Annotated in this window: 43 protein-coding genes (2 of these 43 running past the window's edge); 26 read left to right on the top strand and 17 right to left on the bottom strand. The window is 45.7% G+C overall.

The genetic code is table 11. From position 1 onward, the window contains the following. The 3 genes from MHB71_RS12180 to MHB71_RS12170 all read left to right on the top strand — a co-directional run. Window positions 1-248, top strand: partial view of an RCC1 repeat- and reductase domain-containing protein gene (locus MHB71_RS12180; protein ID WP_340029721.1) — the 3' portion only. 1,018 nt of this gene lie to the left of the window's left edge; 248 of the gene's 1,266 nt are visible here — the last part of the coding sequence; its start codon lies off the left edge, out of view; the stop codon is at window positions 246-248. Window positions 249-754: 506 nt separating this feature from the next. Next, on the top strand, window positions 755-7,117 hold the full coding sequence (locus MHB71_RS12175) for an RHS repeat-associated core domain-containing protein (protein WP_340029719.1): 6,363 nt from the start codon (window positions 755-757) through the stop codon (window positions 7,115-7,117). A 701-nt stretch (window positions 7,118-7,818) separates the two neighbouring features. Then, window positions 7,819-8,520 carry a hypothetical protein gene (locus tag MHB71_RS12170; RefSeq protein WP_340029718.1) on the top strand — a complete coding sequence of 234 codons (702 nt, stop codon included), beginning with the start codon at window positions 7,819-7,821 and terminating at the stop codon, window positions 8,518-8,520. A gap of 737 nt (window positions 8,521-9,257) precedes the next feature. Here the strand turns inward: MHB71_RS12170 and MHB71_RS12165 are convergent. After that, entirely contained in the window at window positions 9,258-10,109 is an 852-nt protein-coding gene (locus MHB71_RS12165) for a chemotaxis protein (protein ID WP_340029717.1), read from the bottom strand. A gap of 807 nt (window positions 10,110-10,916) precedes the next feature. Here MHB71_RS12165 and MHB71_RS12160 point away from each other — a divergent pair. The 3 genes from MHB71_RS12160 to MHB71_RS12150 all read left to right on the top strand — a co-directional run bounded on the left by MHB71_RS12160 (window position 10,917) and on the right by MHB71_RS12150 (window position 12,472). Continuing rightward, window positions 10,917-11,765 (top strand): chemotaxis protein, encoded by an 849-nt coding sequence (locus MHB71_RS12160; RefSeq protein ID WP_076249579.1) that lies wholly within the window; start codon window positions 10,917-10,919, stop codon window positions 11,763-11,765. A 162-nt stretch (window positions 11,766-11,927) separates the two neighbouring features. After that, window positions 11,928-12,191 carry a YkgJ family cysteine cluster protein gene (locus tag MHB71_RS12155; RefSeq protein ID WP_017688873.1) on the top strand — a complete coding sequence of 88 codons (264 nt, stop codon included), beginning with the start codon at window positions 11,928-11,930 and terminating at the stop codon, window positions 12,189-12,191. A 77-nt stretch (window positions 12,192-12,268) separates the two neighbouring features. Further along, window positions 12,269-12,472 (top strand): hypothetical protein, encoded by a 204-nt coding sequence (locus MHB71_RS12150; RefSeq protein ID WP_017688872.1) that lies wholly within the window; start codon window positions 12,269-12,271, stop codon window positions 12,470-12,472. A 129-nt stretch (window positions 12,473-12,601) separates the two neighbouring features. On the opposite strand, the gene MHB71_RS12145 is transcribed toward MHB71_RS12150, so the two are convergent. From MHB71_RS12145 to MHB71_RS12135, 3 genes are all read right to left on the bottom strand, one after another. Beyond that, a complete protein-coding gene (locus tag MHB71_RS12145) occupies window positions 12,602-13,717 on the bottom strand; it encodes an AbrB family transcriptional regulator (RefSeq protein WP_340029715.1) in 1,116 nt (371 codons plus the stop codon). A 148-nt stretch (window positions 13,718-13,865) separates the two neighbouring features. Beyond that, window positions 13,866-15,176: an MFS transporter gene (locus MHB71_RS12140; RefSeq protein ID WP_339308031.1), complete on the bottom strand. Its 1,311-nt coding sequence runs from the start codon at window positions 15,174-15,176 to the stop codon at window positions 13,866-13,868. A gap of 77 nt (window positions 15,177-15,253) precedes the next feature. Beyond that, on the bottom strand, window positions 15,254-15,958 hold the full coding sequence (locus MHB71_RS12135; protein ID WP_340029714.1) for an O-methyltransferase: 705 nt from the start codon (window positions 15,956-15,958) through the stop codon (window positions 15,254-15,256). Window positions 15,959-16,096: 138 nt separating this feature from the next. On the opposite strand from MHB71_RS12135, the gene MHB71_RS12130 reads away from it, so the two are divergent. Continuing rightward, a complete protein-coding gene (locus MHB71_RS12130) occupies window positions 16,097-16,993 on the top strand; it encodes a LysR family transcriptional regulator (protein ID WP_340029713.1) in 897 nt (298 codons plus the stop codon). 117 nt (window positions 16,994-17,110) lie between these two features. Here MHB71_RS12130 and MHB71_RS12125 read toward each other — a convergent pair whose 3' ends face one another. Continuing rightward, window positions 17,111-17,827 carry a YoaK family protein gene (locus tag MHB71_RS12125; RefSeq protein WP_340029712.1) on the bottom strand — a complete coding sequence of 239 codons (717 nt, stop codon included), beginning with the start codon at window positions 17,825-17,827 and terminating at the stop codon, window positions 17,111-17,113. 86 nt (window positions 17,828-17,913) lie between these two features. Beyond that, a complete protein-coding gene (locus MHB71_RS12120; RefSeq protein ID WP_340029711.1) occupies window positions 17,914-18,798 on the bottom strand; it encodes a prolyl oligopeptidase family serine peptidase in 885 nt (294 codons plus the stop codon). Window positions 18,799-19,043: 245 nt separating this feature from the next. On the opposite strand from MHB71_RS12120, the gene MHB71_RS12115 reads away from it, so the two are divergent. Together MHB71_RS12115 and MHB71_RS12110 are read left to right on the top strand one after the other, a co-directional pair. Continuing rightward, entirely contained in the window at window positions 19,044-19,787 is a 744-nt protein-coding gene (locus tag MHB71_RS12115) for a GTP pyrophosphokinase family protein (protein ID WP_036608962.1), read from the top strand. A gap of 6 nt (window positions 19,788-19,793) precedes the next feature. Next, complete coding sequence (locus tag MHB71_RS12110; RefSeq protein ID WP_340029710.1) at window positions 19,794-21,029, top strand: multidrug effflux MFS transporter; 1,236 nt, start codon at window positions 19,794-19,796, stop codon at window positions 21,027-21,029. Between the two features lie 137 nt (window positions 21,030-21,166). Here the strand turns inward: MHB71_RS12110 and MHB71_RS12105 are convergent, their stop codons facing one another. Beyond that, window positions 21,167-21,814 carry a hypothetical protein gene (locus tag MHB71_RS12105; RefSeq protein ID WP_340029709.1) on the bottom strand — a complete coding sequence of 216 codons (648 nt, stop codon included), beginning with the start codon at window positions 21,812-21,814 and terminating at the stop codon, window positions 21,167-21,169. A 232-nt stretch (window positions 21,815-22,046) separates the two neighbouring features. Here MHB71_RS12105 and MHB71_RS12100 point away from each other — a divergent pair, with 232 nt between their 5' ends. From MHB71_RS12100 to MHB71_RS12075, 6 genes are all read left to right on the top strand, one after another. Beyond that, the gene (locus tag MHB71_RS12100) at window positions 22,047-23,045 is read left to right on the top strand and encodes an ABC transporter substrate-binding protein (RefSeq protein ID WP_340029707.1); all 999 of its coding nucleotides are present in this window, start codon (window positions 22,047-22,049) and stop codon (window positions 23,043-23,045) included. A 170-nt stretch (window positions 23,046-23,215) separates the two neighbouring features. Further along, on the top strand, window positions 23,216-23,836 hold the full coding sequence (locus tag MHB71_RS12095; RefSeq protein ID WP_340029706.1) for a flavin reductase family protein: 621 nt from the start codon (window positions 23,216-23,218) through the stop codon (window positions 23,834-23,836). Between the two features lie 233 nt (window positions 23,837-24,069). Continuing rightward, on the top strand, window positions 24,070-25,224 hold the full coding sequence (locus MHB71_RS12090; protein WP_340029705.1) for a type III polyketide synthase: 1,155 nt from the start codon (window positions 24,070-24,072) through the stop codon (window positions 25,222-25,224). A 108-nt stretch (window positions 25,225-25,332) separates the two neighbouring features. Continuing rightward, entirely contained in the window at window positions 25,333-27,579 is a 2,247-nt protein-coding gene (locus MHB71_RS12085; protein WP_340029704.1) for an MMPL family transporter, read from the top strand. A 191-nt stretch (window positions 27,580-27,770) separates the two neighbouring features. Next, window positions 27,771-28,790 (top strand): alpha/beta hydrolase family protein, encoded by a 1,020-nt coding sequence (locus tag MHB71_RS12080; RefSeq protein ID WP_340029702.1) that lies wholly within the window; start codon window positions 27,771-27,773, stop codon window positions 28,788-28,790. 51 nt (window positions 28,791-28,841) lie between these two features. Then, window positions 28,842-30,014: a GDSL-type esterase/lipase family protein gene (locus MHB71_RS12075; RefSeq protein ID WP_340029701.1), complete on the top strand. Its 1,173-nt coding sequence runs from the start codon at window positions 28,842-28,844 to the stop codon at window positions 30,012-30,014. Between the two features lie 139 nt (window positions 30,015-30,153). Here MHB71_RS12075 and mnhG read toward each other — a convergent pair whose 3' ends face one another. From mnhG to MHB71_RS12045, 6 genes are read right to left on the bottom strand one after another with little or no spacing between them, the layout of a single operon-like run. Further along, the gene (gene mnhG / locus MHB71_RS12070) at window positions 30,154-30,546 is read right to left on the bottom strand and encodes a monovalent cation/H(+) antiporter subunit G (RefSeq protein ID WP_017688856.1); all 393 of its coding nucleotides are present in this window, start codon (window positions 30,544-30,546) and stop codon (window positions 30,154-30,156) included. After that, on the bottom strand, window positions 30,530-30,814 hold the full coding sequence (locus MHB71_RS12065) for a Na(+)/H(+) antiporter subunit F1 (RefSeq protein WP_017688855.1): 285 nt from the start codon (window positions 30,812-30,814) through the stop codon (window positions 30,530-30,532). Before MHB71_RS12065 ends, mnhG begins: the two co-directional genes overlap by 17 nt. Then, window positions 30,814-31,290, bottom strand: a complete 477-nt coding sequence (locus MHB71_RS12060) for a Na+/H+ antiporter subunit E (RefSeq protein WP_036608718.1) — start codon at window positions 31,288-31,290, stop codon at window positions 30,814-30,816. The genes MHB71_RS12065 and MHB71_RS12060 overlap by 1 nt, the downstream gene beginning before the upstream one ends. A gap of 6 nt (window positions 31,291-31,296) precedes the next feature. Beyond that, the gene (locus tag MHB71_RS12055) at window positions 31,297-32,775 is read right to left on the bottom strand and encodes a Na+/H+ antiporter subunit D (RefSeq protein ID WP_047842678.1); all 1,479 of its coding nucleotides are present in this window, start codon (window positions 32,773-32,775) and stop codon (window positions 31,297-31,299) included. Next, window positions 32,768-33,106: a Na(+)/H(+) antiporter subunit C gene (locus MHB71_RS12050; protein ID WP_036608715.1), complete on the bottom strand. Its 339-nt coding sequence runs from the start codon at window positions 33,104-33,106 to the stop codon at window positions 32,768-32,770. The genes MHB71_RS12055 and MHB71_RS12050 overlap by 8 nt, the downstream gene beginning before the upstream one ends. A gap of 1 nt (window position 33,107) precedes the next feature. Further along, window positions 33,108-36,062, bottom strand: a complete 2,955-nt coding sequence (locus MHB71_RS12045) for a Na+/H+ antiporter subunit A (protein WP_282322184.1) — start codon at window positions 36,060-36,062, stop codon at window positions 33,108-33,110. Window positions 36,063-36,523: 461 nt separating this feature from the next. On the opposite strand from MHB71_RS12045, the gene MHB71_RS12040 reads away from it, so the two are divergent. Next, window positions 36,524-38,164 carry a diguanylate cyclase gene (locus tag MHB71_RS12040; protein WP_315371674.1) on the top strand — a complete coding sequence of 547 codons (1,641 nt, stop codon included), beginning with the start codon at window positions 36,524-36,526 and terminating at the stop codon, window positions 38,162-38,164. 72 nt (window positions 38,165-38,236) lie between these two features. Continuing rightward, a complete protein-coding gene (locus MHB71_RS12035) occupies window positions 38,237-38,758 on the top strand; it encodes a hypothetical protein (RefSeq protein ID WP_036608711.1) in 522 nt (173 codons plus the stop codon). Window positions 38,759-38,861: 103 nt separating this feature from the next. On the opposite strand, the gene MHB71_RS12030 is transcribed toward MHB71_RS12035, so the two are convergent. Then, a complete protein-coding gene (locus MHB71_RS12030) occupies window positions 38,862-40,001 on the bottom strand; it encodes a GGDEF domain-containing protein (protein WP_340029700.1) in 1,140 nt (379 codons plus the stop codon). A 232-nt stretch (window positions 40,002-40,233) separates the two neighbouring features. Between MHB71_RS12030 and MHB71_RS12025 the strand changes: the two genes are divergently transcribed. From MHB71_RS12025 to MHB71_RS11995, 7 genes are all read left to right on the top strand, one after another. Continuing rightward, on the top strand, window positions 40,234-46,944 hold the full coding sequence (locus MHB71_RS12025) for a hypothetical protein (RefSeq protein ID WP_340029699.1): 6,711 nt from the start codon (window positions 40,234-40,236) through the stop codon (window positions 46,942-46,944). Continuing rightward, on the top strand, window positions 46,941-48,632 hold the full coding sequence (locus tag MHB71_RS12020) for a DUF11 domain-containing protein (protein ID WP_051449716.1): 1,692 nt from the start codon (window positions 46,941-46,943) through the stop codon (window positions 48,630-48,632). Before MHB71_RS12025 ends, MHB71_RS12020 begins: the two co-directional genes overlap by 4 nt. A 153-nt stretch (window positions 48,633-48,785) precedes the next feature. Beyond that, window positions 48,786-49,043 carry a YolD-like family protein gene (locus MHB71_RS12015; RefSeq protein WP_036608707.1) on the top strand — a complete coding sequence of 86 codons (258 nt, stop codon included), beginning with the start codon at window positions 48,786-48,788 and terminating at the stop codon, window positions 49,041-49,043. A gap of 100 nt (window positions 49,044-49,143) precedes the next feature. After that, window positions 49,144-49,263, top strand: coding sequence for a hypothetical protein (locus tag MHB71_RS12010; protein WP_017688846.1), 120 nt, complete (start codon window positions 49,144-49,146; stop codon window positions 49,261-49,263). A 156-nt stretch (window positions 49,264-49,419) separates the two neighbouring features. Then, complete coding sequence (locus MHB71_RS12005; RefSeq protein WP_047842684.1) at window positions 49,420-49,923, top strand: ferritin; 504 nt, start codon at window positions 49,420-49,422, stop codon at window positions 49,921-49,923. A gap of 472 nt (window positions 49,924-50,395) precedes the next feature. Beyond that, window positions 50,396-51,136: a polysaccharide deacetylase family protein gene (locus MHB71_RS12000; protein ID WP_074094795.1), complete on the top strand. Its 741-nt coding sequence runs from the start codon at window positions 50,396-50,398 to the stop codon at window positions 51,134-51,136. A gap of 44 nt (window positions 51,137-51,180) precedes the next feature. After that, window positions 51,181-52,092, top strand: a complete 912-nt coding sequence (locus MHB71_RS11995) for a hypothetical protein (protein ID WP_076327843.1) — start codon at window positions 51,181-51,183, stop codon at window positions 52,090-52,092. Window positions 52,093-52,273: 181 nt separating this feature from the next. Here the strand turns inward: MHB71_RS11995 and MHB71_RS11990 are convergent, their stop codons facing one another. From MHB71_RS11990 to MHB71_RS11980, 3 genes are all read right to left on the bottom strand, one after another. Continuing rightward, window positions 52,274-52,873, bottom strand: coding sequence for a response regulator transcription factor (locus tag MHB71_RS11990; protein ID WP_036608692.1), 600 nt, complete (start codon window positions 52,871-52,873; stop codon window positions 52,274-52,276). Next, the gene (locus tag MHB71_RS11985) at window positions 52,870-54,018 is read right to left on the bottom strand and encodes a sensor histidine kinase (RefSeq protein ID WP_036608689.1); all 1,149 of its coding nucleotides are present in this window, start codon (window positions 54,016-54,018) and stop codon (window positions 52,870-52,872) included. Before MHB71_RS11985 ends, MHB71_RS11990 begins: the two co-directional genes overlap by 4 nt. Before the next feature lie 87 nt (window positions 54,019-54,105). After that, window positions 54,106-55,164 carry a fatty acid desaturase gene (locus MHB71_RS11980; protein WP_047842686.1) on the bottom strand — a complete coding sequence of 353 codons (1,059 nt, stop codon included), beginning with the start codon at window positions 55,162-55,164 and terminating at the stop codon, window positions 54,106-54,108. A gap of 374 nt (window positions 55,165-55,538) precedes the next feature. On the opposite strand from MHB71_RS11980, the gene MHB71_RS11975 reads away from it, so the two are divergent. Continuing rightward, window positions 55,539-56,378, top strand: coding sequence for a YitT family protein (locus tag MHB71_RS11975; RefSeq protein ID WP_017688839.1), 840 nt, complete (start codon window positions 55,539-55,541; stop codon window positions 56,376-56,378). Between the two features lie 670 nt (window positions 56,379-57,048). Further along, window positions 57,049-57,671: the 5' portion of an ROK family protein gene (locus tag MHB71_RS11970; RefSeq protein WP_340029697.1), read on the top strand. Its footprint extends 580 nt past the window's final position; only the first 623 of its 1,203 coding nucleotides appear in the window; the start codon lies at window positions 57,049-57,051; the stop codon falls past the right edge of the window.

The raw sequence follows: 57,671 nt of genomic DNA, 5'->3' as shown, positions 1-57,671 counted from the left end.
TCTCAGCAGCCATATTGAAGAATAACAGAATAATTTCATGGGGATATACAAGGGACGGTGTGTTGGGAGACGGAATAATTTACGAAGATTTGTATACTTTAATACCTAAGTATGTTAATTTCACAACGAAAATAAAATATTTTTATCATTCGAACAATCGAATTGATTACATTTTAATTGGTGATATAAAATACTTATATATCTACGATGCGAACGGAAATCTTACTTCTGTACAAAAAGTTGTTTGAATTTTATTTTGAGTATACACTCTTTTTTTGCACAGATAGATTAGAGTTAAAAGATGTGGAATAGGTAGAACAAAGAAATTGGGTACAGACAGGTCAAGAGATTTCTTGTCCTTGGGGAAGTACAGCTACAGTTGAAGGTGCGACGATTACGTTGACACGGTCTTATGAAACGAGTTCCTGGATTTGTCCATCACCGAATAAATCTAAGGCGAATTATGCGTGTACTATGTCATGGGTATATTATTATTATGGTTCTATAACTTTACCTGCATCAGACACTCGTAATTATGCCCAAGTGTATTCAGGTACAGTAACAAAACCAGTGAAAAAGATAGCATATACTTATGCTTATAATTCTTCAGGGCAGCTTACGAGCATCCTCTTTGAATCAGGCAAAAAGATTAGTTATGCATACGATAAAAATGGAAATTTGAAAAAATACTGTAGTCAATTCATAGATTATAAGCACATTGTAACTACTAATTATTGAACGGAGCGAAATCTAGTTGAAACATTCTAAAATGAAGAAGTTTATGAATATCATTCTTATCTTTTCAGTAGTGTTAGGTCTTTTCGGAAACTGGATACCAGCGACTACATATGCAGAAGAACAGAAAGACCAAGATGTTTCTATAGGCCAAAATCCATCTCCACTGGAGTCCCTTTCTCTTATTGCAGAGCAGTTTGACAGGACAGAAGGTTTTATCCAGGGCTATCTGGATCAAGGTTATACGTTGAATGAAGTGATTTCAGCTCTTTATAAAGCTAGAGACGAACAAATTGGATTCGACGAAGCATTGCAAGCCGTACGCCCACAGGAAGTTAATGAATCCGCTACGGTCACGAGTGACGTTTATTCAGACCCTGTTTTAGTTGAAGAAACACCAATCACGGGTGTGGAAGCCGATCAATCCAGCATTATGCAGCGGTATGAAACGTTCGCAGTTGAAGAGGAACTGACTGCCCCGCCAGATACAGACCTTGAGAAAGAAAACGAACCGAAAGAAGAGGAAGACAAAAGCGCTGAGGATGAGGGAAAAGAACAGGTTGATCCAGATGATCAATCGGAAGGTGAAAATGAGTCTGAAGGAACTGAAGAAACAGCACCACCGACAGAAACTACAACTGATGATGACACCGCACCTCAAACGAATCAGGATGTAGGTCAAGAACCGACAGAACCTTCTTCAAGCGAAAACACTTCTACCCTTGAAGGAAAGCCGGCTGCTAAGACCAAGGAAACACCATCATCACAAGGAAGTGCAGTAAGCACATCTCCTACGTCGATGGAATCGAAGTCAGAACCGAAGAATATCTCGGAAAAAGTATCAAAATCTGTGCCTGAAAAGGGACAGGTTAAGGAGAATAATGATGCTTTAATTACGAATAAAAAGCAATCCGAGTCATCATCACAATCGAAGCAAAAATCAAAATCAGATGTAAAACCACTTGCAGGACAAACGAGTGTCCCAGATCCAGGGAAACATATTGCTGAAAAAGCACCAGTCTATAGTAAAAAGTCGTTTAACGAGGCTCCTTATACCGTGGGTGAAAACGGAGAAACCATTTCAACGATGAGTGGTGGCCTTATGTTGGAGCATGTCGATGCGTCTTTGCCTGGACGTGCAGGGATGTCCTTTTCATTGGAAAGGCAATATAACTCGAATTCAGCCCAGTTTTATGATCCGGCCGTGGGAACGAATACATATGAGTATCCGGTCTACAATTATTTTCTCACCTACCAGGCAGTGAAGAAAAAAATTATTACCAAATATCATGTTAAATATAAACTTAACAAGTGGGTTCAGGAAGACTACAATGGCGATGGTCTCAAAGATAATGACACGATTGTAGTGGAAACGCCGACTATCCTGCAAGGTACATATACGACCGAAGCCGATGCTCGGAAAGCGGCAAGTACTCAAATCGCATTTTGGAATCCATCGGAAAGCCGTACCGAGCAACAAACCCGTAGTGGAAGTCTGAGTAGTCTACCTTCGAGTATAAGTTACAATCAGGGTGGATTTAGCGGTACTCTAAACAAATCAGGCAGTGCTCAGGTCATTTCTGGCCAATATCAATCTGCACGTACAATTACTGCTCCAACGCAGACTTGCACGAACTCCATTCCAGGAAAATATGACTCCAAAGGTGTCTGGACTCAGACGGGTTCAGGTAGCCCATGTCCAGATACGAAAACAGCGACCGTCGAGGGCAAAACAATTACGCTTACCCGTTCTTCGGTAACGGCTACGAAAGCTTGTCCATCACCAGATAAATCGGTAGCGAACTATGTGTGTACTAAAACATGGGAAGCACGTTATAACGGGTCTGTATCCGTTCCAGAATCAGACACCCGAGTATATTCTCAATCTTATGTCGGAAGTGTCGTTAAGCCTGGGCAATACTCTCAACAACGTTATGATTCTTGGATTGCAGGTAAGGCTCCATATCAGTATCGTTATGCTTATTCCGTGCGAGAGCAGCCTTGGGTAGAGCAGGAAGTAACAGAAGGTCCAGCTGAATCGATCACGCTATACACCGATGGTACACCTGATTGGTCAGCAGTTAACGTTTTGAAAAATAACGTAAATAGTAATGCTGGAATAGGGATCTCTACTTCAATGGATAGTAGTTACAACTATTATCTTGCTTCTAATCCATCTGCTGAGATACGAGCTTATCAAGTGGGTAGTAACTTTGATGTCACATACTATAACAAAACGGTTCCTGCCGCTGCGGACAAACGAGCACCACTAGGCAAAGGATGGTCTTGGAAACTACCATACATTGAAACTGAAAATAGCAAATCGTATATGGTCATGGCAGATGGCGGCCGCTACGAAATTGTGGGTAATACGCTTAAAGGGTATGACTGGGAAGGCATTACCGTGAAACCGGATACCTCAGTAATTTTAAATGGAGAAACCTCATCTCTCGTTGTGACATCTTCAGACGGATTAACCAAGCAATATTTTTCTGCGGATGGACGTCTACTCCAGATCTCCGATGGACAGAAAAATGATGTTCAATTTCTCTATGAAAATAACTCGGTGTATAACAGCAAATTGTTAACCCAAGTGAAGGACGCTATAGGTAATACGATTCGTATCAGTTATACGTCTTCATCTGTAACAATAGTACAGGGAAATCGTACAGTCACATACAATAAACAGACGAAAAATGGTATAGAATTGCTTGATTCTGTCATTGATCCGCTAGGACGAAAAACGACGTATTCTTACAAACTGGCTGATGCCAAGTTTAACCTGCCTGGATTTAGCCCTGAACGTGCGGCGCTTAATCCGTATGCCTTGCTTACATCTGTACAACACAACACGGGTGCCAAAACGTTCTATGAATATGAGAACGGAGCGGTTAAACGATACATTGGAGAAGATTCTTTCAATGATGCCTATCGTGTGCTTTCTCGTAAAGATCAGATTACGTATGAAAATGGATCAACAGAGGACTACAACCGTCAGACGTATAGCTACACCTCAGATATAGGGGCAACCTTTTCAAAGGACACAACCTTTGCTGTCTCTGTGAGTAATGGATTAACCAACACACAATACAACTACCGTAAAGATTTTATTAACAATGACACACCAGCCCAGTTCTATCTGGACGGAAGCATTGTTAGTGCAGAGGGTAAGACACAAACAACAACGAATACTTATGGTAAAACCGTCAAAGGACGTGGTTATGCTGCACCAACACCAACGGTAACCACAGTAACGGATAACCAAGCTAAGGACGTCTTAACAACCATCTTACAGTTGGATGACTACGGTAATATCACTTCAGTAACGGATGCAACAGGACGCACTACTACCAGTACGTATGATGATACAAGACACTGGTTAACGAGCGTAACCGATATGGTGGATGCGACCAACAAGAAATATACGGCACTTACACGGGATAATGTCGGTAATATCAAGCAAATCGTAAATCGTACAGACAATGCCAGTGGTGAACTGTTAACACAGGCTGACTACACCTATGATACTTATGGCAACTTGTTAACTCAACGAATCTCGGATGGCAAACAGGAACGAAATGCTACACTGGAATATGATAGCCGTTATCAAAAGGCATTTCCCACTCGTCTAAGCATGATGGTGACCGATGTGGATGGCAAAATAACACCAGTAAGTACATCGTCAGAATATGATATGACTACCGGTGATTTAATCTCATCCACGGATGCGGAGCAGCGTACAACCAAGTATCGTGTGGATGCGATTGGTCGTACCATTGAGGTGACGCAAACGGATGAAACTAAGCTCCGTGCGGATTACGATGATATTAACAATACGATCAGAGTTACGGATGAGCTGGGTCAACAGCGATTGAACAAATGGAATTCACTTGGTCAGGCCATCGAGAGCGGTTATTTCTCAGGGAACAGTTATGTGGCATCTCAGCGTACCGGATATGACCCATATGGTCGACCTGCTTGGACAGATGATGCACTGGGTAATCGCATACGTAATACGTATGACAACTGGAGCCGTGTGGTGATGATAACCGGAGCCGATGGCACGTCCACATCCATGAAATATGATGATGTGGCCCGCACAGCGACAAGTACCGATGCCGAAGGTTACATGCAAGTTGCTACTTACGACAAGTGGGGCAAAGGCATCAAAACGGAAGAGAAAACACAGCTTGATCAGGTTCTCCGAATACTGGAGAAAAATAAATACGATAACATCAGCGGTCAACCGCTGGAGAAAACGGATGGCAATGGGAACGTGACTGCATTAAGTTATGATGTCTTGGGCCAGCTTCGCCAAGTGACCGGCGCCAATGGAGAACAGACGCAATACAGCTATGACATGGCGGGTAATCTACTCAAGACAATTGATCCAGCGGGTAACATCAAAGAGAACACGTATGATCAGCTCAATCGCCGTATCCAGACGAAGGACAAGTCAGGAAATAGCACGAGGAGTTATTATGCACCTGGTGGCAACCTTACTAAATATGTTGACCGTAATGGTAACGAGTTCACATATGAATATGACCTACGAGGTAACCTAATCCGTAAAATCAGCTCAGATGAAACAATCAGTTTCGCTATCGATGCCGTAGGTAAACGTATAAGCATGACGGATCGCACGGGCACTACGGGGTATGAATATGATTCGGCAACGGAGCAATTGACACGCTTGACTTATCCGGATGGACTTACAACCGAGTTCACCTATGATCTGAATGGTAATCGCACGGAGATGAAGGAGCCGTTTGGAAATATCGTCTACTACACGTATGATGAGATGAACCGAATGAAATCTGTCGGTACGGTGAAGGACGCACCTGATGCGCAGTACACATATTATCAAAATGGTCTATTTAAATCGTCTCAATCACAAAATGGTGTAAATAATCACAAAACGTATAACGGTCTTGATCTGGTGGGGCTGGAGCAAGTGCGAGACCAAGAATCCTTGGGTTTGTACAACTACAGCTATGACAACAACAAAAATATTACGAAGCGTCTACAGCATGGTGTACAGGATGATTTTAGTTATGACCAGTTGGATCGGATTGTAACGGCAAGTGGTAATAACGAGCAGTACACTTATGATAAACAAGGCAATCGCCTAACGATGCAGTCGGACAAAGAAGTTAACGCGGTGAACAGTGAGTATCAATACGATACCCGCAACCGTTTGAGTCAAGTCACCACAGACACGACAAAAGTCGGATACCAGTACAACGGAAACAATTTGCTTGTTGAGCGTACTGAAAATGGTGTGACTACTCGGTACTATTATGATGATGGCGCACAGATTATTGCTGAAGCTGAAGTACGAAATGGTAAGCCTGAGCTAAAAGCTACCTATATTCGTGGAGCGAGGCTGGAAGCAATTGTATACGCTGATGGTAATAAGGCTTACGTTCAAACCAATGGGCATGGAGATATTGTTGAACTGCGAGATGAGAATGGAAAACTACTGAATCAGTATGATTATGATATCTGGGGAAATATTCTTTTCAAAGAAGAGAATGTCCACAATCCATTTCGTTATGCGGGTGAACTATGGGATGATGCGACCAACCTACAATATCTGCGAGCACGTTGGTATGATCCAGCAATGGGACGTTTCATTAACGAAGACAGTTATGAGGGAGAGCTTGATGAGCCCCTTAGTCAAAATTTGTATTCGTATGTTGAGAATAATCCGTTAACCAATTGGGACCCCACAGGCAATTGGTCGACAGGGCTTACTGCTAACTGGACAATTAATGAAATGAAATTGCAATGGGAAAAAGCTAAAGCGGCTAAAAATACTAAAAGTATGACGTATTGGTCAAATGAAACGAATAAATTAAGAAATCAATTAAGAGCTTCGGGTGTGTCTGAAGCAAATATAATGAAGTCTTCTGACAGTTCAATTCCAGAAGCTGTCGTAAAACAAATAGCAGGTCAAGGTGTTGAAGCCTGGGCGAAGAGTGATCCTATAGGATTTGGTATTTATTTTAAAACATCTACTTTTCTTGTTCCTTCAAGTAAAATAGATGTTGCTTTAGCAGCACTTGGTCCTGTTGGAAGAGCAATGAGATTGGAATTTAGATCAACCAGTCTTCTCGATGAACATTTTCAAAAACATGTAATTGAGAGACGTGAATTTGGTCCTATAACCAAAGCGGCCTATTTACAAGGAGCGAGAGACCTTTTTGGCACTATTGCCGATGGAACTAATATTCTTACTAAAACTCGATTGAGCGATAGAGCAACACTGATTTATAATAGAAATACAAATGAGTTTTTATCAATTTCCAGAGATGGATATATTAAAACGTACTTTAAACCCTCTGGCGGATTGAGATACTATAATAATCAGGGAAATTGAGGTGGGAAAATGTATACGTGCCCAGTTTGTGGATATCAAGGACTTGATGAGCCGCCCTATGTTGACAATAATCCGTCTGCAGGGAGTTTTGAAATTTGTAGTTGCTGCGGTTTTCAATTTGGGGTAGATGATTTGGACAGTGGAACTACACATGAAGAACATCGCCGCCAATGGATTGAGTTGGGGACTCCATGGTATTCTAAATACACACCTAAACCATCAAATTGGAATTCGGAAATTCAGCTCTTGGAAATTGGAATCAAAGTGTAAATTTATTAAAACTACAGACCGCATAAGAGTAATCTCTCTGTGTGGTCTTTTTTTAGTGCATCTGTCATGAGAGACAACATGGTGTGCAAGTTCCTACAGGTGTAAGTTGCAACTGTTAGTCAGAGGAAAATGGGGCTGACGAGAGGCGGAAGCTTGGGGTAAACCCTTGCTCTGAACGAACAAAAATCGCATACTAGCATTGTCAGACTGAAAAGCTACTTTTCAAAGCAAAGTCTGAAACTATCCTCAATGTCATTGTGTAAATGTGGAATAGCTCGAAATACTTAAACAGATTTTTTCTATAGAGCACTCTCCTAATAACTCTTTGAATCCAGACGGTAGTTTAAAAAAGAAAAAACCAACGTTATGGTGGTGTCCCAGGCCCTTGAAGTATTTCAATAGTGCCAATTTTGTAGGAAGGGCGGAAGAATATGAACCTTACTAAAATTATTTCGTCAGAGCTAGAGGATAAATTAAAGGAACTTTCATTTGACTTTGAGTATTCTTCAAATCCTTGGATTTTTGTTAGAGCTAGGGAAGGCTATGTCAAAGATTATATTGAAATTGATAAAAGCAATTGGGAATCAAATGCTATTCGATGTACCTTTCAAACAGGTTCAGAATCCGTAAGTAGCACTAAGCTTGCGGAGCGTAAAGTAGATGAATGGTACGTATATCAAAATGAAGAAGAATTAACAGAAGTTCTTCACAAACTCAGGAAAATTATAGAGCAATATGCGCTACCATGGTTTGCTGAAAATACTCAATTGATCCCATCCGCTACTCCAAATTATTTAGATGAAAGCTGGAAAGATTCTATTCAAGAATTTATGAAAAAAAACAAAATTGATATTAATAACTCTGAGTCTGTTGGAATACTAGATCAATTAGTTATAAGTAATCTTTCCCAAAAAGATATTTACTTTATTAGTTACTGTTATGGCGAGATAATTATCAGTCAATTCGGTGGCGAATGGAAGTATGTTGCAAATAACGGACCGAGAGTAGATAACATTGGTGGTAATCCTGCGTTTAAACGTTTACCTCATGATTTTGTTAATAAAGTTATTGAAAATAAAAACTTGTCATTACAAAGATATTATGAAGATATTGCATTTGTATTAGAGGATTAAAAAAAGTTCAAACCCATGTTTAACTGTGGCTGATCGGTGAGGGTAACTTTTTTACTCTTATTGAGTAGCTTTCTACAAAACGTTTAATGAAAAAACTTCTCACTGGCTAAAACTAGTGAGAAGTTTTTTGAATTAAAAGGATATTTTTCGGTTTTTTTGAATTTATAATAGCAATTATATAGGAGGGAGGGGACAATAGATTTCATTATTACCCTATGAATAAGGCGGCTGTGAGAGAACAAAGTAAAAATTATCGCTTCTCATACACGGTCATCGTCAATTTGTTTACTCGTAAGGTTGCTAAAGAAGAATACATAGAAATGTGAGGGTTAATTCTGACATCAAGTTGATGAAGATCATTATCACAACGGGCAGCCAATGTTGTCTACGGATTGATTGAAACACAACCTGAATTAACAGAGTGTGAACAGTTTCAAATTGCTGGGATTGCTTTTGCGAGCACTTATGATTAGATTTATGTTATTTTTAGCTATATTATTAATTTGTGAATCAAGTAGTACCCATTAAATCTGATGATGTTGTGCAAGTTCGAGAAGCAGCTCGCGATCCATTCCCAGCAGGAACGCCAACATCTTATGATTACTAATTTGGATTGATAAATTAAAGAGGGTGTTTAGAATAGACAAACCCCAATCGTTATATATTAGATTGGGGTTGTTTTTTTAGGTGGATTGTTTGAAAGAGATCCCTTCAAAAGGTGATGTACTTGGATTTATTCAAAGTCCATTAATCTGCTGCCAGATCTTATATAATCCCTCTGCAATGGGTCTTATCACTTTATTACTGTGGAGATATCCGTTGTGACAAAGGGGAGTCCATCGGTCGATTATAGTCCCCACATTCACATCACGGTCTTCCTTAACGATTTTATCGTATTCAGGATGTATGCTTTTCAATGGAAATCCAAGGACATCGTCTTTATCATAAAAGTTGATCCATTCCCCAGCTATATTCGGATACATGGTTAAAAAATCCTTGCTTGGTACTTGGATTGGATGATCAAAGGAAGTATAACGCAGACTCCATAAAGGGAGGGTAGTTCCACAAGTATAGAAAAGCGATAAGGTTTCTCCTCGTTCTAAAGGGGAACTAGGATCAATTATTTTTGTTTTTTCCTTAGCGTTTTGCAGATCGTAAAAGTAATTACTAGCGATCACGCTACCTAAACTATGTGAAACCACACAGAGAGGAGTATCCGGCCCAACTTCGATACTTATGCGATTCAGTTGCTTGCTTATCGTATGATGCACAGCGTCGTAGTTTTGTTCTCCACCGTCCCTTAAAGGCTGGTATGCAACAGCATCTGCCAAATAATGAATCATGAATTCTCTAAGTTCTTCGTATCGGAGATTATATGGTGCTCCTACTAACTTCCTTTTTAACTCTTCCTCGCGCTCAGCAAAAACAGATGCCCACCACACCGGTCTAATTTCTATACATAACTCAGGATTTTTCATTCCACTAACTGTAGTAAAGGTCTTATGTAGATTATCACTGAATATTGTTGCGAAATCCTCATGTTGTTTACCTAAGCCGTGTATAACAATGACTGCTATCTTTTGTGACATATACATACATCTCCTTGTTTTCAGCATTTTAAACAAAAAAAAGATCCAATTATGTAATTTAAGTTGGCTCTCTTTATATTTACCTTTTGTGATAATTATTATGTACGTACTCAGATGCACGCATTATCTAGTTGGTGAAAGTCCAATCAAAGGAGGGGCCAAGCCACCTTTGTAGCCAGGACGCTTGCACATGGCGAGATATGTGTGTAAAAGCGCATCGACAAAAGAATCGGTCAGATCCCGGGCGAGCGACAACCAAGGCCGCAACATCAAGTGAATCCTGCCACGTCGTCAAAAGGGCCCTACGAAGGGGAAAAGAGGGAGCCGAGTCTTGTGACAATGGACGAAGGCCGAGGAAGCTGTGCAGAACTTGGGACAACAGCGAAGAACCCTCCGGCGTAAAGGGAATGGCATGGATTGAAAGATAATGCATTGAAACCGATTAACCCTGTGCTATGCGAAGAAGAGATAGCACAGGAGCTGAATTCAAGTATATTGCCAATATGTATGGACTAAAAACGTTATTGTGATCCGCATGCCGATGAATGACAAACATCGAAAAGCCGTACGAGGGAAAACCTCACGTACGGTTTGATGAGGAGGGGCTGGTTTGAATCCAACCCTTTACTCTAGTGAGATCGTTATTTTCATGACGATCATGGTAAACTGTATATAAAATGGAAGAATCACATTTTTAAAATAATGGTGGTTGGAAAGGTTCTTCTGACAAAGCAAGCTTCAGGCATGTTCGAGTCGTGGCGTTCATATGGTGGAGAAAGAGTTCCTAGATCGATGAGGAGGAGAGCCATGACACGTATTGCGGTGATGGTCATTCATGGGCTGGGTATGCGGAAGGATGGGTACGCGGACAAGCTGATTGCTTGTTTGCATAAGGAATTGGACAAGGTAATGGTCTTGCCTGGAGCCTCCAAACAGATGCTGGATATCGAACCTGTATATTGGGCGGATGTATTTGAGGAGCGGGAAGAGGCGCTCTTTCAACAGCTCGTCAGCTCTCCGGGATTGAACTTTCAGGCGTTGCGCCGATTTGTCATCCATTACCTGGCTGATGCGGTTGCTTATCAACCAGTGGAAAATCAAGGCCATAACTATGATGCTGTACATCGAACGTTGAATCAGGCGATGCATACCCTTGCACAGCGTAATGGACCGGAAGCTCCGCTCTGTGTGGTTGCCCATAGTCTGGGTGCCGTAATCGCCAGTAACTTCTTCTACGATCTGCAATATCCGTCCAGTCGTGTTCCTGAGGTTGTGGATGTGAACTCGGCTTTGGAGCGAGGTGACACCCTGACCAATTTTTACTCGTTTGGTACAACCCTGCCCTTATGGAGTTTGCGTTATCATGACTTTAGTTGCCCAATACAGGTGCCCTCTTCCCATGTGAATCAGTATTATGCAGGGCTGGAAGGGGAATGGGTGAACTTCTACGATCGGGACGATATTCTGGGTTATCCGTTACGCCCCATTGATCCCGCTTATGAGAAAGCGGTCAAAGAAGACATTGAAGTGAACTCTGGCGGCGTGGCTATGAGTTGGAATCCGCTAAGTCATGGGGGGTATTTTTCCAATCGAAGTATGAATCGGAGAATTGCTCAGGGGCTGGCTCGAACCTGGACCTGGATAAATCGCTCATAATATCAGAGGTAGTTCAAAAAGTCCGCTTTTGATTACGAAGGATGCCTAATGGCATCATCAGCATCGAATATGGAATTCAGCCCATCTTCTTGGTACTGAAAACCGGTCTTTTTGAACATGTATTGTATGTACTATAGTTATTGAAATGAGGAGGGAATATGTATGGAATGCAGGACAGGCTGTGCCGCATGTTGTATCGCGATCTCCATATCATCACCGATACCGGGCATGGCTCATGGCAAGCCGGCAGGTGTACGTTGTGTGCAGCTTACCGATGATAATCGCTGCGGAATTTTTGGCCAAAAAGATCGTCCTGCGGTATGCAGTGGATTACAAGCTGAGGAAGAGATGTGTGGTAGCACCGATCAGGAAGCATTTGATATTCTAACCTGGTTGGAGCAAGAAACTGCACCAAAGGTAATATGAGTAGGTTGTTTTAATGAATTGGGATAATTATACTTAATAGGGAAGAAGGTTGATCAGAGAGAGGAGATGCGAATACAATGGGGCTTGTTAAACGTTTTGTATTGGTTGTTGTGAATATGATCGGAGAGTTATGGATGGGGTTTTACCGACGTAACTCGGATTATTATGACCATCAGACTTCGGAGTCCAAAAGTAAGATTGGCTATTATGCATTTATTATTGGGGCAACAGTGGTTACGGTGGGCATTGTAGGCTGGATGTACAACCGAATTTATTCATAAGTAGTCATTATGCTTAAAATTGAATGAAGCCAAATGCTGAAGATGAGTCTGTACAAATAAAAGAGAGTATCCGCAGGATGTGACATCAAATGGATACTCTCTTTGTCATGGAATCGGGGCGAAATATGATCATTGAAGTGAGGGCTCTGCTTTCTTTTCTTTTAACATATGTACAAGAATCATCTTCAGTACGGAAGAGACGATGAAAAAGATAAACAGGATGCGGAACAATTGATACCCGGATACAACCGAAAGATCGGCATTCACTTCATGTGCCATGATACTCATCTGATCCATGCCGCCAGGGGCCATACTGAGTAGTGAGGTTGCCGCGGAGAGGGAGAACACATTCATTAACAGATAACTCAATCCAAGCGCACCAGCAATGAGAAGTACACTGCTAATCACGGCTAGGGTCACCGTCTGTGCCTTACGTTGCAACTGTTCCGGCTTGAGCATCAGTCCAACGTGGCTGCCAATCATCAATTGCGATACGTTTAAGAGGGAGACTGGCAGACTGGGCGTGTGCATCGTTGTACTTAATTGAACGACACACATGACGATCATGGGACCCAGCATAAAGGCCGTCGGAAATCGGAGTTTGCGTGCAACCCATGCACCCGCTACACAGAGCGGAGCATAGACAAGAATCTCCGGGAAAAGGGAACCCCACGTTGCTACGTCAATGAACGGATGATCCAAACCGCCACCTGCAATACCTCCAATCCACGGACTGAACAGCAGGAACGGAACACAGAAGACAATCATGATCAGCCGAGTCACCTGCAAAAAGGTAACCAGCGTCAGATTGATGGATTTCATCTCTTCTGCAAGGGACACCATCTGGGACAGTCCTCCTGGAATGCTGCCAACCAGCAGGGAGGGGAAGTCAAAGTCGGTTATCTTTGAAGCGATGTAGGCCGTAATTACACACAATCCGATTAACAGCAAGGTCATCAGAAGCATCATGGGAAGTTGTTGCAAAATGCCGTGCAGGGCCTCTTTAGTTAAGGTGAGTCCAATCGAATAACCAACAATCAGAATGCCATAGTCCCGAATGGAGGCAGGCCACATGAGCGGCCATTTGGCGACTTGGGAGCCAAGCAGCATAAATACCATTGGCCCGAGCAACCACGGGATTGGTGTATGAATGATTGTGAACAGCAATCCGCCAAGAACAGAGACACCCAGACTAAGAAAAAACCGAAAGACAACGTGGGAACCAAGCTTGCGCATCAGTTCCATCCGTTTAGCCTACCGGTTGAATGAGGTGGTATGAGATTCAGGTATGCATTCAGGTTTAATGAAGGATTCATGTTCATGTGTGATCACTCCTGATGATGAGATACGTTGCGTTATCTGCGGAACAACCAGACTGCTACTGTTCAATTCATTAAGATCCTGCGAGAGCCGTAGCGGAAGGTTTGGGTTCTCTGAACATTACATAGTACATCAGTGATGAAATAACGTATAGACAGCCTGTGATGCTGAATGTGATCGCGTAACCCCAGTACGTTCCGTATGTAGTGACCAGATAGGATTGAACGGGTCCCATGGTCGCCCATCCAATCATGAACGAGGTCTGCATCAGTGAATTGGCAATGCCACGACGTTTGTCCGAGATCCGATCCACCAGTATCGCTGAATGAATGGGATTGGCTGCGTTCATCAATGCTTGTCTGAATAAGAAACTGAGCGAAGCGATGAACAACAGATTGGTGAAGCCTGTTAATAGAAGGAAGGGCAGCGACATGACCTGGAAAATGACAACGGCTCTTACGCTTCCGACCTTTGCCGCCAGGGTAGGACCAATCAGCATGGATACAATCGTCATAATCTGACCAAGTGCAATCAGTAAGCTCATGCCGCTCAGAGAAACCGAGAATCGATTGGTGAAATACAGATTCAGATACGGTACAACCAGTCCGGAACCTAATCCAATTAACAACTGAGTCACTATAAACTGACCAATCAGTCGGGAATCTTTTTTCTTCGTGATCGAATCGTCCGTGCTTGGGGTATTTGTTGAACTTTCTTTTAGATCTGCATTGGGTTGAAGAACGGGTTGCGCCGGAATTGTGGTCTGCGGAGCAGCCTTGCCTTCGGTTACAAATAACAGTGGAATAAATGCAGCCAATGTTGCTGCACCACCGACAAATAAAACCGTCTGCAATCCGGTTACTTTGGCGAGTCCTGCCGTATGTAACAAATCTGCAAATACACCGCCACCCAGGCTACCAAGAACCTGGGAAGCGAGCACAAGAGATGAATAATAACTGAACATTTTCAGCCGCTGGCTTTTCTTGACGTTTTCCGCCAGATAAGGAATGGCCAGTACTTGGAACACCCCAGCGAAAAGGCCAGAGAATACCGCGAACCAGATCAGTCCTGTAGCCGAATAATCGAAGGAGCGTCCGATCAGAAAGATTCCGCTGAATAACGCCCCGGTAATGAGTAATCGCTTGCGGCTGAACAGATCACCGCATAGACCGATAGGAACAAACATAATGGCTGTTGCGAGTGATTGAATACTTACAATCTGGCCGTTCATTGTATCATTATAGCCCAGACCCTGAATGTACAGATTGTACAAGACAGAGAACATGCCATTTCCGATCTGATACAGAATGCTAGCCAGGAAAAACAGTTGAATATTGCGGGACCAGCCGCGAATTTCATCATTAATATGTTGTAAAACTCTCAAGTGGTTCCCCCCAGTCTGCCTGTGCAGTGATTCCAGTTTAACAGGAAAGGGGAATTTTCGGAAGAATTGACCACTGTTTATTTTGGTGCAGGGGCATCAATCACACGAGCAATGACGAATCCATCGTAACCTTTGCTACCGACCGTTTGCAGTGCTGTAGCTTCAAGTCGAGGGTGATCCGCGATCAACTGCAGGAATGATCGAACGCCCTGAACTCTGGGGTCTGTGCTGTCTGTGCGGATCACTTCACCGTCCCTGACGATATTATCACCAATAATAAGACTCCCCGTCCGAGTCATTCGCAGGGCCCATCTCAGATAATCGGGATTACTCGGTTTGTCAGCATCGATGAAGATCATATCAAACGGTTCCCTGTATTCTTCCTGAACATCGGGAAGGGTGGTTAGGGCAGGACCAACTCTCAGGTCAACCTTGTGCATCAGTCCTGCTCGTGTGAGATTGGCTCGGGCCAAGTCTGCATGATGTGATTCCGATTCCAGTGAGACGATGCGTCCGTGTTCAGGCAGCGCTCTTGCCATCCAGATGGTACTGTATCCACCCAATGTGCCTATTTCAAGTACACGGGATGCGCCTTGGATTTGCAGCAGGAGCTGAAGTAACTTTCCTTGATTTGGTGTTACGTCATGAGCAGGGAGTCCAGCTTCGGCATTGCTTTGCAGTGTATGTTCCAGCAGGGAATCTGATGGAATCAGCAGATCATTCATGTAGTTGTCGACTTGAGTCCAGGTATGCTGTAGTTCGGTTGTATTTATATTTTTCATGTTCACATGTTCCTTCCCTTGTTCCTTGTATTGGATTTCATATTTCAACTATAAATGGATTTGATATATAAATAAAATATATATTATGTATGTTAATATAACTTTATATTATGTATTTGACGTGGAAGAGGTGTAAACATGAATCTGCATGGATTACGATTATTTCATGCCATCGTGAGATATGGCGGGGTCACTCGTGCCGCAGAGGAACTAAATATTAGTCAACCTGCGGTATCTTCTCAGGTGAAGAAGTTTGAACGTGAATTGGGAATCCAGCTTTTTGTTTCGGAGGGAAGAAGACTGGTGCTTACGGATGCGGGGATACAGTTGACAGGTTATGCGGAACGTCTGTTCATGCTGGAGCAGGATGTCGAGAATTTTGTGCAGGATTTTCGGGAGGGCAAGAAAGGACTGATCCGTCTTACGGCAACCTACTTGCCTTCGAATTTTCTGTTGCCTGGCTGGATTGCGCGGTTTAAGCAAATGCACGAGGATGTGGAGATTGTTGTGAGCACAACCAACACCCGGATGGCCTTTGACCAGTTGCTTCGTTATGAGGCAGAGATTGCAGTGTATGGTGGAAGTGGCATTACACATGCAGGTGTCCAATGGGATGAATTGTTTGACGATGAGATGTGGTTTGTTGTGCACCCTGACCATCCGTATGCGGGCAAAGAAATCGAGCTACATGAGATGATGGCAGAACCGTTCATTATGCGCGAAGAAGGCAGTGCCACGCGTGAGCGACTTGTCTCCCTTTGCACAACAAATAACCTGGCCGCTCCCCGCATTGCGCTTCAGTTCAACGGGCTGAACGAAACGATTAGTGCGGTGAAGGCAGGTTATGGGGCCAACTTTATATCTTCTTTGGTTGTGAACGAAGAGGTGCAGCAAGGCAGGCTGGCACGTGTATTTGTTCGAGGTGTACAGCTGAGAAATACGGTTGCCGTATGTACACGAGCCGGGGAGGTATTATCACCTGCTGCACAGCATCTGGTCAAGCTTATCCGCCAAGAAGCTGCTTTGATGAAATAAATAGCGTGATTGTACTTAAAACAATTTAAAGTACGTGTTCAAAAAGACCAGTTTTCAGTATCCTAAAGCGGACTTTTGAACAGCCACTTGAACATGGACAGGGTACTTCTTCTATTATTAACTTTTGCTTTGTTGTGAAGTTCCCCATGCATGTAATCGGGCGTATAGGGTTACGCCGCCAATGATCAGGACAGGAATCCAGACTGCAATCATAGGTACACGGTGGAATAACAATGCGGATGCAATGACGCCGATCAAATAGATGACAACAGCACCTGCACGAAGGTAGGAATCTGTGGACAAGGCTTTGGTTAACGATCGGATATTGGCATGTCGCAGCTTTTTGAGGATGTTTACGGTATCCTCGACCACAGCGGCCAAATTATTGGTGAGCACGGTTGTTGAGATGCCAGCAATGCCAATGCGGCGTGCCGCAGTTGTTTGCATCCCCATTGCAACGGCTAGGATGACAATTAACAGATAGGACAGTTGTTCTGAAAATGGACTAATCATGGCGATCGCGAACAGCAGGAGCAATATGCTTTCAACAGTAAATACAGCTGTGACCTTAGAAGACCAGCCATTTTTGGTCTGCACAGGTCCAACCATATGTGCTGCAATGGCATTGCCGGCAATAAAACCGATGAGAGCAAGCAATGACCGCAGCACGACAAATTCCTGAGCACGGGCAATGGCAATACCCAACAAAACAATATTTCCCGTCATATTGGCTGTGAGCACATGCCCCAGTCCCAGATATCCGATCAGATCCACCATTCCGGCAGACATGCAGAGAAGCAACATGGCGTATTTTTGGAGGGTGCTTTGATTCATCCTATCCGTCCTTTCAAAAAAACGTAGCTCCTCCAGTATACAGCCATAACCCATGCATCTTCAAAATGAAATTCATCGCGCAAGACTTAAGGTGCAGCGAGCCAATCAAACATATTGTTAACCGCTGACTCATGTATTTTCTCGTGAAAATGATGATCCTGCCCGCCGTAGGCGTGAAATGTGACATCCGCACCTCGCCGCTTAAGCCAGTGATACATTCGGGTTCCGTGACTATAATTCACCTGTGTATCTGATGTACCATGCATGATTAGCACGGGACAAGATAGTTTGTTCGCTTTCGACAAGGGAGAACGGGCGAGATAAGCTTCCGGAACTGCGCGTGGGGAACCACCCAGCACCCGTTTCAATGTGCGCCTCAGGTCGGTTCGCTCATGGTAAGTGCGTTCGACATCGGCGACACCGCTCCAAAGAACTAACTTATGTACTCTGTCAGGTCCCTCATTATAGGCAGTTGCGGTATGTACAGCATTAATGGCCCCACGGGAGAACCCCATTAACGATATCCGAGTCGGATCGACAAAGGGTAAACGCTGTATCAACCGGTAAGCGGCATGCACATCTTCGGCATCTTTCCCGCCATACTCGTCACGACCTTCACCTCCTTCGTTGCCACGATAGGATGGGGCGAACACGATATAACCTTTATGTACAAATTGCTCAAGCCAAACGGTATTTACCCCGCCATAGCTGCCAAGTCCGCCGCGACAATAGATCAGCACAGGCCACTGTTCCGGTATGTTATCCGTATCATGCATTGTTGCAGCAGGGTAATGGCTGGCGAGCGGTTGCAGATGAAGATGTAGAGGCTTATGTATGGAAGCGAAGTCTGGAAAGGCAGAGGAGATAGAGCCGGGATGAGAAGTTTCATATGTTTTGATATCAGGTAATGAACAACCTTGTGGCAGGTATAAATAAGCTTTAACCCGAAGTGTATCGGATGAATACGTCACTTGATAGAGCAGGAAAATCCACCTCTTTTATTAATATTTGCGGGCCAAATGAAAGGGATGCTTCTATAGGATGCGCGTAAAATAAGTTCCCATACCTTCCAGGCTGAATCGCCAGCCCAAATGTGAGAAATTCGTTTATTGGCTCCAGATGATTTATAATGGTTCAGGAGACATGTGGATTGACCGCTTGTTCTCATATTCATAAAACTAATTTTAGTGTGCAGAAAGAAAGGGAGAAAGCCATGATGAACGCTCCACATCCAATTGATCAATTCAAGAAATTCAAATATGAAATTACCAGATTTATGATGATCTATAAATTTGCTCTGGATCAAATGGAGACCAAGATTGAAGTCCTGAAGGAAGAATTCCAGTCTTTGCATGATTACAGTCCAATTGAGCATACAAAGTCCAGACTGAAATCTCCTGAGAGCATTATGAACAAGATGTTCCGCAAAAATCATGAGTTAACGTTTGAGAGCATTAAGCAAAATATCAAGGATATCGCCGGGGTACGGATTACATGTTCCTTTATCTCGGATATCTATCGCATTAAGGATATGCTGTGCAACCAGAGTGATCTGCGTGTACTGGAGGTCAAAGACTACATCGAGAATCCAAAGCCAAACGGCTACCAAAGCCTTCACCTTCTGGTGGAAGTGCCTGTGTACATGTCCAATGGTGAGGAACGAGCATGTGTGGAGATCCAGATCCGTACAATCGCGATGGATTTCTGGGCGAGTCTGGAGCATAAGATTTTTTATAAATACAATAAGGATGTTCCCGAGCATTTGACGAGAGAGTTAAAGAGTGCGGCAGATTCGGCAAATGCGCTGGATCAACAGATGGAGCGACTTCACCGGGAAATTCAGGAGATTAAGGACGCCGACAATGAGCGGGATGAAGAAGAATTGCGCCGTATTATTATTAACAATCAACAGTTCACATTGCCATCCAACTTGCTCAAGCTGCTGGGTAGCGGGGAGTAGTATTTGATGAAAAGTACAACAGCTTCATTGAACACAAACTCCACATCTCGTGTACGGATGGCTTTAATTCTGGGGACACTGTCGGCCTTCGGGCCGTTGTCCCTGGATATGTATTTACCCGCATTGCCCACGCTGGCTGATGAGTTTGGTTCATCTACTTCGTATGCTCAACTCAGTCTGACGGCGTGTATGATTGGACTTGCGGTTGGACAGTTGCTTGCCGGACCTCTAAGTGATGTACGTGGTCGGCGAACACCGCTCATTGCAGGGCTTGTGCTCTATACGATCGCCTCCATACTTTGCCTGGTCAGCCCGACGATGGGCTCTTTTGTTGTGCTACGGTTCATTCAAGGTGTAGCTGGAGCGGCAGGGATTGTCATCTCGCGCGCAATCGTCAGAGACGTATATTCGGGCCCGGAACTGACACGGTTCTTCTCTCTGTTAATGCTGATAAACGGCGTAGCCCCGATTGCTGCACCAATCATTGGTGGACAATTGTTGACGTATACATCGTGGCGCGGCGTATTTATTTTGCTCAGCCTTATCGGTATACTGACGCTGTTGGCTGTCATTTTCGGTCTTGGAGAGACATTACCTTCCAATCGCAGATCAAGCGGAGGATTGAAGCAGACATTACTTACGTTTCGCCAAATCGCGGGGGATCGTCAGTTTATGGGTTATGCGTTAACCCAAGGATTTGTAGCTGCTGGCATGTTTGCGTACATATCAGGTTCACCGTTTGTGCTTCAGAAAATATACGGGGTATCCCCGCAAATGTTCAGTGTATGCTTCGCCATTAACGGGTTAGGCATTATTCTGGCCAGTCAGATTGCCGGTAGACTTGCAGGAAAGGTATCAGAGAATCGCCTGTTAATCGCGGGGCTGCTAACCGCGGCGCTCGGAGGAACTTCATTGCTCATCGCTATTCTGGCTGGAGGTAATCTAATCTCTGTACTGATTCCGCTATTTTTGTTGGTATCCAGTGTTGGGTTGGTCAATACCGCGTCCTTCGCTTTGGCGATGGCCAATCAGGAGAAATCGGCTGGCAGTGCGTCTGCGCTTATTGGTGTGATGACGTTCCTGTTCGGTGGTATTGTCGCTCCCCTCGTAGGTCTCGGAGGAGAAGGAACAGCTGTGCCAATGGGAATCGTTATCGCGTGTGCTGATCTCGGTGCCTTGGTGATTTACTTCCTAATGGTCAGTAGAGGCGGGAAGCGCCAGAACGATCAAGTGTTGAGTTAAATGTACTGATTCTGTACACCTTGCGTTTATGGAGTCTTAGTAATGTAAAGGTACATCTGGATAAAAGGACGAAAAAGAGCCTCACTTGGAAGGAATTATGCTTCCAAGTGGGGCTCTTGCTGTAGGTAAGGACAGGTTTAGCAGAGCGCAAACAAAATCTGTGTATTGGACAGTATACCTGGCGTGAGGAATGGATAGAAGTACCCCACCACAAAACCAAACAGATTAATCGCAGGCCACATCAGGTAGACATCATTGTATGTGAAGACAAGGGACCACCGGTTATAGCAAAAGTTGGGCAGCGCACGTTCTTCGTTCTCTCGAGGTGCCGCTGCACCAGTCTGTGCAAATTGCACAGCTTGAGTGAGACTTTGTGGCTGTTGCTGGAGGAAAAGCGGGAGCAGACCCGGGCTGCTTTTGATCAGGTTATACAGAAAAAGCATTTCTGCCGGAGGCTGACCTACCGGACGAGGATAGGCACTAAGCAGGGTGGGCAAATTGCCTTGAGTCAGTTGCGCAGGTACGCCCGGGGCTGTACCCGGGATTGTACCTGGAATGCCTCCGGGGATGTATGGACCGGGCCCTCCGCCTGGAGTGTATGGAGGATAGGTGCCTTGACCGCCAGGTATACCAGGAAACGTCGGACCACCCGGTGTGCCGCCGCCACCTCCTGGGAACAGTGGAGGCAATTGAAAGGAACGGTCTTCTCCATAACTTAGATAAGGGTTATATTCGTAATACATGTACAGAACATCCTTCCTGTCGTCGTATTCTGCATTCAGCATATGGCGGCATCCGCCTATAGGTGAATGCCGTCAAAAAGATTTATATGATCACCTCGCCGTATAATCGAATTGACAACTGAACTGATAACAATTATCATTGTCAATGGAATCGGACAAATGTACATACGGATATTATATGTATCAATAATAGTTTCAATATTTTTGAACATTGAAATCTGTCACAATAACGCCGAATAAGGTTTCTATAATGAATTGAAAGGGGATATATCAAGTGTTTAAGAGAAATAAAAAGATGATCATGCTTCTAATGACGGTGATGGTTATGTCCATCTGGTTGGCCGCTTGTGGAGCGAAGCCTGCAGAGAATGGAGCAGCAGGAGAGAACGATACAAAAACGGAGACGGAGACACAAACAGAAGCCGCTACAAAGCGCACATTAACAGATGCAATGGGACACGAAGTAACAATTCCCGCAAATCCGGAGCGCATCATCGCGTCTTATCTGGAAGACCATCTTGTTACACTCGGTGTTAAGCCAGCAGCACAATGGGCCATCAACAACGGCAGTGGTTTGCAGGATTATCTGCAAACCGATCTGAATGGTATACCTGGTATTGCAAGTGATCTACCTTTTGAAGCCATGGCCAGTTTCTCACCAGACCTGATTATTATGGGTTCTGAAAGTACAGTTGAAGGGGAGAAATACGAACAGTACAACAAAATTGCCCCTACTTATGTACTCGGAGATGAGGTCAACAAGGACTCGCGTCAGGCTCTGCTCAAGATCGGCGAGCTTCTGAACAAATCGGATGTAGCGCAGAAGGCGCTTGACGATTATGATGCCAAGGCAAAGGAAATCAAAGAAAAAGTAACTGCTGTTACTGGAGGAACAAAGTCGGCCGCAGCGTTGTGGTTGTTCAATAACAAGTTTTATGTTGTAAGCAACAATGTTTCCAGTGGTGAAGTGATGTACAACGAACTTGGACTTGCAGAGCCTAATGTTGTGAAGGAAGCATCTGCGAAGGCAACGGGTAACTGGTCTGAGATTTCATTGGAGAAGATCGCGGAAATGGACACAGACTATCTATTCCTGGTGAACAGTGACAAGGGAGCAGGCTCAGAAGCGCTGAAAGATGCCGTATGGCAGAGCATTCCTGCTGTAAAGACAGGTAATGTCTTTGAATTCACCCGGTCCAGCAGCTGGCTGTACAGCGGAGTTCAAGCGAACCTTCAAATTATGGAAGACATTCAGAACAGCATCGTTAAATAAGAAATAGCCAATACGAAATGGCATGTTCAAACTCCTTGGTGCAGTGGGCACCAGGGAGTTTTTTTTGTTAATTTAGCATTTTACGATATATAATAAAGAAGTAGAAGCATTGTTGTATCATGAAGTAGAGTTGTCATTTGCTTCACGAGCTTGGAAGGGGATATTTTCATATGTATACATTGGATCCACGTGAAATAACGGGAAGAGACAACTATAAACTGATGAGTGGTTCGGTGGTACCACGTCCAATTGCTTTTGTGACGACACTTTCAGATGAGAATGGTGTAATTAATGCAGCGCCTTTTAGTTTCTTTAATGTGGTTAGTTCGGACCCACCGCTGTTATCCATATCTATTGCACGTAAAGACGGTATCATGAAAGATACTGCACGTAATGTGATTGCTCATCAAGAACTGGTCGTGCATATCTGTGATGAAGCAATCATAACAGAAGTGAATGAGACAGCAGCCATACTGGAACCCCACGAAAGTGAGCTTGAGCGGACAAAACTGACTACAGTGCCAAGTACCAAGGTTGCTGTGCCAGGAATTCAGGAAGCACTCATTCGGATGGAGTGTGAGCTGTATCAACACATTCCGATCACGAATGATGAGGGCAAACCAGTGAGTGACCTGCTGCTGGTACGCATTGTACAGTATCATTTCAGCGAACAAGTCTACAATCCGGACAAGGGTTATATCCTGATGGATCATTTGAAACCAGTCAGCCGACTGGCGGGTAATGATTATGCCAAGCTTGGGGAGAGATTCACGATAATTCGGCCTGAGTAGTTCTGACAGATCGAATATGTAATATAGGAACGGGTTTAATCCGGTAGCAAAGGCGGACAGCACGTGCGAAACTCGCATATGTTGTCCGCCTTTGCTTGTTAATATGAACATAAACAGGACAGGTAGTGAATAGACTTGTACTATATCCTGCACACATGTCATATGAACCTATTTTATATATAGGTTGTTTAAAAAGCCTACTTTTGAACAGGTACTATAAGGGGGTTAAGCCGATGAACCAGCTTGAGGCAACTACTGGGGCAAGTATTATGGGAATAGGAACGGCGTGGCCTGCCCACCGTATTGAGCAAAAGGATGTATCTGCCCGTCTCGCGCAAGCGCTGGAACATGAGCCAGATGCGAGAAGATGGGCCAAACGGATCTTTAATCAGTGCGGTGTGGAGACTCGGTATACGTGTGAACCGAATCTGCTTGAGCCTGTTGATTCTTGCCGATATTTACCCTTTACCAATGCGGACGAGGTTCCGACTACATCCGAGCGTATGGGCAAATACAAAGCCGCTGCTGTTCCACTTGGTCTCGAGGCGGCCGGACAGGCCCTTCAGGATGCAGACGTAACCTCCTCGGAACTTACACATCTCATTACGGTGAGTTGCACGGGGCAATTCCTGCCCGGACTTGATGTTCGGCTGATCCAACAGCTTGAACTGTCACCGCAGATCAACCGGATTCCACTGGTGTTTCAGGGATGTGCAGCCGGTCTGAAGGCGATTCAACTGGCGAATTCCATTGTAACGGCAGATCAGAAGGCTACAGTTCTCATCGTGTGTGTGGAACTATGTACACTTCACTTTCAGCCATCTGCCAAACGGGACGACCTGTATGCTGCATCGTTCTTCGGAGACGGCGCCTCTGCCTGTGTTATTGGTGCGTCCGGAGCAGACCGCAATGAATGTTTTCGACTAGGCCGAGGGCACTCAACGCTGCTCCCGGATTGTGCAGAAGAAATGATCTGGGAAGTCGGCAATACAGGCTTTGATCTCTACCTGTCACCACAGATTCCGAAGCTGCTTGGTTTGCATCTCGGTCCAGAGGTAGAACGGTTGCTGGAGGGGAGCGGTTTACCGGACATATGGGCGATCCATCCGGGAGGCAGAGGCATCGTGGATGCCGTTCAGAAGCTGTATCAGTTGACAGATGAGCAGGTCTCCTACAGCCGAAACATCCTGCGGGATTATGGCAACCTGTCGTCCGTGACGATTCTTTTTGTTCTTCAAGCCATCCGTGAGGATTACAGACAGAAGGAAGAGCATTCCAGTGGGATAGCGCTGGCCTTTGGCCCGGGACTGACGGCAGAGTTACTTCCTTTTACATACATCCCTGCCCCCATTGCGAACAGAACACCTGTGAATCATGGCATTCAATAGTTCGCGAACCCGAGTGAAGGAGATATACACCGTAAGTGTATGAATGTGCTTATGATCTTACCGATGAACATAATTGAATGACTAATCTGATCGCAGAGGAGCTTAGGTATGGGTTATCGCAGACTTGCTGCCTTCATCAGCCGATATCCGCGGTTCATTATTCTCTGCTGGGTATTTATCATCGGGATGTCAGCGGTCTGGGCATGGAAGTTACCTGACATTGTTCAAGATCACGGATTAAAACGGGTTCACGGGGATGCGCAAGCAGTTGAAGCTGTTCTGGAGGACGAATTCGGATCTCCTGCTGATCCGGTTATTCTGGTTTTTGAGAAAAAGGAAAATACCTCGCCGTTACAGTTCCGGCAGTGGATCAAGGATCGTTTGACACAGGTTCAAGTATTGCCTGCGGTAACTTCTATCACGTCCCCTCTGGATGCTAGCGAAAGGGTGACGCTGCAAGATCAAAGGGCATATGCCCTTGTGAAAATGGATGTGCCTGCGCATCAGATGGGTCCCCCACTGGAGCAGTTGCGCGCCGTGCTGGCAACAGACGGTCCAGGTACGGTGCAATTGACGGGAAAGGCAGTCGTGCAGCAGGATGTCAATCATCTGAGCTTCCGTGATCTGGAACGGGCAGAGATGGTGGGACTGCCGATTGCCCTGATCGTTTTGTGTTTTGCATTCAGGGGGCTATATGCCGCGTTGATTGCTGTCATGATGGGGATCAGTGCTGTGATTACCGCGATGGGAGTCACGTCACTCCTTGGTTATCATCTGGAATTGTCCAACTTTATCATTAATGTGATTCCCATGGTGGGCATGGCACTGAGTATAGACTTTGCCCTGATCATCCTGAGCAGGTACAGGGAAGAAGTTCAGCGGGCTTATGAAGATGAAGGCAAAGCTAATTTTACGGGCAGTAGCCTGGATATGCAGAGCGAGGTTTTGCGGAGCGAGATTCTTCAGCGAACATTACGTACAGCAGGCAGAGCAGTGTTGTTCTCGGCAGCGTGCGTGCTCCTTGGGCTGATGGGTCTGCTCTGGATCAGACTGCCAATGTTTCTAAGTGTATCATTGGGGGCTATTATTGTTCTGCTCCTATCGCTACTGTTAAATGTTACGCTGCTTCCAGCTCTGCTATCACTGTCTGCGGATCGGGTATTCAGGCGAAAGTCAGTTCATTCGTTACCTAGAGGTTCAGTCTGGCATCGATGGTCAGCGATGGTCATGAAAGGACCAGTCAGTATGACCATTGGAGGTACGGTTGTGCTGCTCCTGTGTGTTTATCCAGTGACCCGGTTGGAATTGTCCGTCCCGGATGCCTCTTCACTGCCAGAGAGAATGGAGTCCCGCCAAGCAGCCGAGCAGTTGCAACATGATTTGGGGCAAAAGAATACCTCCACCATCGAGATCGTGATTGGCGGACAGCAGGAACTGTTGACTGCCTCTCACTGGCATTTGGCCCACCACAAAGCCCGTCAACTACTGCAGGACTCAAGCGTATTGAGCATTGTTTCACCATGGGGCCTATTACAGCCGAATCAAAACGGTTCGCAAAGCCTTTTTCAAATTCCACCGTCGGCGCTAACTCCTTCCATAGAAGGCAAGGAGTCAACCAGGACGGCATGGCTGCGTTCAACGGTCTCTGATCACTCGATTCGATTGATAGCCACGGTGCACGGGGAGCCTGGTTCGGAACAGGTTGCAGACTTGCTGGAACGAATGAGGAATAGCGATCATGCACCAGGTTCCAACAACGTAAAACTACGTTATGGTGGGGAAGCTGCCAAGCAGTATGAAATAATGCAGGAAGTCACAAGTCAACTGCCCAAAGTGCTGGTATTTGTAGTGGTCACCAATTATCTTGTGTTACTGGCGGCATTCCGATCGATGCTCATTCCAATCAAGGCAATTGTGATGAATCTGCTCAGCTTAGCCGCTTCATTTGGCATATTGGTGTGGGTGTTTAATGAAGGACATCTAGGTATGGAGCAGTCAGCTATTGCCATTATGATTCCTGTATTCATTGCAGGATTGGTGTTTGGCATATCCATGGATTATGGTGTGTTTATGCTTAGCCGTATTCAGGAAGTGTATAGACGAACCGGAGACAGTGATGTGGCTGTCCAACAGGGATTGGCTTCTACAGGCCGTCTGGTTACCTCCGCAGCGGCAATTCTGCTTGCGGTGACCGTGCCGTTTGCTTTTGCTGAAGTCGCAGGTGTGAGGCAGTTAGGGATCGGAATCACGGCAGCGGTGTTGATTGACGTTACATTAATCCGTCTAATACTTGTACCTGCATTGATGAAATTAATGGGCAGGTGGAACTGGTGGCTGCCAGGTCAGATGAAATGAAGGGTATTTCCGTAACCTGTCTTCAGGTTGGAGATATCCTTTTTTTGGCTAGAAATCGTGTGATTCCATTCAAAACAGGCAAACATGTTCAATTCATGGGTGACCTAGATGTTCTATAATGGATGGGATTAATTCCATATAATAGTCTTATATCTACGTTATCCTATGAAAAACAGGAGGGACACAGGCCCATGTCTGATATTGAAGCCTATCTACAACAACAAACGAATCTTCGTGGTCGTTCCGCGTATCATGCAGATCAACCCCTGGATTTATGGCGCAGTCAGTTACGTACACGTGTGAAAGAACGGCTGGGCGGTTTCCCCACGATGGCGGCAGCACTAAATCCTGTCTTACTGGAGCGCATTACATGTGACGGATATATTCGGGAGCGGATTGAAATCACGACCTATGCAGGACTTCGCATGCCTGTGTATTTATTAATTCCGGGTGATGGAAGCATTATCGAAAACAAGAGACCTGCTATCGTTGCTTGTCATGGGCATGGCTACGGTAGCCGAGAGATATCGGGCATGAAACCGGATGGGTCACTACGGACAGGAGAGCCCGGATTACACAAGGACTTTGCTTTAGCTCTTGTGAAGCGTGGATATGTGGTTGCGGCTCCAGAGTTGCTCGGATTTGGTGATCGAAGACTGGAAGAGGACCGCGATGCGCCACCAGGGGTAAGCTCCTGTACGAAGATTGCTGCGCATCTGCTTATGGTGGGGAAGACCCTCGCCGGTCATAGGGTGTATGAAACAACACGTGTATTGGATTATGTATCGACTCGGCCAGAAGTGGATTCGGAGCGAATTGGAAGCATGGGTATCTCGGGCGGTGGGCTGGTGACTGCATTTACAGCCGCGTTGGATGAACGGTTCAGGGCAACTGTGGTAAGCGGTTATGCAAATACATTCCAGGGTAGCATATTGGATCGGAACCATTGTCTCGACAACTATGTGCCAGGTATCCTGCGTGAAGCGGAGTTGCCGGATCTCATCGGCCTGATTGTTCCTAGGCCACTTTTTATTGAAGCTGGAAGTGATGATCAGGTGTTCCCAATCCATGCAGCGAGAGAGGCGTATGCCCGTTTGACACACATATATGAGCAGGCGGGAGCAACAGAATCACTGGATGCGGATTTCTTTACCGGTGGACATGAGATTAGCGGAGTGAAAGCCTATGACTGGCTTGACCAAGTTCTGTGAAACTGAGGATCGTCAACTAATATAATTCTGATTCGAGAGGAGAATTCAGTGATGAAATGGTCAATATCGGTAAAGCTTCTGCTCTGTTTTGTTCTGTTTGCAAGTACAACGGGCATCGGTTTGGGAAGCAGTGGAGGGCAAGTCGCCGAAGCGGCAACGGACAATTACAGATTTGATTTTGGTTCGGGTGCTGTTGAGAGCGGTTACACAGGCGTGTCCGCAGGAGATGCCTATACGCCTACGAAAGGTTATGGCTTCAACACACCTGCCAATATGAGAAATGTGCCTGCCTCAGGAAGCGGGGTTAAGAGTGACGCTGTGCAGTTTCTGACTTACGGCACCAAGAGCACCAATACCTTCAATGTGAATCTGTCCAATGGCCTATATGAAGTTAAAGTGGTCCTGGGCAATACTGCCAGAGCGAGTGTGGCTGCAGAAGGTGTCTACCAGATCATTAATATGACGGGCAACGGGGCAACGGACCAGTTTCAAATTCCGGTGACTGACGGGCAATTAAACCTGCTGGTTACAGAAGGAAAGACAGGCACCGCCTTCACACTTAGTGCACTTGAAATCCGGAAGTTATCCAATCAAACCGTTACCAACCGCACGATCTACATTGGTGGTGACTCAACAGTTTGTAATTACTATCCGCTGGGTAGCAGTGTACAAGGAGGTTGGGGACAGTTGTTTCCGTCCTATGTGAACAATGCCACCTTCCAGGTTCGAAATATGGCGGCAAGTGGTCAATTTGCGAGAGGTTTCCGCGATGATGGTCAGATGGAAGCGATTCTCAAGTATATCAAGCCGGGAGATTATTTTATTTTGCAATTCGGAATTAACGATACCAATGCCAAGAATAATACAACGGAGGCGCAGTTCAAAGAGATTATGCGGGATATGGTACGTAAGGCGAAGAACAAAGGAGCAACGGTTATCCTCTCCACGCCTCAGGGCCGGGCAACAGACTTTAATACAGCCAATGTACATCAAGCGGAGAACCGCTGGTACAATCAATCCACACGTGCACTTGCTCAGGAAGAGGGGGTCACCCTGGTTGAACTGAATAAGTTAAGTTCTGCCTATTTCACGTCTATTGGTCCTGCGGCAACACTTGCTCTGTATATGACAGGGGATAGTCTGCATCCGAATCGTCAAGGGGCTGCGGAGCTTGCACGTATTGTGGCTGCGGATCTGAGAAGACAGGGACTGAGTGGATTCTGACTATGCTATGCTACTTAATCAGTCTGCATAATCAGTGCTTGATATGATCCGTGTATGCAAAATAAACAAATACCCCCGGGAACAACCCGCGAAACGGGCGGCTGATCCTCGGGGGTATTTGTTATGCCTAGGCTGGGGATTACTCCATCATATCCTTGGCTTCATGGTTCACTTTTTTCCCTTTTAACAAGGGTTCCAGTTCATCTTGCACGCTCTGCTCCCACAGTGGTACATCTGTGCGATAGGCGGCCCGACCATTCAGATGTCCGGCGACCGGAGCCGTGATGAATACAAACAGGATACCTAACAACAAGCGGGCACTGATATAGTTATCGAAATACCAGAAGTAGAAAAATGTAGCGCTTAATACACAGAACACTCCAAGTGTCATACTTTTGGTTGCGGCATGGGCACGTAGATATACATCAGGCAGACGAATAAGTCCAAATGCGCTGAGTGCACTGAGTAGTGCACCGAGCAGTACGAGTAGACCTATAGCGGTTTCAGCGGCTACTTTAACGATCTCCATCATTTTTGAATACCGCCCCCCGTTCAATATAACGTGCAAATGCCACTGTACTTAGAAAAGCCAAAATGCCAATCAGCAAGATAATATCCAGATAGGCCTGAGTTTGCAGCATCATCGACAGAACAGCAACGATGGCAATCACATTGATACCGATGGTATCCAGTGCCGTGATCCGATCAGCCATGGATGGTCCCCGCAGCACCCTGTACAAGCAACCCAGAATGGCTAAGGAGAGAATGAGCAATGAGATGAACAACAGTGAGGATAACATTAACGCGTCACCTCCATAATTGCTTTTTCGAATGTATTTTGGATATCATCTCTCATTTTCTGTTCATCCTTGATATCCAGTGCGTGAATAAACAGTTTACGTTGATTACCCGAGATTTCAAGCGGCAGAGAACCTGGTGTCAATGAGATGAGTAAGCAGAGCAGAGTAACTTCCCAATCCGAGGACAATTGAGTTTTATACGTAAAAATACCGGGCCTTATATCGAGCTTAGGCTTGATAATCTGGCGTATAACCTCAATGCTGGCTCGCACCAGTTCCTTGAACAGCAGTGTAATCAGTTTGAAGATAGCCCAGACTCGCACAATATAGAAGCGCTGGGGGAAGAATCTGCGCATCCCCCCGATGAGAAGCAGTCCGAGCAGGTAACCTATGAGAAAACCAACACCATTCCAGGCGTTGTTCAGAAACATCCATACAAAAGCAATGATAAGATTCAGTACAATCTGAAAGGCCATAGACATCTACTCCTTCAATACGGCATCAATATAAATATTGGGATGCAGTAGAATATCGCCTGCGCGGGAGGTCAATTGGAACATGCCTTCAGCCCCCACACCCATTACGATGATGAATACAAACAGAATCCCGGCAGGAATCAGAAGGCCGTTCACCGCGTAAGGGCGTCTTGTAACCCCGGCAGGTGGTTCGCCCCAGAACGCTTGTATGAAGATACGAAGTACCGAATATAACATCAACAAGCTTGAAAGCACCGCAATGCCGGTGAGACCATACAGGCCTGCCTGCAAGCCTCCTTCAAAGAGAAGCAACTTCCCTGGAAATCCACTAAATGGCGGCAAACCTGCCAAGGCAAGTGCGCTAATGAAGAACATCCAGCCTAGCAGTGGATAGCGATGGATTAGCCCGCCCATGTTATCAAGTTTGGATGTTCCGGCAACAGCGATCAAGGCACCGCCGAGCAGGAAGAGCAATGTTTTGATCAACATATCATGCAGCATATAGAAGAGCAGACCTTCCAGTGCAGGGCGACTGGCCGCGGCCATACCAAAAGCGACAAACCCTACACCTGCGACCACGTTGTAGATGAGAATCTTGTTTACATCGCGGTATGAGATCGCACCAATGACACCCAGGACCATCGTTGCTCCAGCCATCCATCCGATTAGTGCATGGAAGAAATCAGGATCATGATAGAAGATCAGTGTGAATGTTCGCACAATCGCGTACAAGCCAACCTTGGTAAGCAATCCTGCGAACAATGCAGTGACAACAGCAGGTGGTGCCGCATAAGAGCCCGACAGCCAGAAGAACAGGAACAGCCCGGCCTTGATGCTAAATACGATCAGAAAGAGAACAGCAATTAAGGTAATGACTCCGCTCTGTCCCACTTCAGCAATTTTGACGGACAAATCTGCCATGTTCAGTGTGCCAGTTATGGAGTAGAGGAAGCCGATGGAAGCGACAAAAAGAGCTGAAGAAACGATGTTAATCAAGACATATTTGATCGTTTCCCGAAGCTGTCTTTCCGTACCTCCCAATACGATCAGTGCATAGGAAGAGATGAGCATCAGTTCAAAGCTGACAAACAAATTGAACAAATCTCCGGTTAGGAATGAACCGTTAACGCCCGCGATCAGAAAATGAAAGAACGGATAGAAGTGGTGCTCTTCCCGCTCCTTGTTCACACTGCGGAACGCATACAGCAGACACGCCAGTGCAATGATGGAAGCGGCAACGACAAGTAGCGCCGATACCATGTCCGCAACAAGCACAATACCATAGGGAGGTGCCCATCCACCCATATTAAGCGTTAGAACTCCAGTCTGAGCTACCCGCGTAATGAGTATCGTTGAGACCGCTGCTGTAAACAAAAGTCCAATGACACTAATGATCCGCTGGATATTTATTTTTCGGAAAAATAGCAGAGCCAGAACACCTGTAATCAAAGGCAACAGAATGGGCAGAACGACGAGATTATTCATATGGGCGCCCCCTTACTTCTTCCATATCGTCTGTTCTCAGCTTCAGATAAGAACGATAGGAGAGAACAAAGAAGAACGCAGTGAGTCCGAAATTAATAACAATCGAAGTTAGTATCAAAGCCTGAGGAAGAGGATCGACATAACGTTCAGCCATCTCCCCAAGCAGCGGTGGTGCCCCGGTTTTGAGACGTGACATGGTGATCAAGAGCAGATGCACGCCATGGGTTAGTATGGACATGCCAAGTACGATGCGGAGCAGGCTCCGCGACAAGATTAAAAAGACGGCAACCGCAAACAGAATGCCAACGGCTACACACATCAATATTTCCATATCAGCGATCCTCCCCGATCTGTAGAATGATGGTCATGGTGACACCCAGGACAGCGAGATACACGCCAAGATCAAACAGCATGGCTGTAGCGAGTTCTGTCTCTCCCAGCAAAGGAAGTTCGAAATAACCGAAGGTTTGACTTAGGAACGGGACTCCGAATATAAATGAACCCGCACCCGTGAGTAAAGCTATACCCAATCCGATTCCTGTTAGCATACGGAAGTCAACCGGTAACGCTTTGCGTATCGTATCTGTACTGAATGCCAGGGCAATCAATACGAGCGCTGCCGCTGTGACCAAGCCACCGATGAAACCTCCGCCCGGATTGTGGTGACCTGCAAAGAAGAGGTGCATGGCAAACGTCAGTATGATGAACACAACAACCTTGGTGGTCGTTTGCAGCAATACATCATTACTCTGCAAAGGGACAGTATCCCACGAGGATGAGCTGCGTTCCCGGTTACCATACTTTTTCGTATTGTCCGCTTCATCATCCAGAGCAGGTTCGGAATCCTGACTCTCGTCCTTCTTACGGAACTTCAAGCGGGCTCCAAGATCTTTTGCTTCGAGGTTCAGATTAATCATGGAGTAGATGGATAACGAAGCAACGCCAAGCACCATAATCTCCAATAATGTATCGAAGCCACGGAAATCTACCAGCAACACGTTCACGACATTTTTACCACCAGCTGAGTCATAGGCTTCCTGAAGGAAGAAAGTAGAAATGCTGTCCAGTGAGGCTGTTCCGCTTGCGGCCAATGCAACAAAAGTCATCACGATCCCGACTGCAATCGCTACGATCATATTTACCGTGAGATAACTGCGGCTTGATTTGCCACGTTGAAGCTCAGGCAGATGGTAGAAGCAGAGCAGGAACAGTGCAACCGATACCGTCTCAACAATCATCTGTGTCAACGCCAGATCTGGCGCCCGGAAGAGTACAAACAGTAGGGTTACGAGGTAACCAACCGCTCCGGTCATAATGACTGCTGACAGTCTGTTCTTGGCAAAAGGAATCGAAACTGCAGCACCGATGAGCGTGACTAGCAGTACCACCTCATAAAATGAGAAAGGTGCATTGCCCTGCAGATTCCAGCTAATATTTTCTCCTGAACGGAAGAAGGCATAGACCAGCAACGCGACCGTGAATGAGAAAATGTAAACGAGATAATTACGAACCGAGCCATTCATATAGGCTTCCGTCCATTTGCGTGCATAATGCTGAAGATTATCAAGCACGACATGGTACATATTGTTAATTGTTAATCCTTGTGGATAATGCTCATAAATATTCCTCCATCGTGGCAACAGCTTGTAGAGAGTGATTCCGAGAATCACAACTCCGATTGTCATAATTAGTTCCGGAGTCCATCCATGCCACAGGGAGAAATGTACATCGAAGCGCTCATTCCCATTCAAGAGGGATGGAAGCACAGCGGCCATTGCCGGTTCAATAAGTGATCCGGCCAGCAGATTCGGGAAGAGTCCGAATACAACGACAAGAACACCTAGAACAACAGGCGGAATGAGCATGCCAGCGGGCGCTTCGTGCAGCTTCTCGGCAGGGATCTCGCTTTGGCTACGACCGAGGAATGTTTTGAACACGATAATAAGCGCATAGATCAGGGTAAACACACTTGCAAGCCAAGCGAATACCGGCAATAGAACACTCCAGGACCCAAGTCCAAAGATTCGTAGATGCGTGACTTCCACCATCGCCTGGAAGAATAACTCCTTGCTCAGGAATCCGTTGAAGGGCGGAATACCCGCCATGGCAAGTGAGCCGATCAATGCCACGGTGAATGTGATTGGCATGAATGAAGCAAGTCCACCGAGCTTCCGTATGTCCCGTGTACCCGTTTCATGATCAACAATCCCTACGACCATGAACAGAGCGGCCTTGAAGGTTGCATGATTAAACAGGTGAAGTAGCGCAGCGGTTATTGCAACAGTGTACATCGCAGAGGATTCGCCATATCCGAAGTAGAGAGCAGCAGATCCAACCCCTAAGAGGGACATGATCAGACCAAGTTGAGAGATGGTCGAATAGGCAAGAATCGCTTTGAGATCGTTTTTTTTCACCGCCAGGAATGATCCATAACACAAAGTCAGAAGACCAACGCCAGTAACGAGCCAGAACCAGAGTCCCTGTCCACCGAAGATTGGTGTAAACCGTGCTACAACGTACAGTCCGGCCTTGACCATGGTGGCTGAGTGAAGATAGGCACTCACAGGTGTCGGAGCTTCCATGGCATCCGGCAACCAGATATGGAACGGGAACTGAGCTGACTTGGTGAAAGCTCCAATCAGGATCAAGATAAGTGCGGGTAGAAATAGTGCGCTTTCCTGAAACTGACCCAATCCTGTAATGGTTGCACGAATACTGAATGTTCCGGTAATGAGATACATCATCATGAATCCGGTAAGCATGGCGAAACCGCCAAATACCGTAATCAGGAATGATTTTTGTGCTCCTGAAGTTGAGGCTTTACGCTTGTAATGGAATGCAATCAACAGGAATGACGTAATACTGGTCAATTCCCAGAATCCGTAGAGCACGATCATATTATCAGACAGCACCACGCCCAACATGGCTCCCATGAACATCAACAGATACAGGTAGAAACGGTTCAGCGCTTCTTTCATATCCATGTAGAAGATGGAGTAGAGAACAACGAGGACACCGATTCCGGTGATTAGCAGTGTCAACATGAGGCTCAGACCGTCCAGATACAGATTAAATCCAATGTCCAGTGAAGGAATCCATGGGATATTTCCGGATACGGTATTGCGCTGTGACACAGCGGGTATGAGACTCGCAAAGTATACAAATAATAGTGCCGGGACAAGGAGAACCGGCCATCCCAAATGTAATTTACGGAAGAAACGATGCAGCATGGCAAGAAGAATGCCAGCGGCAAAAGGCAGAATAACAGCAACATGAAGCAGGCTCAACATTACACCCCCAATGTTTAGTATTTCGATTACTCTCTCTGTGACATACAGGCGCATGATCCTTTGAAGGATATGCTTGCTCTCTATATTCATAACCCAAGTATGTATATACAGAATCGTGTCTATTCTTTGAATGGAAGAAACACGGTGAAGATTTCAGTATAATATTGTATGGGCATGTATAATAAAAAAACACACAAGTTCCGATAAATATGAAAACGATTAGGGCGTGTCTGAAACTCCGAAGAAGCAGATTTTGCCGAATTTTCGTTCCAAGCCAGGAAGTTTTCCGCAGGCGTGCCGGGGCACGTCAAGGGAAAGTGACGCAGCAGGGGGCGAAAAGGCGGTAAAAGATGCACTTCAGCGAGTTTTGAGACACGTCCGAGGTGACATTCCGTGTACTCTTTACAGCATAGTTATGTTGAGAAGCAAGATGGTTTCACCGTGTAATGGAGGAAGTAATGTCATTCAAAATTAGAACTGTGCTTACAGTCATCTTTGCTGTGTTATCCTTGCTGGTTACTCTGACAATTGGGTCTATTTTTAGCCAAAAATCATTTGTTGCTGTAGAGACTGAGATTGGTCACTCGCTTACAGGCACGGCCTCACAGGCTTCGGACAAGCTGGATCGATTCATGTCGGCTCGCGCGGGTGAACTGGACCTGCTGGGCCGAATGGCTTCGTTGGAAGATGAATTCCAACCTGATGAGATTCAGATGCTGCTGGATCAGTTACAAGATAGCTTTCCCTCATTCTCATGGGTTGGATTCATGGACCCGAAGGGAAAAGTGTTAGCTGCTACGGATGGTATCTTGCTTGGGGAAAATTTATCAGAGCGACCTGTGTATCAGGAGGGAATCAAGGGTAAATTCATTGGAGATGTGCATAATGCAGTACTTCTTGCCAAGCTGCTTCCGAATCCAACGGGAGAGCCGTTGCAATTTGTCGATATCAGTTTTCCGCTGAAGGATAGCAAAGGAATGATTCAAGGTGTGCTCGCTGCACATTTAAGCTGGGAATGGGCGAAGGAAGTTGAGGAATCCGTACTTGCCCCATTAAAAAGGGAAGAAAAGGACATTGAGTTTTTTATCGTTAGCAAAAAGGAACATACAGTGCTGCTCGGGCCGAAGGAATGGATCGGTAAACCGTTAGTATTGCCTGGCATTGAAGAGGCCCAGCTCAACAAGAGCAGTTGGTCCATTGAAAAGTGGCCTGACGGTAATGAATATGTGACAGGGTTTGCCTACAGCCAGGGTCATCTGGATTATCCCGGATTAGGCTGGACCGTAGTCATTCGTCAAGTCAAGTCATCTGCTTTTGCGTCTGTGTTTGACCTAATGTGGTTTAATGTGTGGTCTGGACTCGCCGTTACCGTGCTGTTTGCACTGATTGGCTGGGTTGTCTCACGTCTGATCTCTGCCCCGCTTGTGCGTCTTACCAGAGTAGCCAATCGACTGCGTGCAGGGGAAGAGCTTGAGATTCCTGCGATTAAGGGGATTAAGGAGATTGAAGTGTTGTCCCGTTCGCTTCGGGATATGCTGACCTCTCTTATGAATAAAAACTCAGAGCTGGTCGTGATGCAGAATCTGGCGCATTTTGATCAGTTGACTAGACTGCCAAATCGCACTGCCCTTGAAGTGTATCTGGAGGAGTCTCTGGAGACCGAAAGTGAAAATCACACGCTGACTTTTCTCTATCTGGATCTCGATGGATTCAAACGGGTCAACGATACACTTGGACATCAGACTGGAGATGTGCTGTTACAGAAAGTGGCCCAGCGACTGTCTGCTCTTGGTCAGGTGAAGGGGATAACAGTCCGATTGGGCGGAGATGAATTCCTGATTGTACTTCAGTCTGTTGGAAGTCATCCGAGGGAAGAAGCCATGGCTTATGCAGAAGCCATCATTCAAAGCTTGAACAAGCCGTTTATTATCGAATACGAGCGCATTCGAATTGGATGTAGCATCGGAGGTGCCGAATATCCTACCAACAGCGACAACCCAAGTGAGATTATTCGGATGGCGGACGAAGCTTTGTATGAGTCCAAACGTGCAGGCAAGAACAGAATGACATTTTATTCCGAGTTGAAGCAAGATCGTTAGCGTATAATAACATGAGCTGGGTTATCCCAATCACCTTTGTACGAATGTGCGTATATACAAGGAGGGGTGAAATTGTCTGGAAAATATACATCTGTACCTTATGGTTATGAGCCACCTGCGGCCAGCCGCAAAGGCACACTGACCTTTTATGACTCGTTTGAACATGTGACTGATGAGCAACTCGAGCGCGCCGCTGCAACGGTAGATACCCGTTCATTCATACAGCTTGTGTTGTATCCTTTACACGAGAGCACGTTTAAACGAATGAGCAAGGATTCGATACAGGCATATTACAAAAGAGAAGACCGCCTGCATGATTGGCGGCGGGAACATCCAACTTCACGTATACGTGTGGAGGGGCTTGAGGGCAAGAGAAAGAAATATACACCCGTGGATAGTGCGCTGCGCCACATCACTGCGGAATATCCAGCCCCTCACTTTCTTTATTTGACGATAGAGATGGCGAATATGTTTGCTTCATTTGATTCCTTCAAGGATTGGATCAAAGAGCTGCGTCTCATCATTGACGGATCGTCCGAATACCTGCATCCGATGCTGGAGCAAAATCGCCATCGCTGGGAATGGGCGGAATGAAAACATAGATGTATGAAGAAGATCGGCGTGCTGATCGTATTCAGACCCAAAAAAAGTTGTGTTGTACAAACCGGAATTCCGGTGTACAGCACAACTTTTTTATTTATATTTTCTCTGCCAAGGATGAAGTCAGATCAAGTGATGTTACGGTTTTATTTTTACCTGTTCGTTTCGCGGCATACAGACAGGCATCCACTTCCTCGAACAATTTGTCTTTGGTTAGATTAGGGCTGTAGCTTTTGAGACCGATACTCACGGTGATGGAAGCTCCTTCAAGTTCCAGATGGCCCATCAAGGCAATCTTCTGACGAATCTGTTCCACCAAGGCATAAGCCTGCTTGAAAGATTGCTCAAACATCAATAAGGCGAACTCTTCGCCCCCGTACCGTGCTGCAATATCACTTGAGGTAATGGTTTCCTGAATGATCAGGGACACTTTCTCCAGAATGATGTCTCCAACCCGATGACCATACGTATCATTAATGGATTTGAAGTCATCAATATCGATCAGGGCCAGATGCAGACTCATGCCACTGTTGGCATACTCAAATGCTTTTTCATAATAATCCTTGAATGAGCTTTGATTATAAAGGTTGGTTAGACCGTCTGTTTTGGACTGTTTGGTCATAATGGCATTTCGCACAATAAGGTCCTGCTTGGCAAGCATGCTGGCATGAAGATCATCGAGCACCTCAACGCCGCTGGTTACGATAACCTGTGCTACATATGTACCTAGGATTAGAAAAGCAGGAATGGATACCATGTCAAATGAAGACAGGTACAACCGGTAGGCCGGATCGAACAAAACCAGAAAGTAACCAGTCATCTGCATCAGAAAGACAATCCAGACTCTCTTTTTACTGAAGAACAGCACCGAAGCAAAGATGGGCAACAGACAGATTGCTAATATAATCCGAATGTCATAATTGACATGAATAATCGTCCAGGCGATAACCGTGCTGGCTATAGACATGGTGTAAAAGGAATATGAACTGAAGCGCCGATCAACCCAACTTGCGAACAAAATGCATGAACTGCTGACGGCCGTAGGCCAGAAGAGGACATTCATCAAGAAATCTGTAGGTGTGCGATCATACTTCAGAAACAGGAAACAGCCAATCTGAATGGCGAAATGTGCAATGATAACAATCCAGTAGGCATGGAGCATTTTTTGGATCCATTTGGAATGTTTGAACTCGTACTCTGTTGGAATGTGGCTATTGTGCGTATGGAAACCTTTCATATATCACCGCTGACTGCATCATAATGGTACGACAGAATTACTCTCGTATATGATAATTATAAATCACAATGAACAAAACGCAAATGTATTTAACTGTTATGAGAGAACAAGACTCACAGAAGTTTCGAGTTGTCACAAACTTTTTATGGAGGACAAACAAAACTCAACAATACACTCATAGACTATATACATGGCTCCGTTCCATATGTAGGAAATCATTGATGAAGGGGAGGTGATTTTCATTCCTCTTGTCGTTCGTTCAACCGTTAATGCTACGGGAGCAATTACATTTACAGGAAATACGCTTGGACTGAGTCGTTCGGAAACAGCGGGAGTACCCGGAACACAGGATAGTATTGGAGGTTTTATCACAACCAACACCAGCCTCCAATACGGCACCTATCCACTGGGAACGACAAGCCTGTATCAGAGCAACAGTTCAGCAGCCATTCTAACACTACCTGCTGGAAGTACCGTTCTGTATGCAGAATTGATCTGGGGCGGAAGTTACATTAATGGTACAGTCAACCTGAGTGCTGCCATCAACAATCCGGTTACGTTTATTACACCCGCAGGGACTTCCAGTGTTACCCCTGATCCACTTACCTACAATCAATTCGATCTGGGGGGCGGTGCTGCTGGCTATGTACGTTCCGCTAATGTGACCACACTTGTACAAAATGGGGGAGCAGGTACATATATCACCGGAGCAGTGGTAGGGACTATTGTTATTACAAATGATTCCACGGCCAATCATGCGGGGTGGACACTTGGAGTCATTTATCAGAATCCCAATCTGCCTTTTCGCAACATGTCTTTGCGTGCAGGGGGCGTACTCGTTCAATCCACTTCACCACCTGTTGTTACCACACTGACTGGATTTGCAACGCCCCTTTCCGGTGTATTGGGAGGAAGAATACTGTTCAGTGCACAGGAGGGCGACGCGAACCGGACCGGTGACCAGGCATTATTCGGGCCGACCTCAGCTACATCGGTTGCGTTGTCCGGGCCCAATAATCTAGCTGCGAACTTTTTTGCTTCTCAGATTAACGGAGATACCGGAGCGCTTAATACAACAGGAACGTTTGGGACACGAAATCAGATCAACGGAGCTCCAGGTACGAATATTATCGGTGGACGTCAAGGCTGGGATATTACCAATGTGGATGTTTCAGCAAGACTGATCAATAACCAGTCATCTGCGGTGTTGACATTAACAACCTCGGGGGATGCCTACATTGTCAACGCCAATGCAATTCAAGTTGATATTAATGCACCCAAGATCACATTGGCTAAGGCAACGGTCGCCGCCGGTGCAGTTGCCGGGGATAGTATCCTATATTCGGTTACCGTTACCAATGCAGGCACTGCGAGTGCGGCCAGTGTTGTATTATCCGATTCACTTCCTGCAGGTCTTACCTTTATTCCTGGCAGTGTCACGGTTGCAGGTGTATCCCGTCCAACACTTGATGTGACGGCAGGCATTCCGTTGGGTTCGTTAACTTTATCCAGCAGTGTTGTTGTAACCTATCGAGCACTCATCGGTCAGGATGCAAGCATCCTGCAACTGGTGAATTCGGCCAATGCAGCCTTTACATTTCAAAGTGTAGCAGGGGGGCCGGTCATTACCGGAGTTATTCCTTCCAACAACTCCACCCTTACGGTTTATTCGCCAAACCTGTCCATTGTGAAATCGGCGAGTACCACCAATGCCACGGTGGGTGACCTAGTAACCTATACACTGCAAGTGAACAACGGAGGGAATGTTGCAGCCAACGTTACATTGAGGGATAACATTCCAAGTGGTAGCTCATATGTAGCAGGCAGCTTTCGTCTGAATGGAAATGTGATTGCTGGCGCCAATCCGGTTACCGGCGTTAATCTGGGGAGCCTCGCGGCAGGAAGTGCCAATACCGTGACCTTTCAGGTACTTGTAACAAGCTTGCCGACACCGCCGACTCTTGTGGATCAGGCGACAGCTTCTTATTCCTTCAATTCACCTGATGGTCGGACGATCACGGGAAACATCGCGTCGAATACCTTAACGATTCCGGTAACATTGCCCAATGTGACCACGGTAAAATCAGCATCCGTTACCGATGTTGCTGTCGGGGAGACCTTCACGTACACCGTAGTTACTACTAACAGCGGTATTCAGGTGATTAACAATGTGGTACTTACAGATGCTCTCCCTGCTGGAATAACTTTTGTTCCCGGCAGTGCAACCGTAAGGGGAACTGTTGTACCGTCTGCGAATCCGAGCAGTGGTATCTCTATTGGGACATTGGCGGCCGGAAGTTCTGCGACGGTGACGTTTCAGGTGAATGTGCAGTCTTTGCCTGCTTCAGGTTCGTTAGTTAATCGAGCGGTAGTGTCCTATAGCTCTGGTTCGTTCACGGGCATTTCCAACTCCAATTCCATTACAACCCCTGTATACCAAGCTGTTGTTGGTATCAACAAGTCGGCAAGCCAAACCAATGCGACACTGGGGGATCAGATTGCATACACACTTGTGGTCACGAACAGTGGGAATATAGCGACTCAAGTGAATGTGACGGATACGATTCCAGCGGGGCTGACGTTTGTCCCGAATTCGGTAACTGTGAATGGTACTGCACGTCCTGGAACAAGCCCATTAACCGGAATAACACTGGGCAGCCTCCTGCCGGGAGTTGCGGCTACGGTGGTGTTTCGCGCTACACTCACCACACTTCCGACTCCCCCGACACTGGAGAATCAAGGGACAGCAAGTTATACGTACCAGCTTCCAAGTGGAAGGAATCTCTCAGGCAGCAGCTTATCCAATATCGTTCGTATATCTGCATCGGCTCCCAATATTTCTCTTAGTAAAACAGTAAACACACCAGATGCGACAGTTGGGGATGTGCTTACGTATACCGTTGTTGCAACAAACGCAGGAATTAGTGCAGTACAAAATCTGGTGATTTCGGATGCACCATCCGGCTCTGAATTTGTCCCGGGTAGTGTCACGATTAATGGATCTGCTGTTCCCAGCGCAAGCCCCGTTGCGGGAATCGCAGTGGGTTCATTGAATAGCTCAAGCAGCGTAACTGTGACCTATCAGACCCGAGTGAATTCCGTTCCATCTACGGGTTTGGTTAGTAACCAGGCCAATGCAGCATTTACATCAGGCAGTTTTAACGGTGTTTCTTCTTCTATATCAGTAAATACCCCCATATTTCTGCCAGTGATCCAAGTGGTGAAGTCAGCAAGTACAACAAGTTTGACTGTAGGCGATACGTTTAATTACACCATCCAAATTAACAATACAGGTAACATAGCTGCAACGGTTACCTTGACAGATCCCATTCCAGCAGGAGCAGTATTCAGCACAAATAGTGTCATTATTAATGGCGTACCTACACCTGGAGTCAGCCCGGAGTCGGGTATCAGTCTAGGAGAGATTGCTGCGGGCTCAGGTGCAACGGTCACCTTTGTTGCGACGGTTACCAGTTTGCCAGATGCAAGGCAGTTAATTAATCAGGCGGTTGCTTCATTTGCCTACACACTCCCAAGTGGGAGAACGATTGCCGGTCTCTCGTCATCAAACACCATCACTATTCCAGTGTCTCTGCCCAATGTTACGATTGTCAACAGTGACAATGTAGAGTACGGCGTAGTCGGAGATGTCATTCGATACACATCTGTTATTCGTAATAACGGCACAGTAGCCGTTAATAATGTGGTATATGTCAATCCTCTTCCTTCGAATACCCCATTTGTACCCGGAAGTGTCATTGTGAACGGGACTTCGTTCCCGCTCTCCAATCCGACCGCCGGCATTCCAATCGGTACGTTGGCTCCAGGAGCCGAGGTTACCGTAACTTTTGAGGTGACGATTACCATGCCGATTCCTTCGCAGATTAACAATCAGTCGACGGTCAGCTTCACATCCGGTTCATTTTCAGGGTCATCATCGTCCAATACCACTCAGACTCCGGTCATACAACCGCAGATTTCACTTGTCAAAACAGCAAATACCGTAAATGCAACTGTAGGTGATACGGTTGTATACACGGTAACGGTCAGCAATGCTGGCAATCTGGAAGCAAATGTTACTCTCACAGACAACATTCCTTCTGCGACTACTTTTGTACCCAACAGTGTGGTTGTATCCGGTGTGCCAGAGCCGGGAGTAACACCAGGAACAGGTATTCCGGTAGGCATTGTAGCAGCAGGGGCGACGGCTGTTGTCACGTTTGCCGTTGTTGTGGATTCACTTCCATCCCCACAGCAGCTTAGCAATTTTGCTACATCATCCTTTACATTTACACCTCCAGATGGGCGGACGTTGACTGGCTCAGCCACTTCGAATACACTCACGTTCCCGGTCTCGTCACCAAACGTCGCTGTTGTCAAAAGCACAGCTTCCACTGCGGCTACGGTAGGCGATACGGTGACCTATTCCATTCTGGTGACCAACAGCGGAATTGCACCGGTGAACAATATTCAGTTTTCAGACCCGATTCCAGCTGGAGCCTCTTTTGTTACAGGGAGTGTCACAGTGAATGGGGTTGCGCAACCCGGAGCCAATCCGGCAGGTGGGGTACCCCTTGGTACATTGGGGCCCGGAACGTCCGCGACGGTCACATTCAGTATCCGTATCGACGCGATCCCGCCAAGTGATCAGTTGAGCAATCGCTCTACGGTCAGTTTTACCTCAGGTACATTCTCAAGCACAACCTTTTCAAATACCGTGGTCACTCCGGTGTACCAGCCTATTCTTTCAGCACAAAAAACAGCCAGTACACAAAATGCTACCGTTGGGGATACAGTCAGCTACACGATAACCGTGAGCAATCAGGGAAACTATGGAGCCCAGATTAACCTGACAGATAACCTTCCAGCCGGAACCATCCTTGTTCCAAATAGCGTTATTGTGAACGGTCAACCGCTGCCAGCAGGAAATCCAGCAACGGGCATCCCCGCAGGTAATGTGGCTCCCGGAGCTACGACCACCATTACCTTTTCAGTGGTTGTTGATACGCTGCCAAGTCCGCAACAACTGGTGAATCAGGCTTCGGTGGCTCTATCATATACATTGCCGGACGGGCGAAACATCACGGAGTCTGTTCTATCCAATGTGTTGACCATTACCGTATCGGCACCGGATGTTGATGTCGTCAAATCCACAACTTCAACGGCGGTATCAGTTGGTGATATCGTAACGTATAGCATCGCTGTAACCAATAACGGAATTGCAACGGTCAACAATGTGGTTTTCACGGATGCAGTGCCGACAAGTACCGTTCTTGCGCCAACCGGCGTGTTTGTCGATGGTGTTTTGCGCCCTGGTGCCAATCCTTCTACGGGAATAACGCTTGGTTCCATCGCACCTGGCGTTACGGTAACCGTTGTATTTAGTGTGCAGGTTACGGCGCTCCCGGCAAGTGCAGTGTTAAACAATCAGTCCACGGTCAGCTTTACATCAGGGGCTTTCTCAGCGACCACATTCTCCAATACGGTTACAACTCCGGTCTTTCAACCTATTCTGGCGGCAGTCAAAACGGGAGATCAGACGATAGCAACGGTAGGGGATACCGTTGTGTACAGCATCGCCATTTCCAATACCGGGAACTATGGGGCATCTGTCACGTTAACGGATACCATTCCGGCAGGGACAGAGTTTGTTCCAAATAGCGTTATTATTAACGGGGCTTCTGCACCAGGTGCAGATCCAGCTTCGGGTATTCCGCTTGGTGTCGTTTCCACAACAACTCTGGTTACCTTCTCCGTTGTGATTGTGACGTTACCTTTGAGCCAGTCCATTACCAATCAGGCTTCTGCGACATTTTCGTATACATTACCTGATGGAAGAACACTTGGAGGCACGATTACGTCCAACGCACTCAACATTCAAGTATCTGCTCCGAACGTGAGTGTAGTTAAGACGGCTTCGGTAGTTGATGCCGTGGTAGGCGACACGATTGTGTATGAAATGGTTGTGACCAATGAAGGAATTGACCCGGTAAACAACATTGTGATCACCGATCCGATTAACCCAGCCACCACATTTGTTACAGGCAGTGTTCTGGTGGACGGCGTCCCACGGGCCTTGGCAAACCCGGCGCTGGGCATAGCCCTTGGTAGTTTGGCCCCTGGAGCATCGATAGCGGTATCGTATGCAGTTCGGGTCAATACGCTTCCAACACCACCACAAGTGAGCAGTCAGTCTTCCGTAAGTTTCACATCGGGTGTTTTCTCGGGAGCAGCGTATTCCAATACGGTTGTAACACCAATCTATCAGCCGATTATTGCCGTAACCAAAACAGGGAGCACCTCCAATGCAACCATTGGTGACACCATCACCTATTCTTTTGCCATTAACAATAGCGGGAATCTGGATGCAAGTTTGACATTAACGGACAATATACCGAATGGAGCCGTACTGCTTCCCAACAGTGTTCTGATTGATGGTGTTCCACAGCCAGGTGCCAATCCAGAGACGGGTATCGTTGTGGGTACCATACCGTCCGGAGGTACGGTTATTGTAACGGTTACCCTCGAGGTGACTGTAGATTCGTTGCCGCAGGATCAGCAACTGGTTAACCAGGCGGTGGCCAACTATACATTTAGTCCACCCGATGGCCGTCTGTTGACGGGGACCGTATCTTCGAATGTTCTGGTTATCCCGGTATCTGCACCAAATGTTGTTGTTGCCAAAAGTACAAGTGCCATTGATGCTGTTGTCGGTGATGTAATCACCTATACGGTTGTAGTAACCAATAGCGGCATTGAAGTGGTTAATAATGTGGTCATGGTTGACCCGGTACCTGTCGGTACAGTATTTGTGCCAGGAAGTGTTACGGTGGATGGTGTGCCAAGACCAACAGGGAATCCGAATACAGGCATCACGCTTGGTTCGATTGCTGCGGGTGCTTCCGTTACGGTTACATTCAGAGTAGAGGTTGTGGTGATATGAGCCAATCTTCCGGTCCGTTGTCCCACTGGCTAAAGAATCAGTCCCTGGTTCGATTCAGCTCGGGTGCGACTGAACTGGAACAGGTATCCTATTCGAATACGGTTGTAACACCGTGGATCGGCCCCAGGCTTGAAGTCAGAAAAGTCTGCAATGTCACGGAGGCTGCCTTGGGGCAGTCTCTTATCTACCGTGTTGAAATTGTTAATACCGGAAATCTTACGGCCCTAGTGTACCTATTGGATCAGCTATCTGCAGAGACGGCACTGCTTCCCAACAGTGTACTGCGTGATGGTATTCCGTTACCGGGAGCATCACCGGAGAGAGGATTGCCTCCAGCTGAAATCGCGCCCGGAGCCACGTTGCGATACCACTTCCAAGTTGTAATCTTGCGTTTACCTGAGACACTGAAGCTGCTGAATCAGGCACAGGTTAACTATGAGTTTTTGACACCGGAAGGCAGAACGGTTACAGGTATGGAACAATCCAATATCGTGGAGGTCAATCTGGTCTCATCCCGGCTGGAGATCTCCTTTCAGGCGGATCACATCTATACCTTCTCAGGGGATATTGTCATGTACACCGTCATCGTTAGCAATCCGGGTTTTATTGCAGCCACGAATGCCCAAGTAACGATTTCTTTGCCACAAGGTATTGTTTTTATACCTGCGAGTGTCATCGTAGATGAAATGTTTGCGCCACAAGTAACGCCTGATACGGGCATACAACTTGGAGAGATTTTACCCGGAAGCTCAATTAGAATACAATATCGGGTTCAGGTTATTGGGGGAAGCGATGCAAACGGAATATCAAGTGTAGCTGTACTGGCGTATATCTCGGCAGGACAGCAGGAGACGGTCTACTCCAATCAGGTTACCCTGGAAGTGATACAGCCCCAGGTCTCTGTGGTGAAAAGTGTGCTCCCGGTAACGGCCACATTAGGCGATGTCGTCCAATATAATATTACCGTCTCCAATGCAAGCAGTTATGCGGTGGATGGAACTCTCCTGGATGGACTGCCCACAGGTGTGACATTTGTCGAAGGCAGCCTGCGCTGGAATGGGGTTAAACGTCCCGGAACCAATCTGGCTAAAGGGCTTAATCTGGGGACGTTGACAGCCCGGTCGGTTCTGAATATTCAGTTCGAAGCGAAACTTCCAGATCGAGATGAATCGATGCCTGATGACTACAGGTATGTGAATCATGCTAGCCTGATGTATACATTTCGATTGCCAGATTCACGGTCAGTGCAGCGGATGATTACATCCAATGAAGCTGTGGTCGAATTGAAAGCGCCGATAATTCAGGCTTATGTTCAAGTGACACCCACATTGGTCGAGCAGGGAGGTACCGTCACTTTTCAGGTACGTGTGGGGAATACGGGTAATTTGCCGGCACGTGTACAACTTGGGAGCATTTTACCTGAGGGTGCCAGATGGCTTGGTCAAGCTACGGGTGAGCTCCAATTGAGCATATCAGAGTATTCCACACCACGGGTTCTGCATGTGGGCGTGATTGAGCCTGGAACGGAAAAGAACATCTCGTATGTAGCGAAGTTAGCTTCTGAGAAGGTGGGGACGCTGCAAGGAGACTTGATTGCCAGGTACACGTATGAATGGAATGGACAAAAACGGGCTGGCGAAACCCGATCGAATGAGTACAGCATCATTGTGGAGTATAGAGAAGAATAGGAGGTATCACGGTTAACGGTAACTTGCCTGAGGAATTTGCTCATTCTGGTTGCCATGAGATTACACGAACGTAAATGAATGGTATACTAATTGAATATGAACTCGGCAATCAACCCGTGGAATCGGGACGTCGGAGTAGAGGAGGCAGCCACATTGGCAAAAGCAAAAGTAGCAAAAAGACCTACACGCGATGAGTTTGAACTCGAAGAGTTGGGAAACCAGCTGGTTGAAGCTTTTCGGGAACGTTCGGAAGTACTGTTGACGGTATGGGGCAAAGAAGATCAGGTGCAAGGAGTCATCGTCAAAATGGACTCCCGTACACGACTCGTGCATGTAGAGTATACCGAAGAAGAGTTCACAGCGAAGGTACCTTTTCTGGATATCATGCGTGTGCAATCTCCCCGGTACTGAACGAAAAAAACAGCAATCTGAATAATTAGGGCATCCGCCCTGTCAAAGTCGTTCTTCCTGCATAAGATAACCCATACCTGTTGCAGAGGAGGTACGGTCAATGAGCGAAGTATTAGGTGGAGAAACAAGAGGCTACGGATACGGAGGTTTCACTTCTGTAGGTGCCATTCTGGTTCTGTTCATCCTGTTGGTTATCATCTCCAAAGCGTTCTTGGTATAATTGCATATCTCTAAAGAATGAAAGAAGCTCTGCCATCGCGGCAGAGCTTTTTTGTTCGTTCAGTCCTTGGCGAATTTTGTAGAAAATCGGTGTAAGTCCTGCTTACGTTATGTTAGAATATAACCATCCCTAGAGAAAGAAAGAGGTGTTTTGATTATGAGCCAAACGTTAACAGAATCTTTAAATGAACAGATGAACTTTGAGTTTTATTCCGCTCATGTATATCTGGCTATGGCAGCCTATTGTTCCAGCAAAAGTCTGGATGGATTTGCGAACTTCTTCATCGTGCAAGCGGAAGAAGAGCGATTCCATGGCATGAAAATATACAAATTCCTGAATGATCGTGGGCAACGTGCCACACTTGAGGCTTTGCCAGAACCGAAGAATGAATATGCTTCGATGCTGGATGTGTTTGAGCATGGTTATGCTCATGAACAGCAAAACACGAAAAAATTCTACAATCTGGCTGACATCGCTCTGAATGAACGTGAACATGCAACGATGTATTTCCTGAAATGGTTCATTGATGAGCAGGTTGAAGAGGAAGCTTTGTTTGACAATATTATTCAGAAGCTGCGCCGCATTGAAAAAGACAGCAATGCCTTCTACATGCTGGATGCCGAGTTTGGCAAACGTTCGTTCACTGCTCCAACTGAATAAATTGCACGTAGGGAGTCGAGAAGATTCCAGCGTCAAAACACCATTTACATACAGCATGAGGTAATTATCCTGAAAGCAATGGGGGCAATCCCCTTGCAAGGGATGATGGTTTGATGCCATATGCTGATTGAAGACAAAGAAGCCTGCACTTGTGCAGGTTTTTTTGCATGCAACGATATTTAATGATTGCATAGATTTGCTTGAATTGGAGTAAAGGTCTATCAAAATTCTGAATGTGGGTAATAGAGGATATGTCACAATTGATCTATCCTGACGGGATCTTTTTTTGCGCAAATCTATCAAATTCGTATTAAATTTTAGGTTTATCTGACAAAAGTGTAACTCTACCGTAGCCTTTGGAGCGAGAACAGGAGCCACTATCTTTGATAGTATTAGGATTAATCGCCAAGGGATGAAGGTAGAAAAACATGGACACCCGGGGAAATATAACACACAAGGGAGACTTTTAATTATGCTACATATTCGTAAATCTATCATGGTCACACTTGCTATTTTACTAATCATTCCACTATTATTGCCGCAGTCGGTATCTGCCAAATCAGCTGCATCCAAGGATGGTGCAAGCAAAGCAAATTCCAAAATCATATACCTGACGTTTGATGATGGGCCAACCGCTCATACGGGTCAGTTACTGGATATTCTGGATCAATATCATGCGAAGGCAACGTTTTTCATGCTGGGACCTCAGATGGAGCAATTTCAGAAGGCTACCAAACGTATCGTAGCTGACGGGCATGGATTGGGTCTGCATGGTGTGACTCACGTTCCAGGCAAATTCTATAAATCTGCATATAGCGGATTGAAAGAGATGCAACAGGCCAATGCAAGTCTGAACAAGGTTGCCGGAGTTAAAACAAGTCTCGTGCGGACGCCATACGGTAGTAAACCATACCTTAAGCCGGCGTTCCGTAATGTACTGCTGGGCCAGGGTGGATTCCATCTATGGGATTGGAATGTCGACTCGGAAGACTGGAAATACAAGAAGGATCACCAGAAAGTCTATAACAGTGTAATGAAGCAAATCCACAATGTGCAAAAGAGCGGAACAACACCTGTTGTGCTTATGCACGACCAGGAAGCAACGCTGAAAGTATTACCGCAAGTATTGAAAACATTGAAGGCAGAAGGGTATCGTTTTGAAGTATTAAGCAAAAAAGTACAGCCGGTTAACTTCTGGAACGACAAGCGTTAATCTTTTGAATTTTTAGATTGGCTACAACGAAGGAGGTACACATCATGAAGAAACAGCCATTATGGATCACGATTCCAGTAACGACAGCGGTTTTGCTTGCTTTGGCAGGATGTGGCGGACCGGATTCAAATACAGCATCATCAGAGAATAGTTCTTCACCAACGACAACAGTGGGGGAGCAGACCGAGACCGGCAGCGGTGGTGCTGATTTCTCTAATGAAAATGAAACAGGAACCAAAGAGAATACGGGCACAACAGATAATGAAGACACATCAGGATCGAAGGCAAATGACAACCAAGTTGCCACTGGTCATTCAGGTGTGAATGATGTGATCAAACAAGTTCGCAACCAGTTGAAGATGAAGGATGCAGCGTTACCCACTTCATTTTCATTGGACAAGGGTACATCTTTGGGGGCGGCAATACTGTCCAATACTGCGGATGCATTTAAGGTAAACTTCTACGCTACCACTCAGTCTGTTGCCATTAATGATCAATCTTTAACTGCATCCGACAGTAAGATACCTGTACTGGCTTCCTATGAAGTGAAGACCTATAAGGACCCGGATCAGCCAGAAATATTCCCTGAGACGGACCTGAAAGATATTCCAGCAGATATGGCGGTGGATCTGGGACATGGCATCAAAGGTATGAGTGAAGGTGCCGCAGGCAGTCAATATCTGACTTGGCAAGAAGGTAGATGGACGCTGGAAATTCGTTCGGTATCCGAAGATGAAATGAATAATCCGGGCATAGCGAAAAAAATGGTGGAGTACCTGGAGTTACATACCTTGCCTGTACCTAAAGATAAAGGGTATATCAAGGTTGAATATCCAAGTGGTGGACAGTCTGTTCATGTAACGGTCTCATGGCAGGACGGTAACCAAATTCATCAGCTTAAGACCGATCAAGTGCCATTAGAAGCTCTTGGCATGGTTGTATCTGTGAAATCTTAAGTATTCTACGGTTATCCTGCAATGTAGAAGAAATGAGTGTGGGATTGTTACGATACACCTAAAAAAAGCTTGGCCCAGGAAGAAATTGCTGGGCCAAGCTTTTTATTTTGAGCATGTTATCGCAGCTTATGTAGCCCGGGGTACATGCTTATTTTTGTTTCAATAGGTTAAAGCGGTGCTTTCATTTGAACCACCCTTTTTCCTTGGAGCGAGTGATGGCCTCAATGCGGTTACTGGCATTTAACTTGTTGAGAATAATGGAGATGTAGTTACGCACCGTGCCCGTTGTGATGAACAGATGCCCAGCGATTTCCTTGGTGTTTTTCCCATCTGCCATGAGGCCTAGTACGGCATTTTCCCGTTCTGTCAGGGGGTTTTCTTCTACATAAGCTTCATCTACCAAGTCGGGAGCGAAGATGCGTCTGCCATTCATAACTTGGCGGATCGATTCGGCAAGTTCTTCAATTGGACTATCTTTGAGCAGGTAACCACGGACACCGCCCTTTAGGGCACGTTCGAAATATCCGGTCCGGGCAAAAGTGGTCAGTATAATGACCTTACAGCTCATTCCTTTGAGTTCTTCTGCAGCTTCAAGGCCGCTTTTCACGGGCATTTCTATATCCATCAGACAGATGTCTGGTGCAAGCTCCTGGACAAGGGCAAGGGCTTCCTGGCCGTTGCTGGCACGTCCGACGACTTCCATATCTTCCTCCAGATTGAGGAGGGAGGACAAGGCGCCGAGCATCATGCGCTGATCTTCCGCGATTACAATTCTAATCATGATTCTGCCTCCTTTATCGGTTTGCGAACGAGTTTCGGAACATGAATAATGATCGCTGTACCCGGGATGTCTGTTGCAGAGCGAATATCCAGACAACCGTTCACAAATTCAAGTCGTTCCTTCATGCCCAAAATTCCTGTTCCGCGCCGATCCTGTTTGCGAGTTCGTTCTATTCCAACACCGTTATCTTGAACGGTTACTACATTATCCGCTAGTGTTTCCTTAATGATGATAGTACAGGTTGTTGCCTGACTGTGTTTGACGACATTCGTGACAGCTTCTTTCAAGCACATACCGAGCACATTTTCATTCAATTGTGACGTATCCTGTAACTTCGGATTACCTTCCAGCACAAATTCAATCGAAGCGGCCTTCAGAATCTGCTCCGCCCGGAACAGTTCATCGACCAATTGTGTACCACGCATGGTGGTGACCATTTCCCGGACTTCCTTCAGAGCTGTACTTGCCGTTTGTCTGAGGTCGTTCAATTCAATCTCGGCCTGATCGGGATTATTGCGGAGCAGCCGTCTCGCCAGATCGGTTTTCAGACCGATCAAAGAGAGCTTCTGTCCAAGTGTATCGTGCAGGTCACGAGCGATACGCTGGCGTTCTTCCATTTTTACGAGATCATCAAGTCGCTTGTTCGCATTCTCCAATTGGCCTTCCAAATGTTCAGTTTTGTTTTTGTTATACGTACTGATTGGGAGCAGGATGGAGGCCATTAAGCTGATGAATACAAACGGGAGTTGGCTCACCAACAGAGAACTCTGATTAATGAAACCGTAATTAATGGTTACGAAACTGGCTCCCAGGTTCACCGAGTAGAGGGTGAAGAAACCGGCTTTATTTTTAATATTCCCAATAAAGAAAGCAAGAAACAATGAGAAATATGCATAATCATAGGCGATCGTCATCGTAATGGATATGGCAATAAGCATTCCAATCCACATGTACACCTGCCAGCCCTTGGTGATGAAGGCGAGCAGGTAACAGACGAAGAAAACGAGAATGATAATAATGCCGGTTACCATCGTCCATAATTTAGAATATTGCGATATAAAATAGAATGGCAGGATGAAAAAGGCGAGCCATACATAAAGGTTCAACCCTGTTTTTTTATAAAAATTTTGCATCCACTTTTGAATGGAATTCTCCTCCTCAAACTTGTACTCAACTTTAGCATGACTGTAGCATGACTATGGCTTGAACACAAGAAAACGAATCCGACAGAGTTAAGGCTTCTCTGTCAGACCCGCTGGATTGGTTACTCGGATAGGCGGTTGAACATACGGCTTGCGGGATAGCTTTTTGAGCTGTCTGAAGCTAATAAACTGTTTAGAATCTTCATCCCACAGACGGAAGCGCAGGGCAACCAGACTGGAACGTAGTGTAATAGTCGTTGCTTTTTGCAAAGGTGGTGTTGCGTTATGTGCTTCTTCCAAGAAATAGTTAGGTACACGTGGGCTCAAGTGATGCACATGGTGAAACCCGATATTACCACTGATCCATTGCAATAATTTTGGCAATTTGTAATAAGAACTGCCTTCAACAGCTGCTTTTACATAACTCCACTCATCTTCATGTTCAAAATACGTCTCTTCGAACTGATGTTGAACGTAGAACAGCCAGATACCAAAGAAACCGGAGAAGAAGAAGATAGGTGCCTGCACCATTACAAAAGCCTGCCATCCGACTAACCAGGACATGAATGCATAGAGCACAACGATCAATACGGTAGTCAGGTGTGTATTGATACGTTCTTTACGTCTAGCACCTTTGCGGTTAAAACGGTAAGCCAACAGAAACACGTAAATGGGTCCGATACAAAACAATACAAACGGGTTACGATAAATCCGATAGAAGAGACGACCCCAAGTAGAAGCTGCTTTGTATTCGTCAACCGTCATAACCCAGATATCACCTACACCACGTTTGTCAAGATTACTGCTTGTTGCGTGATGGATAGAATGCTCGTTTTTCCACTGCTGATAGGGTGTCACTGTTAATACACCAGTAATGGTACCGAGAATATCGTTGGCGCGTTTGCTCTTGAAGAATGAACCATGGCAGCAGTCATGGAAAATAATAAAGGTCCGTAGTACAAATCCGGATGCCACCAAGGCAATCGGGAAGGTCAGCCAGTAGGAAACCGATAAGCTAAAGTAAGCTGCAGCCCATAATAAGAAGAGCGGGAGCAATGTATTGATTAACTGGCGGATACTTAGTCTGAGATCATTTTTTTCGTAAGGGGTAACTTCTTTTTTTAAGGCCATTTCTTTTGATCTGTTCATAAAATTGTGTCCTCCTTCAATCGTTATAACTGTAATCAGCTACAACTTGGCGTTTCCCGCTAGACTTTCCTGTAGGAAGCGTTTTTATCATTGTAAAACAATCCGAACATGACAGTAAGTCATAAACGTCAGCCTTCTGTAATGATGAATATCAATAACGGACCATGACATTTGTCATGGGTGTATGATGCTCAATAGCTCTGCAGAAGACAGAAGAGCAGGTTTTACTAATTCCTTTGCACAAATTACGCAACAATTTGTATTATGTATACAAATTTTGTTGAGAGCATGGTAAAATCTATCTTTGAGTGGCTATGACAACTTATGAGACGGGTCGATTAGGTTGATTTCTGATGGATTGGATGGAATGCATAATGAAGAAACGAATTACGGATATCCTATTTATTATGGCAGGTGCATTTCTGTTTGCACTGGCGGTGAACCTGTTTGTCATCCCGAACGATTTGGCTGAAGGCGGCGTCACGGGTATCACGATTATTTTGTATTACCTGTTTGAATGGTCCCCTGGACTGATGAACTTGATCCTGAACGGTATTTTGTTAATTGTGGGATATCGGTTTCTTGATAAAACGACTACGGTATATACGATTATTGCAGTGGTATTCAATTCGTTGTTCCTGCATCTGACGGAGAGTTGGACGATTGCATCGGATGAACTCTGGATAAATACCATTTTTGCCGGATTATTTGCCGGTCTTGGTATTGGCTTGATTGTTAGAGTAGGAGGCACAACGGCGGGGACAGTGATCCTGGCCCGACTTGCCAACAAATATCTGGATTGGAATATCAGTTACGGACTTCTGTTCTTCGATCTGATTGTGGCTTTCTCCTCATACTTCATCATTGGACCACAAGGATTAATGTGTACAATTGTCTTGCTGTTTGTTGGAACCAAAACAATGGAGTTCATTATTGAAGGGCTCAATCCGAAAAAAGCCGTTATGATTATCTCTTCCAAACAGGATGAAATCGCAAAGCAAGTCATTGAGAAGATGGATCGCGGAGTAACCGTCCTGTCCGGTCATGGCTATTACACGAAAAATAAGAAAGAAATTCTATACATTGTGATTAGCAAGCAGGAAGTTTCTATGCTGAAGAAGATTGTACGAGCAGAAGATGAGATTGCTTTTATCACCATTCATGACGTGCGTGATGTTTTCGGTGAAGGATTTATTGAACTCTCTAAAACTTGATGAATATGTATATAATGAAGAAAGGAGTTGCGGTGAAATATCACCGCAACTTTTTTGATAGGTTAATGGTATCCGGTATTAACCTAGTTCAATAAGAAAGAACCCTTCTCCGAAGAGAAGGGCAAAAGAGTATTAGTAATGTCTTCTTTTTTTGACTCCACAATATTCAACAGTGACATGACAGTGTTTTTTACACTTTGTAGGGACATATTTCACTTTGGTAACACAAGTTTTCGTAATTTTTTTGTAAAAACACTTTGGTCTTGGATGATGACATTTATGATGTTTTCTATACATATTAAAACCTCCCTGATCGTGATAAGGTATTCTATGAGCGTGTCACTGTTTCGGAAATGTATAAACGTCTATTATTGTATAATAATTCCTTTATTAGGCTTCTGTGTTACAGGTGAAGGTTGGTTCTTTCTAGTAAAACTTTCTACTAAAAGAGTGCAATGACAAAAAGCTGTACACCTACCAAACACGATGATATATTGAATTTAATCAATTTGTTAATAAACCTAACTAACTAAGCATTTAGCATAATTTCCAAGAGCGTTTTACAATCAGCAAGATATAGATCGAAACGGTATTATTCGTCTATATTTTGTACCCGAGAGCGACTTTAATCGAATTATGAAAAATGCTAACTATAAGAGGAGGCGATAACATGGCTGGCACACCGCAGTATATCCGCAATCTGAATGAAAATCTCATTATGGATGCCCTCATAACTCAGGGAACCATGTCGAGAGCGGAAATCAGCCGTCAGACCGGACTTAGTAAACCAACAGTATCTTTGGCAGTCGAACATCTGATTGATCGTAATCTGGTGAGGGAAATGGGGCCAGCTGACAACGCTCAGGGTCGAAAAGCAACCCTCATTCGTTTCAACGAAACGGCTTATTATGTCTGTGGGATAGATATCGGCGCAACTCGTATTCGGATTGCATTATCCGATCTGAATGGAGAGATCATTGCCTATCGAACATATCCCATGGTTGTTCAAGGAGCTTATGAGCGAGGAGAAGCGACGATGTTGGAGCTTCTTCGAAGCCATATGAACGAACTGCTGGATGAGAATCATCTGAACTGGGATCAGATTCAGTGCATCGGGTTCGGTATACCAGGCGTAGTGCTGCCTGAATCAGGGCGTATCAATCGTATTGTGGACCCTTTAGCGGGTCTGGAAGAAGCTTTCTCTTTAGAGTCGTTGTCAGGAGCTTTTCCCTGTGAAGTAATTCTGGAAAATGATGTGAATCTTGCAGCCCTTGGGGAGTATCGGAGTGGTGC

Source organism: Paenibacillus sp. FSL H7-0940, assembly GCF_037979415.1.
Classification (GTDB): domain Bacteria; phylum Bacillota; class Bacilli; order Paenibacillales; family Paenibacillaceae; genus Paenibacillus; species Paenibacillus amylolyticus.
Note: the sequence above shows the minus strand (reverse complement) of the source record. Positions and strands in the feature narration are given on the sequence as shown.

Excerpts from the sequence above, each read along its gene's own strand:
- MHB71_RS12170 (WP_340029718.1), top strand. The coding sequence starts at position 7,819 with ATGAACCTTACTAAAATTATTTCGTCAGAGCTAGAGGATAAATTAAAG.
- MHB71_RS12165 (WP_340029717.1), bottom strand. The coding sequence starts at position 10,109 with ATGTCACAAAAGATAGCAGTCATTGTTATACACGGCTTAGGTAAACAA.
- MHB71_RS12160 (WP_076249579.1), top strand. The coding sequence starts at position 10,917 with ATGACACGTATTGCGGTGATGGTCATTCATGGGCTGGGTATGCGGAAG.
- MHB71_RS12155 (WP_017688873.1), top strand. The coding sequence starts at position 11,928 with ATGGAATGCAGGACAGGCTGTGCCGCATGTTGTATCGCGATCTCCATA.
- MHB71_RS12150 (WP_017688872.1), top strand. The coding sequence starts at position 12,269 with ATGGGGCTTGTTAAACGTTTTGTATTGGTTGTTGTGAATATGATCGGA.
- MHB71_RS12145 (WP_340029715.1), bottom strand. The coding sequence starts at position 13,717 with ATGGAACTGATGCGCAAGCTTGGTTCCCACGTTGTCTTTCGGTTTTTT.
- MHB71_RS12135 (WP_340029714.1), bottom strand. The coding sequence starts at position 15,958 with ATGAAAAATATAAATACAACCGAACTACAGCATACCTGGACTCAAGTC.
- MHB71_RS12130 (WP_340029713.1), top strand. The coding sequence starts at position 16,097 with ATGAATCTGCATGGATTACGATTATTTCATGCCATCGTGAGATATGGC.
- MHB71_RS12125 (WP_340029712.1), bottom strand. The coding sequence starts at position 17,827 with ATGAATCAAAGCACCCTCCAAAAATACGCCATGTTGCTTCTCTGCATG.
- MHB71_RS12115 (WP_036608962.1), top strand. The coding sequence starts at position 19,044 with ATGAACGCTCCACATCCAATTGATCAATTCAAGAAATTCAAATATGAA.
- MHB71_RS12110 (WP_340029710.1), top strand. The coding sequence starts at position 19,794 with ATGAAAAGTACAACAGCTTCATTGAACACAAACTCCACATCTCGTGTA.
- MHB71_RS12105 (WP_340029709.1), bottom strand. The coding sequence starts at position 21,814 with ATGCTGAATGCAGAATACGACGACAGGAAGGATGTTCTGTACATGTAT.
- MHB71_RS12095 (WP_340029706.1), top strand. The coding sequence starts at position 23,216 with ATGTATACATTGGATCCACGTGAAATAACGGGAAGAGACAACTATAAA.
- MHB71_RS12090 (WP_340029705.1), top strand. The coding sequence starts at position 24,070 with ATGAACCAGCTTGAGGCAACTACTGGGGCAAGTATTATGGGAATAGGA.
- MHB71_RS12085 (WP_340029704.1), top strand. The coding sequence starts at position 25,333 with ATGGGTTATCGCAGACTTGCTGCCTTCATCAGCCGATATCCGCGGTTC.
- MHB71_RS12080 (WP_340029702.1), top strand. The coding sequence starts at position 27,771 with ATGTCTGATATTGAAGCCTATCTACAACAACAAACGAATCTTCGTGGT.
- MHB71_RS12075 (WP_340029701.1), top strand. The coding sequence starts at position 28,842 with ATGAAATGGTCAATATCGGTAAAGCTTCTGCTCTGTTTTGTTCTGTTT.
- mnhG (WP_017688856.1), bottom strand. The coding sequence starts at position 30,546 with ATGATGGAGATCGTTAAAGTAGCCGCTGAAACCGCTATAGGTCTACTC.
- MHB71_RS12065 (WP_017688855.1), bottom strand. The coding sequence starts at position 30,814 with ATGTTATCCTCACTGTTGTTCATCTCATTGCTCATTCTCTCCTTAGCC.
- MHB71_RS12060 (WP_036608718.1), bottom strand. The coding sequence starts at position 31,290 with ATGGCCTTTCAGATTGTACTGAATCTTATCATTGCTTTTGTATGGATG.
- MHB71_RS12055 (WP_047842678.1), bottom strand. The coding sequence starts at position 32,775 with ATGAATAATCTCGTCGTTCTGCCCATTCTGTTGCCTTTGATTACAGGT.
- MHB71_RS12050 (WP_036608715.1), bottom strand. The coding sequence starts at position 33,106 with ATGGAAATATTGATGTGTGTAGCCGTTGGCATTCTGTTTGCGGTTGCC.
- MHB71_RS12040 (WP_315371674.1), top strand. The coding sequence starts at position 36,524 with ATGTCATTCAAAATTAGAACTGTGCTTACAGTCATCTTTGCTGTGTTA.
- MHB71_RS12030 (WP_340029700.1), bottom strand. The coding sequence starts at position 40,001 with ATGAAAGGTTTCCATACGCACAATAGCCACATTCCAACAGAGTACGAG.
- MHB71_RS12020 (WP_051449716.1), top strand. The coding sequence starts at position 46,941 with ATGAGCCAATCTTCCGGTCCGTTGTCCCACTGGCTAAAGAATCAGTCC.
- MHB71_RS12010 (WP_017688846.1), top strand. The coding sequence starts at position 49,144 with ATGAGCGAAGTATTAGGTGGAGAAACAAGAGGCTACGGATACGGAGGT.
- MHB71_RS12005 (WP_047842684.1), top strand. The coding sequence starts at position 49,420 with ATGAGCCAAACGTTAACAGAATCTTTAAATGAACAGATGAACTTTGAG.
- MHB71_RS12000 (WP_074094795.1), top strand. The coding sequence starts at position 50,396 with ATGCTACATATTCGTAAATCTATCATGGTCACACTTGCTATTTTACTA.
- MHB71_RS11995 (WP_076327843.1), top strand. The coding sequence starts at position 51,181 with ATGAAGAAACAGCCATTATGGATCACGATTCCAGTAACGACAGCGGTT.
- MHB71_RS11990 (WP_036608692.1), bottom strand. The coding sequence starts at position 52,873 with ATGATTAGAATTGTAATCGCGGAAGATCAGCGCATGATGCTCGGCGCC.
- MHB71_RS11980 (WP_047842686.1), bottom strand. The coding sequence starts at position 55,164 with ATGAACAGATCAAAAGAAATGGCCTTAAAAAAAGAAGTTACCCCTTAC.
- MHB71_RS11975 (WP_017688839.1), top strand. The coding sequence starts at position 55,539 with ATGAAGAAACGAATTACGGATATCCTATTTATTATGGCAGGTGCATTT.